The organism is Bacillus cereus group sp. BfR-BA-01380 (assembly GCF_022663535.1).
GTDB classification, from domain to species: Bacteria; Bacillota; Bacilli; order Bacillales; family Bacillaceae_G; genus Bacillus_A; species Bacillus_A cereus_BB.
In genome coordinates this window covers 173,014-230,684 of sequence record NZ_JAKUFS010000003.1, presented here as the reverse complement: position 1 = coordinate 230,684, position 57,671 = coordinate 173,014, and the positions used below count along the sequence as shown (strand labels likewise).

Below are 57,671 nucleotides of genomic sequence, written 5' to 3'. Positions count from 1 at the left end.
CTATATGGCAATGTCGATCTGTAATGATAGTCGGACAATATGTTAATTCAGTTAGTATTCGCTTTAAAGAAGGACTAAGCTCGGATTGATTCTTTTTTTGATTTGTAATTTCTAATTTTGTCTCTAATGCCAGGTCATATAAGTAGTCTCTTTCATCATTATTTAATTGTAGAGCTGTAGAAATACAATCAAGTACGATTGAAGAAACTTTAATATCTCTTCCTTGCTCTAGCCATGTATACCAAGTGGTACTTACACCTGCTAATTGTGCAACCTCTTCTCTTCGTAATCCAGGTGTCCTTCTCCGGGTTCCGGCAGGTAAACCAATAGACTCAGGCTTAATTTGGGCACGCTTAGCTTTTAAGAATGTCGACAAAGCTTCAATCCTAGTTTTATCATTCACTTTTAAAACTCCTCATCATATCAATTTAACCTAGTAGTAATTATACCAGGATAAACTATCCCTTGTAATAGGATAAAAAAGATGTAAAATACTAGTAAATTATTGATTTGGAGGGATGAAAAGTGGAACGAGTTGTAATTACTGGTATGGGGGTAGTTTCCCCTATAGGAAACAATATCCAAACATTTTGGAACAATTTGATTAACGGGAAATCTGGTATATCCACTATTGATACATTTGATGTTACTAATCATAAGACAAAGATTGCAGGTATTGCCAAAGATTTTGATGCAGATGAAGTTTTAGGAAAGAACGAAGCTAGACGTTTAGATCGTTTTTCTCAATTTGCTTTGGCTGCAGCTGAACAAGCTTGGATAGATTCTAAGTTAGACCTCGATCGTATAGATGTAGAAAGGTTAGGCGTATATGTAGGTTCAGGTATAGGGGGAATTGGAACCTTGATTGAAAATATTGATGTGCTTAGACAGAAGGGACCTAGAAGAGTTAGCCCGACCCTAGTACCTGCCATGATTTCTAATGCTGCTGCAGCCCAAATTAGTATTAAGTGGAACGCAATGGGACCTTCTTTGTCGCCCGTTTCTGCTTGTGCAATTGGAAATACAGCTATTGGTGAAGCCTTTAGACTAATTCGTTCTGGAGAAGTTGACGTTATGTTCGCAGGTGGAACAGAGGCAGCTATAACAGACTTATCAATAGCAAGCTTTGGTAATGCTACAGCATTATCAAGAAGAAACGATGATCCCACTAAAGCTAGTCGTCCGTTTGATGAAAATCGAGATGGATTTGTCATGTCAGAAGGAGCTGGAATTCTAATCTTAGAATCTTTATCTCATGCTTTACGTAGAGAGGCAAAGGTTTATGCAGAAGTTATTGGATATGGTGCAAGTTCAGACGCACACCATATCGTAGCTACACATCCGGAAGGAAAAGGTGCCTATCTTGCAATGAAATCAGCTTTAAAAAATGCAAATATATCGCCTGAAGAAATTGATGTTATTAGTGCCCATGCAACAAGTACAAAAGTGGGAGACATCTCCGAAACAATGGCTATTAAACAGCTGTTTGGAAAACAAGCCTATCAGATTCCAGTAACAGCTAATAAATCTATGCTTGGTCATATGTTAGGGGCAGCTGGTGGAGTTGAAGCAATTGCTTTAGCAATGAGCATAAAGGAAGAGATAGTTCCTCCAACAATTAATTTAGAAAATCCTGATCCATTATGTGATCTAGATTATGTACCTTCTGTTGCTCGCCAAGTGAAAATAAATACGGGTCTATCTAACTCATTTGGTTTCGGAGGTCATAATGCAGCTATTGTTTTAAAGAAATACGAGTGAATAAACTTTCTCTCGTAAATCTAACCGTTTCCTCTAGAAACGGTTAGATTTATTCAATATTACAATTACCTCCCAAACTTATACTTCTGTATAACTAAGTCTTTATCGTCATACCTAGGGTCTAACTTCACTTCACCTTTATATTCAATGATTCGTATCTTGTCAGTCGGATATACTTTATCGTAAAGTTCCTGTTTCACCCATATCTTTTTCATTTTGTGATTGTCAAACAACTCTAAGGTAGGGTGATACCCTCCTTCAATGTGTTTCCCAAGAACCATAACTTCTTTTGCTTTGCCGTTTTTGACTAATTCCTTGTTTTGATATCCCTCTATAACTGACAAGACCAAACAGAATAAGACGAAAATACCTACATACATCCAAGCCTTCTTCCTTCTCTTTTTCTTGTATGCTTCAAGTTTCATGATATACTCTTCAAGTTCATACTCTGTATACGCTTTTAAAGATGAATCTAAGTAGTAGGTTTTTCCAAACTTTGTACTCTTAAATACAACATAGTCGTCTACATACTCTGGGTCTTTCTCTAAGTTTATGAATTTCTTTTCACTCATAACATACTGTATCGAGATAATAAAGCTCTTTAATTTTATCTTCAGAAAGGAAATAACCTCCCATCAACAATATGATAGGAGGTTATTAAAGTTATTTTAAATTTGTTTTTTTGTTTTAATGGTTTCGATTTTTGCAAATAATAATGTTGTTTAATTTGAGAAGCGAATATTAAAAACATACCCCTTCTTGATTGCTACTTTACAATTAAATCCTCGTAGTCATATCGAGGGTCTAATACAATGTCACCATCTTTCTTTTTGACGACACGGACTTTATTACCAAATTTTGCTTCATTATAAGTCTCTGTTCTTACCCATACATCTTCGTATTTACCGTCTACGAATATTTCTAGTGTTGGGTGTGTAAAGATGATTTTCTCTTTCTCTACATGCCTACCTACGATTTGTGCTTCTATCGGTTTACCTTCATCTAACAGTACCGCATTTTGAAACCCCTCAATTATAGGTAAAACAATAAACACGATAAAGATAAGTCCAAATACGATTACTTTCTTTTTCGTACTCCATTTCTTTTTTTCTTTCTGTTTCGCTTTCTCTTCTGCTCGTTCTTGCTCTATTTCTAGCATTATTTCTTCTAATTCTTCTAGTTCTTCACCTAGTGACTCTAAGTTTTCATCACTTTCTACTATCTCGTATACATTTTCTTTAACCATACGAACTTGATGTTTGTTTTCTTTTATTTCTTCTAACTCTACCTTTGATACATCAAACTCATGATAAACTTCCCCGTCTTTGTCAACAACTCGAATATGAATGTTTCTCCTATTAAACATCTGAACTACCCCTTTAAGAATAACTTCTTTCTTAACTATAAAAATACCGGAATATCCCCATTTTCATCATACAGGATAAAAAGTATAAATTCTAATTAATACCATTTTTCAAAACATCTATTTTATTTTTGAAATGACTTTATTATTTTTTAACAACTTTATTATTCGTGAACACATACCCCTTTATTTGTCTCCTATTATAACTACACCTGCTATGATTAAGAAGATAATACTTATAATAACAAGAGTTGCCCTCTTACTTAACTGTTTATTAGAACCCTCTAATACTGCCCATATAATAAGAGGAATGAGAAGAATAACAATGAGAATTTCAACGAACTTGTTACTCTTATCCTCTTTTGGGTTTTCTTCTTCTATCACAGGTTTTACCTTATTTGGTGCTTTTCTTAAGCTTATTGGTTTCTTCTTTTTCTTACGTCTGTGATTCATTTCTTATACCCCTTAATCTGAGTCGTAGCTGTCATGCAGTTTTACTTCACGTTTGTACTTCAATGCTTCTATTTTCGTATCAACGTCTAGTTTGTCATATATCTTTTTATTTACTTTGTCTGAGTATGTTTTACCTTCATAGGTGTACTCCACTTCATAAGAAGTATGAAAGACTAAGAATATATGCTCCTTCTTTGCTGTTACTTCAACTATTACTGGTTTACCTTTACGTTGTACTTTAAATTTTTCTGATGTCTGTATTGCAGAAACCATAAAAGATAAAAAGATACCCCAATATTTTACCTCTTTGTTTTGGCTTTTACGTCTTTCGTTACGTGTACTCATTTCAATACCCCTTACTTTGAATCGTAACTTTCAAATAGCATAGTCTTTCCTTTGTACTCAACAACCTCAATGCGAGAACCAATGTCTAAACGTTTGTATACTTTCTTACTTACGCTACCTGTGTGCGTTTCACCATCTACTTTGTACTTGATTTCATAAGTCTTAAACCCTTTAGATGTGTACTCTTTCATATCTACTACTTCAGTTATACTTGTCTTACCATGTTTTCTAGCTTGTATCTCGTTGTACGTTCCTACCCCTATGAGTAGGAACGTGCACACTAGAAACACTACAATACAACCAATTCTAAACCGTTTCTTTTTCAATATAATACCCCTTACCTTACATCGTAACTATCATACATGATTGTCTTTCCTTTGTATTCTAGTACTTCTATTTTAGAGCCTTTATCTAACTTCTTGTATAACTCTTTATTAACTCAAATCCATGTTTTAATAATGATATATAATAGAAGTTATTAAGTAAAACTTGCTGCAAGAACATAAATAAACTAATGCTCTAGGGTATATATAAATTGAGAAATGTTAGGATCATTACAGATTAATTTTATTAAGGATAGAGGATATATGAAACAAGATTCTTTAGTGCAATACGAATATGAATTTCCTAACGAATATATTGATGAACTAGTAGAGCGGATAGGTGAAATAATGGGAATTCCCGTTGATTTAACAAGAAAAAATAAGATGGCGCACATACAAGACCATGAATCTGAAACAGAGATTATCCGTTTAATAAAGAGTCTTAAAGAACCAAAAAGTTTTATTTTGATTAAATTTAATAAAAAAGATTGGTACTATGCAATTGTGATAAGATGCCGAGAAAGCATACATCAAGAAGTTAAACAAGTTTTGCTTGACGTGAATGAACACATTATAGAAGAGTACGGTGATACACCTTATAAAAAAATCGAAAATGTTATATCTAATAAGGATACATTACTAGATAAGTTTCTGGAAAAATACAATTTTCCCATTGATTAAAGAATGCGTCAGTCGAACCTTTCAAGAATTTTGTTTAAACGGATCTAATGGATATTTTCCAAAGATAAAAAATGTTTACATCTTAAAATGTGGATTTTTAAATGAAATTAACAACCAAAACGTTAGAAAACTGATAAGCATACTTGAGGAATTTTCAAAGGCTCATTCCAACTTGAAGGTGAAGAGGAATGAGTCTTTTGTATGTCAAAACTCAAAAGAAGAAAGGAAGATGGTGAAATAAGTATAGGAAAATAAGTTAAATAGAAAAGGTGGACGTAGGGTATGAGAAGTTGAAGAGAAATATAATTAATATCTTCATTTCCAACAATTTGTTTACGACTACCATGATAAATTTATGATTAGAATGGAAAACTTACGAGGTAGTTTTGCTGAACCTTGTGATAATTATATTAGAACGTTTTTTGGATTCTATAACATTGATTACTAGGAGGAATGAAAATGGAAATATCAAATAAGGCAATAGAAGAATTAAAAAAAGCGGGATGGTATGAAGGTAGAAAAATAGACATATCAGAAAATGTAAAGTTTCTTGAAGAAAGAGGCTTTGAGGTTTTTGAAAGTGCAAAAAAATTTATGGAGGAGTTTGGAGAATTACGAATCAATGTTGAAAAGATTTGGTCAGATGGATCTAAGGCAATATCTGAACATACCACTTGTATTAAGGAAGTGATAGGTGTGTTAGATAGTTCGTGTTTTGGTTTAGAGGATTATATTGATGATAAAGTTATTCCTGTAGGTTCATTATATGATTTCGGAGTAAATTTATACATATCAGAATCAGGAAGAATATTTAAATCAACAGGTTGGGCAGGAGATAATGCTTTAGAGGCACTGGATCATATTATTCTTGAAAAAGGAACAGTGATTTGGGATAAATTTGAAGGGTAATAATATTTTTTATGCAAAATTATGTCCTAACCTACTACATAATTATAATGAAGTGGTGATTAGGGGGGGGAAGTGCAAAAATTTTACTGAATATTGAGAAGAAAATACTTGTAGAAAATGCACATGTGTTTGAGAAAAAGCCGGTGCAGTTTTTTGAAGAGTTAATTCAATACAAATTAATATTGAATTAGTAGCAATCAAAATTAGGAAGTAGGTAGTAAATGAATGTTGAAAATAAAAGAAGAAGATTTAGATTTCTTTAGAATTACATGTAGAGATCGTTTAAGCCCTGAGGGTGCTGTGGGATTTATGCTAGGTTCAATCGTATTTAACTCATTAGTAATGTTGGGCGTAATTTATGGGTTGATAAAATTTGGTTGGTCAGTATACCCTACTTTACTCGAGGAAACAATTATTAAAATAGAGTTATTTTTGTATAGCATACAAATTATTTTTCTTATTGTATATTTATTTCCTAAAGCTCGTTTTAAATTTCAAAAGTTACAAGCTATAGTTATATTGTTATATGCATTTCAACTTGCGACTATAGGATTTGTAACAGTAGTTGTTTCAAGTATTTTCGGTTATTCAAATGATCGCATTACATTGACTTATGTAGCCTTATTATTGTTAGGAGCTTTTATTATTCATATTTTTACAACAATTGATACCTTTAAGCAACCTAGCGAAGGTGCATTTAGTATGGGAGAAAATTCAGTTTCATTTTTTAGTAAGACAAAAGATTATTTAATGATTGGTGCGGTACTCTACGTACTAACTCTCTTGATTTTAATTTATATTCATAACAATTATACATTGGAACAAATAGGTTTTTATTCCGTATTGACTCTTATACTATATTCGGTAGCCATTGGCGCAGCTGAATTTCAATTATTAGCCTATTGCAGATTTAAATTTCCGTCGTTTTATATTTCATGGGAAGAACATGAAAGAGAACGTCAGAAAAGACTAAAGCTTTATGAAGAGATGGAAAAAAAGAAAGAAAAAGAAATAAAATGAATCAGGAATAGCTCAAATTCTAATAGGATACATGCTATAGACCTATTTTGAAGATAGAATGAAAACATTGTTCATAAGTTAACCTGTAGAGAGAGGAATGCAATACCTTGAATAAAGATTCCAAAACTGCAAAAACAGAAAAAGTTTTTTTGAAAGTGTAATAGCACCTATCATTGGTGGGATTATTTTTATTTTTTTTGTACTATATAAAGCGATTGAATTTATACTGAAATATATAGTCATTCTATTAATAATAATTTCAATCCTTATGATAATTGCTTCTATCTTTTTTAAAACGTATGAGAGTATCAGGGCTGGTATATGTCTTTTAATACCATCAGTGCCAGCATATCTAATATTTTTTAGAAAAAGTAAAAAGGATTAATTCAATGTTGAATACTAAAAAATGCTTCTTTTGCGCTGCTTCCAGTTTATCTACAAAAACATAGTCATTACATGAATAAAATGAAAATAGCAAAACAGTCTCATAAATCCGAGGGCATTAAAAAATTCCATTGAAAGAGAAAGAAGATAATCACCAATTGTATATGGTTGATTATCTTCTTTTGTTTTTTATATTATCATAGTTTCTATTACACTTTTTGTCTCATTTTTAACAGATAGCTTCCTGCAATAATAAATCCGATTCCCAAAAGAAGTAAGGACGGAAGTTTCATTCCAGTAGATGGGAGGTACCTTCTATTCTTACTTATAGGTCTATCTATAAGCTGCTGCGTATTTGTTGAAATTTCATTATTTAGAGTTTGTGGTTGATTTGGTGTCCCTGGTGTTCCTGATGTTTGCTTTTTCTGATTCTTCACTGTATGTTTAATAATTTGCCCATCCTCTTTAATCTCAAAAGAGAAAGTTTCATCGTTAATAACATAGCCATCAGGAGCTAAAGTTTCTTTATAAGTGTATTTGCCGTAAGGAAGTTTGAATGTGGCAACACCGTTTTTATCGGTTTTCCCTTTTGTAACTTCTTTTCCTTGCATATCATAGATCGTGAACTCAGCATTTGGAAGTTTCGTGTCGTTATTTGCACTGTCAACTTTTGAGATAAGTAATTCTCCAAAAATCTTTTTATCGTTCACGGTATGTTTAATAATTTGCCCATCTTCTTTAATTTCAAAAGAGAAAGTTTCATTGTTAATAACATAGCCATCAGGGGCTAAAGTTTCTTTATAGGTGTATTTGCCGTAAGGAAGTTTGAATGTGGCAACACCGTTTTTATCGGTTTTCCCTTTTGTAACTTCTTTTCCTTGCATGTCATAGATCGTAAATTCAGCATTCGGAAGTTTCTTATTGTTATCTGTACTGTCAACTTTTGCAATTTCTAGTTGCCCTTGTATATTTTCATTTTTAACTTCTAATAAAGCAGTTTCACCTGCTTTTACTTCAATTTTTTTAGCCGTATCATCTAATATATAGCCATCGGGCGCTTGAATTTCTTTTACGATGTAAGTTCCGATAGGAAGCTGATGCAATTCAGCAATGCCTTGATCATTTGTAGTGATATTTTTTTTGATATCACCTTTTTCACTTGAAACTTCAAATACAGCACCTTTTAAAGGTTGTTTCTTTTCTCCTAATTTCATAATTTGTAAGGATCCTAGTGTTTCCCAATTTACGACTAATTCTGTACTAATGTTTTCGCTATTTTTTTGTAATAATACACCTATATTTTGAACGATTTTTCCTCCATCAAAAGCAATTGCTTGTAAATTCGTTAATGTTGATTTTAATCTGAATTTGAAAGCTCCACTAGGTGTATTTTTAGGAATTAAAATTTTAAATTTTTCATTGATAGAAAATGTAGTTTTCTGTTTCCCATTTTCATGTAAGATTTGGGTTCCTTGAGGTGCATTTTCAGTTTGAACTGTATATGTTCCAGAAATTGCGTTTGTTTGAATGGTATATAGACCTGTTTCTAAATAGTCTCCATTTTGTTTTGCGGTTTGGGAATCAGCGGGGGTTACATTGAAAACAATCTTTTGTGATTCTGACTCATCTTTAGATTTTTCGACTAATTGTTTCATAAGAGTATGTACTTTTTGATTTTTGGGCACTAGATCATCTACTTGTAATTGTCCCATAGCAATCCATATCGCTAATTGGGTGGCATAATGTGCTTCTGCTATGGTAGATACACCTAATTCGGCAGGACTTTTTTGTGGATATCCGTGTAAGAGTATACGATATACTGGATCACTTGCGTTCCCCATTTCTGGTAAATCCTCACCGTTAGGGGTACGTAAGCCTAGTATTAAACAATAGGCGACATTTCCTGATCCAGTTTTGAATAATGCTGCTTTAATTTCTTTGTCTTTTGATTTACTATAACTCCAATTCATTTGATAGTTTTCACGATGAATAACTTCGGCTTTGACTTGTGGAACAGAAACTCCTAGCAACATAATAAGCACACTGAACATGCAAACCCATTTTGCTAACATTTTTTGTTTCATTTCATTCTCCACCACCATTTATCAAATTTTATGGATAGAAAATCTTATACTTTTATTGTACTTGTTGTTCGGAAAAGAGAATAGGTGGTTTTTTTGTGAAATTTTGTAATATTTTGAAAATTAAAAACCGTGAAGGCCAGGTAAAGTTTTACTAAAAAGAAACCTCTTTTTTTTTAGAAGGCTATAAGTTTAGTTCAGTTTAATAGTAGATATTGTAATTGGTGTATACAAATTACAGTTGAATATTATAATATATTATGTGGATGTTAAATTTCAGAAAAGGGGGAAGGTTTTTGTGAAATTAAAAAAAATTATGATGATTGGTTTTACATCACTTCTTGCAATTGGTTTTGTAAGTGGATGTAATTCAGTAAAAAGTTCATCAAATGCGGCAGAATCAAAGAGTGCTAAAGTTGGGGAGAAAGAAAAAACAAAAAGTGTTGAATTTGGAGTGGAAAGTGCTGAGTATGTTTTACCAGAAAAATTTCATAAAAGCATAAACGGTAAAATACTTAAAGTTCGAGTAAATTTAAAAAATATAGGGGATGCACCGCTATCTTTAATGGAAAGGGATTTTGCACTCTATCAAGGTGATGAAGAAATGAAAGGGTATTCTTCAGGTGATAGTGACTTAATAAAATCTGGTGAAATTGATAAAGGGAAAAAAGTATCAGGATCAATATATTTTGATGTGAAAGATGCATCTTCATATGAATTAGTATATAAGAAATATCGACTAAATCCTGATAAGGAAAAAGAGGAGAAAATTAGTATTAAAATTGATGGAAAAGAATTAGCAAAGAAAGCAAAAGATTTAGACAAACCAGCTGAAGCATTAAGTGCGTACATAAACGCTGCTTTCTATGATAAAGATATTGAAAAAATTAATAAGTTAACAGGTGAGGATGGCAAGCAATATGTTAAGGAGGTAGAAAAATCTTTTAAAACTACTTCGGCCACACGTAATGATTATGGAATTGATGAACAACAATTTATGAACTATTTTAAAGTTTTCAAGGAAACGCTTCAGAAGAAAGTTAAATTTGAAACGAAAGTAGTTGCTGTATCTTCTAATAGGGAGATAACAGAAGTAGAATTAAAGGGTAAACCACTTATGATAAGTGAATTACAAACGAAAGTTGAGAATGAAGGTAAAAAACTTTTAAGTGAAAATCCAAGCATTTCACGTTTAGACTTAATTAAGAAGCAATTTGAGTACATGACGTCAATAGTACCCGAAGCACCAATAGCTTCATCTGAAGAAACAGTAACAGTCAATATGAAGAAATATGGAAAAGATCAATGGCGCATTGAGGACCAATATGGAAATAATGCAATGATAAAAGTATTTGCTAAATAGTATATTATGCAGGTTTTCATTACATAAATAAAAATGAAGAAGCGGACTTAAGGCATATAGTTCAAGGGATTAAGGTGAATTGTGTGAAGAAATATTATATTTATGAATCGAAAGTCAAAGTAATTGGATTCTTTTTTTTCATTGTTGCAGTTGAAGTCCTGTTGTCTCTTTTTGTTATGTACGCTTTTTTGTCTGAGAATCCTTACTATATGAGTGGATCTATAGTTGGAGTCGGTGCATTATTCACGTTAGTTGCTTTTTGGAAAATACTTAAAAAGGTTGTTAATAGAAAGCCAGCTGTCATTTTAGAGTCAGAATATATTACGATTAATAATGATTCTAAATATCCTGTAAAAATTGCTTTAAAAGATGTAAATGGTATTTTCCCCTATAAAGTTCACAGGTATTGGTACCTCGGGATTTTGATGGATGATAATGTTGAAGAACAATATATCGCTTCTATACCCTCAAAGGGACAACGGATGTATCGAATTAATAAACGTACTGGATTTATACCATTCAATATTCAAATGTTATTATTGAGGATTGATAGGGAAACGTTACTTGCTAAGTTAGAAGAGTATCATATGAACATTTTAGTTCCAGAAGATAAAGCACAGTAATGTAACGGAAGCAACATCTTGATCTTTTTTACTCGTTATAAGATAAGGACATCTTGATGAAAAGGATATGTTCTTTTTAGTGGAGTGCCCAGCTAAGCTGGGCACTATTTGTTGGTGAAAGTCCGGACTAGGTAAGAGTTAAGTTGCCTAGAAGTGCAGATGGTTTAAAAATTAAAAGCCTAAAAAGAAAGCTTTTTTTATGTCGATGTTTTAATTTGTATTTATATAGAGGAGATCGTGTATGTAACGATTCTAGTAAATTATCTGTACCATTTATCCCGCTATTCGTGGGCAGTAATACTCCCACCTCAAAATTCGGCGAAAGCATTGTCCAGCTCCAGTGGCTAGAATGTTCGGTGGCTTCGCTTCTTCTTAAGAGGTAAAAAACACCTCTACGTCAGAAGCTCCATCCCCCTCACATTCTGAACGAGCCACTTCTGCTTTTCTTAAGAAGTTAGGTGGGAGATAAACTGCCCGTAAAAGCCCGATTGGTGAGGGCTGATAATCAGTGGGGGATAAAGAAAACCCCCACTGATTAAAGTTTCACTTTATAATAAAGCCTCCTCCTCCGCTTTTTTTACAGCTTCACTTCTTCCAGAAACTTTGAGCTTCACATATATAGAAGAAACATAATTTCTTACGGTCCCTTCAGATAAAAACAATTTTTTTGCAATTTCTTTATATCGAAGGCCTTCTTTAAGGGCACCTAAGACCTCAATTTCACGCCGCGTCAATTCATAAGGATACTTTTTCGGTATGGAGCTATATGCGTTAAACAAACGATTCGCAACACCGTGGGACAACATAGTCCCTCCCGAATGTACTAATCTAATTGCCGCTACTAATTCTTTGGGCGGGGCGGATTTAAGTACATATCCTTCAGCCCCTGCTTTAAGCGCTTCAGAAACACTAGAAGATTCTTCGAAAGTCGTCACCATAATAACTTTCGTATTTGGCCATTTCTTCTTAATTTCTTCTGTCGTTATAATCCCATTCATTTCAGGCATTTGTACGTCCATAAGAACAATATCTGGTTGATTTACTTCGCATTTTTCTAAAGCCTGTTTTCCGCTATTCGCAATTGTAACATTAAAATCATTATATTCAGTTAATAAAAGTTCTAAACTATCTAAAACCATAGATTGATCATCTACTATTAGTATATTTATTTTATCTTGAGTAGGAGTTTTCTCTAGATTTAAGCTTGGAATTACACAAGTTACAATGGTTCCAGCGTTCTTTTGAGAGTCTATGTACAAGCTTCCTTGATATTCATTTAAACGATTTCTCATTCCAGATAAGCCAAATCCCTCTTGGATATCTTCTATTCCTTTACCATTATCTTGTATTTGAAGCATGACATGACTTTTATGATATTGTAAAAGAACTTGTATCGATTCTGCTTCTCCATGTCTAGTTGCATTTGTCATTGCCTCTTGTAAACAACGACAAAAAGTCATTTTAATTTTTGTCGCTATCGTATACTGCTCTCCAATTGTTCGAAAAACAACATCAATGTGTGTATTGCTTTTAAATTCTTCTATAATATTAAGTAAAGATACATCTAAATTTAATTCCTCTTCTAATGGATCCATTTCATGAATTTGTCTTCGAATACTCTCTAAGCCAGATCGTGACATATCTAATATATCTTGTAATTTTTTTTCCCCTTCTTGCGTAGTTAAGTGGGGTTTTAATGTTTCCATACTTAATATAATTGCCGTAAATTTATAACCAACAGTATCATGCAATTCCCTCGCCATTCTATATCTTTCCTCAAGTAGGGTCATTTTTTCAACTTGTGAAGAATATTGTTCCAAAATTGCATTCTTCTCTTTAATTAATTCGAGCTTTTGTTTAATTGAATCCATAGAAAAAACAATTCTCTGTAACACATGTCCAACACTATAAATGAAAAGAACGTCAAATAGATTTAGAAGCAAGTGATTTAATTGATAATCAAAATTTAAGAAAACCCCGAATATATAAACGATAATTGTTAAAGGCAATGTATAGAAATTAGCTTTTCCACGACAAAAAAATGCCAATGTTAAAATTGCAGGAGAAAAAAACTGTGCTAAATGATAAGTATGTGCAAGATAAAGCGAAAGCCCTCCCACTAATATGATCTCAGCCAATACATATAGTTCATATCGAATTTTATATAATATTACAGGTATGACATACAGTATTAAAGTCATGCCAAAAACAATTTCAAAAGGGAATGTAGGATTATCTTGATACGTTAAAATCGTAACTGCCGCAATCCAAAAGATACGAATGAATACGACTGACCAATGCTGCCAAAGTAATTTATTTTGTACGGAAATCAACTGTATAAGCACCTCCCACTAAAAAACCCCTATTTTATGTATATATTTTCCATCATTATATTTTTATCATAGCAAGGTTATGACATTTTGTCACTGTGCTTTATTACATTAATTTTGATACGTTGATAACTGAATACGGCTCATCATATTGAATTGAAAATGAATAAGGAGATGAAAAAAATGAGTATCTTGCAAGTAAGCAATTTAACTAAAAAAGTCGGAAAAAAAACACTTGTTAATCAACTATCATTTGATGTGAACGAAGGAGAAATACTTGGACTGCTCGGTCCAAACGGAGCTGGAAAAACTACTACAATTAGAATGATAGTTGGATTAATTTCAAAATCTAGCGGAACGGTTGAAATTAATGGAAAAAATGTAGATAAAGATTTTAAAGGGGCGATGAGACATGTAGGGGTAATTGTTGAAAACCCTGATTTGTACAAATTTTTATCTGGCTATGATAATCTCCTTCATTTCTCTCGAATGACGCCCAATGTCCCAAGCGAACGATTAAATGAAGTTGTATCTTTAGTTGGTTTGGAGAAAAGTATTCATAATAAAGTTTCGACTTACTCTTTAGGGATGAAACAACGACTCGCCCTTGCGATCGTTTTAGTACACAAGCCTTCACTTCTCCTATTAGATGAACCTACAAATGGGCTTGATCCTAAAGGTATTCGTGATTTAAGGCTTCATTTAAAGAAGCTAGCGAAAGTTGAAAATGTAGCAATTGTTGTATCAAGTCATCAAATGGCTGAAATGGAAATGATGTGTGACCGTATAGCTATTATTGATAAGGGGAATATGGTGGGTTTACATGACATGAAAGATATTACAAAAGAAAAGGTAAGTTGTGTTCAATTTGAAGTAGACCGAACAGATTTAGCTATCCCGGTACTTCAAAAGTTATTAGTAGGAGCAGAAATTGTAACAAACCAAAATATGATCACCATTAAAATTAGTAAAGAACGTATACCAGAAATTAGTGACACATTAGCAAGAAGTGGAGTAAATGTTTATGGTGTTCAAACGATTAAAGCCACTCTAGAGGATAGATTTATCGAGATGACGGGAGATGAACTACGTAATGCTTAATCTAATAAAAAATGAAAATATGAAAACTTTTAAACGTAAAAGAACTTGGGTCATGATCGGAGTTATGGTTCTATTTATTTTAGTCCAATTTCTAAATGTGAAATTCTCTCATCAGGTTAACTATGGAGATGATTGGAAAACTTCCCTTATAGAAGAAAATGCGTTACTTAAAGTTGAAAAAGAATCTAAAACATTACCTTTAGAAATACTCGAAAATGAAAAAAAGTTTTTGCTAAATAAATATTACATTGATAATAATATAAAACCAGAAAACAATGCATGGTTTTTTACAATTGGACAAAGTACAAATTTTTTAGTCGCGATTTCTATTCTTGCCTTAATAATAGCTGGTGAAAGTGTGGCAAGTGAATTTCAAACAGGAACAATTAAATTTCTATTAACTCGAACTGCTACTCGTACAGAAATATATTTTTCTAAATATATCTCGACCTTATTATTTGGACTTTTTCTAGTCGGAATCACATTTATTCTTTCAATTATATGTAGTGGTATTCTTTTAGGGTTTGATGGCATAAACGGTGACTACTTATTTGTCAAAGATCAAGTCGTTCAAAAAACAAGTGTCCTGCAAGCACTAATTGGTAGCTTGCTCTTTAAAATTCCTTTCTTAATTATTGTTGCGACTTTAGCATTTATGATTTCAGCTGCATTTAAAAGTTCAACATTCTCGATCGTATTCTCTCTTTTAATAACAATTGCAGGCTTTGTTATGAGCGTTTCATTAAAAGGTTTTAATTGGACAAAATATTTTATCTTCTCTAATACAGATCTATCGAATTTTATATATGAGAGCCCACCTGTAGAGGGAATGACCTTAAGTTTTGCTCTAATATTAATCTTAATTCATATACTCATCATGCACTTAGTTTCTTATCCAATTTTTGTGAAAAGAGACGTTGTTTAAACTTTTTATTAAAGACTGGAGGAAAACAAAATGAAACAAAAATTAATTATTTTTGGTACATTGATCACTTTCATTCTTACTGGCTGTTCAAGTTCTGAAAGTGAGACAAAAGAAGAAAAACTGGAACTACCAGCCTCTAATGTTAAAAAACTAACAGTAGATAATCGTAATGGTAATATTGATATTTCAACAAACTCTACATCGGATAAAATAGAAGCTTCTATCAATGCAAAAGCAAAAGGAATTAGCATAGACAAATTAAAGCTAGATCTTTCAGAAAAAAATGGAGTTGCCAACTTAAATACTTCTTTTGACGGGCAGTTCTTTAGTAATAGTGAAACTTGGGTTGATGTTAAACTCTTAGTACCTAAAAATGTAAAAGTAGAATTTAAAGAAAACCATAGAAACGGAGATATTAAAGTTTCTAAACTGGATTCAGATCTAAACATACTTAATGTTAATGGAAATATAGACATTTCCAATGTTAAAGGGACTATAAGCGTAACAAATAGAGATGGAAAAGTTAATATTTCCAATGTGTCATCTGATATCAATGTTGACAATAATAATGGAGCTGTTGTTATTAAAGATATTGATGGATCAGTACGGGCTAAGATTGGTGATGGTTCAGCCAATATCAATAGTATTAAAAAAAATGTTACGATTTTAGGTGCTAAAAATGAGAAGATAAAAGTAGATGGTGTTAAAGGGAAAGTAACATTCAATAAATAATTTTTGACCGATTGATATGAAAATTAATGAAACCAACCGCATTTTTCGTATAATGCGGTTGGTTTATTCCATTCTTACCTTTTCATGTTGTAAGCCTATATCTTGTTCTAATGTTTTCTTATTAAAATAGCCTTTTACTTCTTCATTTCTATTTGCAAAAAAATAACTATATACAAGTTAAAAAAACGACATAAAAATTTTAGGGGGGACGAGAGCATTTGGCCGTGCATAGAAACGGTCAGGGCCTTTTCCTGCCACATGCGAGGTTTAAAACAAAGAGAGCATGCAAATCAATAGATCGCAACAAAAAGTGAACTGTTTATCCTGCTATTCGCGGGTAGTGAGCCCCCACTAGTGGAAGGTTCACTTTATTTTCACATACTAGCAGTTATGTATTTACAGCGCTGTGTTCTATAATGAATATATATAAACTTTAAGTAGAAGGGGTCGTATCTTATGACACAATCTAATTCAGTTAAACTTACTTCACTATCATCCAAGGGAGGCTGTGGTTGTAAAATTGGTCCAGCAGATTTAGCACAGGTGATTCGTACACTTCCTCAAGCAACTCCAAATCCCAATTTACTTGTGGGACTTGATACAAGTGACGATGCGGGGGTATACCGCCTTAACGATGATTTGGCGATTGTACAAACCGTTGATTTCTTTACGCCAATTGTGGATGATCCGTATTCATTCGGACAGGTGGCGGCAGCTAATGCCATTAGTGATATATATGCGATGGGCGGTAAGCCGCTGACTGCGCTTAATATTGTTGCTTTTCCTATTACGACATTGGATAAGCAGATTTTGGCGGATATTTTACGCGGTGCTGGTGATAAGCTGAAAGAAGCGGGAGCGACGCTTGTCGGCGGCCATTCGATCGATGATAAGGAGCCGAAGTTTGGGCTTGCTGTAACTGGAATCGTTCATCCGAACAAAGTACGGACTAATGCGGGGGCGAAGCACGGGGACAAGCTTATCTTGACAAAACCAATCGGTGTCGGTATTTTGACGTCTTCCATTAAGCGTAATTTGCTGAGTGATGAAGAAGTTGCCCGCGTCACGCAGGTAATGGCAACACTGAATAAAACGGCGGCGGAAATGATGGAGTCTTACAATGTACATGCTTGCACTGATGTTACTGGGTTCGGTTTGCTCGGACATGCATCAGAAATGGCTAAGGGTAGTGGTATGGGACTGCGCATTGTTAAAGATCAGGTACCTGTCCTGCCGCGAGTGAGGGAGCTTGCGGAAGAGGGCGTGATTCCCGGAGGAACGAAAAATAATTTTGTTCATTTGCAAGGAGTGGTGAATTTTCCAGAGACGATGGATCAAATAGACCAATGGATTTTGTGTGATGCGGTTACATCTGGCGGACTTTTGATGTCCATGACTGGAGAAGAGGCGGAATTGCTTCTGGCGGATTTGCGGAAGGCTGGCGTGGAAGCTTGCATAATCGGTGAAGTGACAAAAGATCATCCAGGTCAAATTGTTGTTATATAAGCAATCTATATTGTAGAAAGGTGGAAGGATTCGTGTTCCAAGATATCACTATTGATGAGTTATTGGCTTTGCATGATAAAACGGAACTTGTGCTGGTCGATGTTCGGTCGCCTTCCGAATATAGGGATTCCACAATACCGGGCAGCTTAAATATTCCATTGTTTAATGATGAGGAAAGAGCTGAAATTGGAACGATTTATAAACAGGTTAGTTTTCAAGCGGCTAAAGAACGTGGCCTTGAAATTGTTTCGGCGAAGTTGCCGGCTTTCGTTAAGGAGTTTGGCCAAATTGATGCACAAAAGGCAGTATTTTGCTGGCGTGGGGGTATGCGTAGCGGGACGACGGCCACCGTTTTAGATTTAATGGGAATTCAAGTTTATCGTTTGCAAGGGGGCATCCGCGCTTATCGCAATTGGGTTGTTGAAACTCTTGATCATCTGGATATCAAGCAGGAAACTTATGTTTTGAACGGTTATACGGGGGCAGGGAAGACTAGCATTCTACGACATCTGAGAGAAGAGGGATACCCTATTCTTGATTTGGAGGGAATGGCTAACCATAGAGGTTCCATCTTTGGACAGATTGGACTTGAACCACACAATCAGAAAACATTCGAATCTCTTCTTGTTCAAGAGGCCCTGCATTTACAGCAAGCTCCATATATGTTGCTTGAGGCGGAGAGCAAGCGAGTTGGGAAAGTAATGCTTCCTAATTTTATTCTCGAGAGGAAAGAACAGGGAATACAAGTATTTATTGATATGCCTGTAGAAGAACGAGTAAGACACATTTTGGAGGATTATTGCCCGTGGGAGCATCAAGAGGAATGCATGGAAGCTTTCCAAAAAATTAAAAGACGTATTCACACACCGGTCGCAGCAAAGATTAACAATGATTTGCAATCAGGTAATTTTGACTCGGCGGTGCAACTGTTGCTCGAACATTACTATGATCCACTTTATGAATATACGGCGAAACAATATCCAGAGGAACGTAGGCTAACTATAAAAGTGCAGAATGTGGATGAAGCGATGGAGGCTATTCGGGATATTCTCAAAGTTCCGTTAAAGTAAATATAAAGTAGAGAAGATGGCTCTGGTATTACTATACTGTAGTCATCTTTTTTCTTTACACAATAAAGTGAAACTTCCGTCAGTGGGGGTTTTCTTCATCCCCCACTGACGGAAAGCTCTCACCAATCGGGCTTTTACGGACAGTTATCCCCCACCTATCTTCTTTGCTTCTCTCTGAATCTTGAGGTGGGGGTCTTACTGCCCACAAATAGCGGGATAAAAGAAAAAACTTAAGTAATGTAGCGTGGCTTTATAAAATTTGGCGTTTTATTTGATGTGATAATTTCAAAAGATTCAGAAAAATCACCTTAAATAAGGTGATTTTTCTACTTTGTTAAAAAAATATATGCATTATCTCATTTTCAATGTGTAACTTCCGACAATGATAAATCCAATTCCTAAAAGAGGTAAGAATGGAAATTCTGCTCCAGTAGATGGTAGAGATTTTGTATTCTTACTCACAGTTTTCTCTACATGCGGTGGATCTGGTGTAACTTCTTTATCCATAGTTTTTGATTGTATTGTACTCACAGTTTTCTCTACATGCGGTGGATCTGGTGTAACTTCTTTATCCATAGTTTTTGATTGTATTGTACTCACAGTTTTCTCTACATGCGGTGGGTCTGCTGTAACTTCTTTATCTAGAGTTTTTGATTGTATTGTACTCACAGCTTTCTCTACATGCGGTGGATCTGGTGTAATTTCGTTAGTCATAGTTTTTGATTGTATTGTACTCATAGTTTTCTCTACATGCGGTGGGTCTGGTGTAACTTCTTTATCCGGAGTTTTTGGTTGATTTGGTACTTCGGATATTGGTTTTTTCTGATTCTTCACTGTATGTTTAACAATTTGACCATCTTCTTTTATTTCAAAAGAGAAAGTATTTTCGCTAAGTATGTATCCTTCTGGAGCTAATGTTTCTTTATATGTATATGTTCCATAAGGTAGTTTGAATGTGATAACACCGTTTGCATCTGTTTTACCTTTGGCAACTTCTTGACCTTGTTGATTGTATATAGTAAATTCAGCGTTTGAAAGTTTCGTATTGTCATCTGCAAAGTCAACTTTTGAGATTTCTAGTTCACCTTGTATATGTTTATTTTCCACTTTCAATAAAGCGCTTTCATTTGTTTGTACTGTAACCTTTTTAATTGTAGGATCTAGTACATATCCTTCTGGAGCTTGAACTTCTTTTACGCTGTAAGTGCCGATAGGAAGTTGATGTAATTCAGCAACGCCTGTATGATCGGAGGTAATAGTTTTTTTGATATCACCTTTTTCGTTGGACACTTCAAATACAGCACCTTGTAAAGGTTGTTTATTTTCATCGAATTTCATAATTTTTAAAGATCCTAGCGCTTCTCTTGGTGTCTCATGTACTGGTTTCTCATATACTGGTGTCACTGGTGTCTCATGTATTGGTGTCTCATGTACTGGCTTCTCTTTATTTTCCACTACATGTTTAATCATTTGACCATCTTCTTTTATTTCAAAAGAGAAAGTATCTTTGCTTAGAATGTATCCTTCTGGAGCTAATGTTTCTTTATATGTATATGTTCCATAAGGTAGTTTAAATTTGATAACACCGTTTACATCTGTTTTACCTTTGGCAATTTCTTGACCTTGTTTATTGTATATAGTAAATTCAGCGTTTGAAAGCTTCTTATTGTGATCTGCAAAGTCAACTTTTGAGATTTCTAGTTCACCTTGCATATGTTTATTTTCTACTTCTAATAAAGCGTTTTCATTTGTTTGTACTTCAATTTTTTTAACTGTAGGATCTAGCACATATCCTTCTGGAGCTTGAACTTCTTTTACAAAGTAAGTGCCGATAGGAAGTTGATGTAATTCAGCAACGCCTGTATGATCGGAAGTAATATTTTTTTGGATATCACCTTTTTCATTGGACACTTCAAACACAGCACCTTGTAAAGGTTGTTTATTTTCATCGAATTTCATAACTTTTAAAGATCCTAATGTTTCCCATTTTACTACTAATTCTGTACTTATTTCTTCTTTACTTCTTTGCAATAATGTAGCTGTATTTTGAATGTTTCGTTTTCCGTCAAAAGTAATTGCCTGTAAATTTGTTAGTGTTGATTTTATTCTGAACTTAAAATCTCTGCTAGCTGTATTTTTAGGAATCAAAATCTTAAATTTTTCATTAATAGAAAATGTAGTTTTCTTTTCCCCATTTTCATTTAAGAGTTGAATTCCTGCAGGTGCATTTTCACCTTCAATTGTATATGTTCCAGAAACTGCATTTGTTTGAATTGTATATAAACCTGTTTCTAAATAGTCTCCATTTTGTTTTACGTTTTGTGAATCAGGAGAAGTTACATTGAAAAATACATTTTGGGATTCTTTACCATTCTTAGATTTTTCGACTAGCTGTTTCATAAGAGTATGTATCTGTTGATTTTGTGGTACTAATTCATCTACTTGTAATTGTCCAAGAGTGATCCATACCGCTAATTGGGTTGCGTAATATGCTTCTTCTGGTGTAGATACACCTAATTCGGCTGGACTTTTTTGTGGATATCCGTTTAGTAGTACACGATATACCGCGTCTGTTGCTCTCCCCATTTCAGGTAAATCCTGTCCAGTAGGGGAAGGTAAGTTTAGTGATAAACAATATTCGATACTTCCTGATGCTCCTTTAAGTGTTCCTGTTTTAATTTCTCGATGTTTTAATTTACTATAACTCCACTGTATTTGAAATTTTTCTTTATGTACGATTTCAGCTTTTGCTTGTGGAACAGAAACTCCTAACAATATAATAAGCACACTTAACATAGAGAACCATTTTGCTAACATTTTTTGTTTCATTTCTTCATCCACCACCATTTGTCAAATTTTATGTATCGAAAAGCGTATGTTTTTATTGCACTTGTTGTTGATAAAAGAGAACGATTGATATATCTATCAAAGTTTTGTAAAAAAAGATTTAATAATTTGAAAATTTACACTATTTTTATTCTGTTGTAAATGCCATCTAAAAAAAAGATAGATATTTGTGTGTAATTTTGTCATTTTTCCGACAATTTAGGATGCAGGTATTTAATAAAAATTAAAATAGTATCATAAGTTGCACCTTTTTGAATAATATACATTTGGTTATACAGAGAACTGTTGGCATATAAAAATAAATCTTTATAAGTAAATAGAAAAATATGTATATGCAAAATTACATATTTTTATTATAAATGCTATTGTAGAAAAAGAATAGACATTTTTAACTAAAAGATTGTCATTTTTCCGACAATTTAAGATGCAGATGTTTAATAAAAATTAAAATAGCATGATAAGTTGCATCTTTTTGAACAACGTTAAACTTTATGTATTTTGTTATATAGAAAACTGTTGGTACACAAAAGTAAAACTTTACAATTAAATGGGATAAAATGTATATGCAAAATTACATATTTTTATTATATATGCTATTGTAGAAAAAGAATAGATATTTTTTACTAAAAGATTGTCATTTTTGCGAAAATTTTAAGTGAGGTATTTAGAAAAAAATAAAATAGTATTGCAAAATGAATAAAATGAAATTTTATTCATTTTGTTTTAATGAGAACCATTGGTATATTTTTACAGAAGGTATAGTTGAATGATAAATATGCTTCAGAAGAATGGAACACAATTAGGTAAAGAGCTAATATTTGCTATAGGGGTAAGAGATAGATAATATGAAAGTAACGCTATATAAAGTGAAACTTTAATCAGTGGGGGGGTTCTTCATCCCCCACTGATTATTAGTTGAACCAATCGGGCTTTTACGGGCAGTTTATCTCCCACCTAACTTCTTAAGAAAAGCGGAAACGGCCGGAGATTCTAGCCGCTGGAGCTGGACAATGCTTTTGCTGAATTTTGAGGTGGGAGTATTACTGCCCGTTAATGCGGGATAAATCCATTTTAATTTTTCGACATATAAGTCACTGCTATGCAGAACACAACATGACCGTTACTTGCTTTCTTCCTTTGTTTTAAACTTTGCATGTGGCAGGAAAAGGCCCTGACCGCTTCTATGCACGGCCAGATGCTCTCGTCCCCCCTCTGAAAAGAAAGGGGTTTTTATGTCGTTTTTTTAACTTGTATATATAGTTATACGTAAAGGAAAAGAGTTAGAGCTATATGTTAGCTTTCTATTCTTTGAAAGGAGAACATGATATGGAGAGAATGCCTAATTGGCTTATGCAACGTGCTTTTTTAACACCGGAGCGCACCGCGATTGAAACGAAGGAAAATACATATACATTTTCACAGCTACATGAGGAAGTGCTTTCTCTTTGTGAGCACCTTGCTTCTTTTCAAGTGAAAAAGGGGACAAAAGTGGCTGTTCTGATGAAAAATAGTATGGAGATGGTGATTGCGATTCATGCTCTTTCTTATATAGGGGCAGTCGCTGTTTTGCTGAATACACGTCTTTCAAGAGAAGAGCTACTTTGGCAAATGGAGGACGCAGAGGTGTCGTGCTTGCTTACAGATGAAGAGTTTGAGGGAGAGCGAGTACCTGTATATTTGTTTACAGAGCTGGCAGCATTGCCGAAAGAAAAGGTAACTGTGCAAAATGAGTTTGTTTTAGAAGAGACGATGACGATCATTTATACGTCAGGTACGACAGGAAAACCAAAAGGCGTGATGCTTACATACGGGAACCATTGGTGGAGTGCAGTTGGTTCTTCGCTGAATGTAGGGCTTCGTGATGATGATTGTTGGTTAGCGTGTTTACCGTTTTTCCATGTGGGCGGGTTATCGCTTTTGATGAAAAATATTATGTATGGTATGAGGGTGTTACTTGTTCCGAAGTATGATCCAGACTTTATTCATGAAGCGCTGCAAACAAGAGGTGTAACGATGATTTCCGTTGTATCTAAAATGTTGACGGATTTATTAGAACGGCTGCAAGAAGACACATATCCAACGTCTCTTCGCTGCGTATTGCTTGGCGGAGGACCGGCACCAAGACCGCTTTTGGAAACGTGCGTTGCCAAAGGAATTCCAGTGTATCAAACGTATGGTATGACGGAAACGTCTTCGCAAATTTGTACGTTGGCAGCTGATTATATGTTAACGAAAGTTGGTTCAGCTGGAAAGCCGTTATTTCCATGTCAGCTTCGCATTGAGCAAGATGGAAGGGAAGCTAGTGTAGGAACTGCCGGGGAAATTGTTGTGAAGGGACCAAATGTAACGGATGGTTACTTTAAGCGTGAAGAGGCGACGAGAGAGAGTATTCACGATGGCTGGTTACATACCGGAGATATTGGTTACTTAGATGAAGAGGGCTTTCTCTATGTACTAGATCGCCGCAGTGATTTAATTATTTCCGGCGGAGAGAATATATACCCAGCGCAAATTGAGGAAGTATTACTTGCACATCCGGCTGTTTCAGAAGTGGGAGTTGTTGGAGCAAGTGATGAGAGATGGGGACAAGTTCCTGTCGCATTCGTTGTGAAATCAGAAGAGGTAACAGCGGAAGAATTAATCGCTTTTTGTGAAGATAAACTTGCACGGTATAAAGTGCCAAAAGGCATTCATTTTCTTTCTGATTTGCCGCGCAATGCTTCTAAAAAATTACTACGCCGTGAATTGCGACAGCTTGCGGAGGAGATGTAAATGCATATTACAAAGGCAATGCTGTATGTAACGGAAATGCCGCTCGTTATTCCGTTTGCCGCAAGTTACGGGACGTATGAAAAACGTGAAAGTATTGTAATAGAACTAATAGATGAAGAGGGGCGAAGCGGCTGGGGTGAAGTGGTCGCTTTTTCGGAGCCTTGGTACACTGAGGAAACAGTCGTAACAGCGTTTCATATGCTGCAAGATTTTTTGTTGCCGGTGTTATTTGAGCAGAAACTTTCCCATCCTTCTGATGTTACGTCTCTTTTTCAACATATAAAACGCAACAATATGGCGAAAGCAGGAATCGAGGGCGCATTATGGGATTTGTATGCAAAACGTGAGAATCAATCGCTTGCCGCGCTGCTTGGCGGTGTAAAACAGGAGATTGAAGTCGGTGTCGTTATTGGCCTTGATACAATTCCTAATATGTTAAAACGGATTGAAACGTACGCTGAAGAAGGGTACAAACGTTTTAAAGTGAAAATCAAACCAGACAATGACTATGCTCTGCTTCACGAAATTCGCAGAACGTTTCCGACGATTCCATTAATGGTAGATGCGAATTCTGCGTATACGTTAGATGATATGAAGCAGTTACGGCGATTGGATGAGTTTGATCTCATGATGATCGAACAGCCGCTAGCAGATAACGACTTTCTTGATCATGCCCGTTTGCAAAAGCAAATGGAAACACCCATTTGCTTAGATGAAAGTATTCATTGTTTAGAAGATGCAAGGGTGGCGATATTACTGGGGAGCTGCCGTATAATCAACATAAAACCTGGACGAGTTGGCGGATTAACAGAATCCATTCGTATTCATGATTATTGTCAGCAACATGGTATTCCAGTTTGGTGCGGTGGGATGGTAGAAATGGGGATTTCCCGTGCGCAAAACATTGCCCTCGCATCGCTGCCAAACTTTACAATTCCCGGTGATATTTCCGCTTCGAGCAGACATTGGAAGCAAGATATTATCTCACCAGAAGTAACGCTGAAAAATGGAAAAATTACAATTCTAGGGCAAGCTGGGTTTGGGTATAACATAAACCGGGTAAGACTAGAAGAGATTACGAAACAATGCATTGTATGTGAGAGGTGAACATATGCAAAAGCATGAACAGGTGCTGCGTCATATACAAAATCGTTTATTGGAAACACCATTTGTAAAAGTGGCGTACATTTTCGGATCTCATGCAAGAAAAGAAGCAACACCTTCTTCGGATTATGATATAGCGATTGAGACAACGTATATTTCAGTAGGTGAGTTTCAATGGCTTTTGTTTCAATTAATGGAAGAGCTAAGCGGAGTGGGAAAAGTAGATGCGGTTCATTTGAATACATTGTCCGATAGCGAGTTGAAGCGTCATATTTTACAAGAAGGCCGGTTGTTTGCACAGCGTATATAAAGTGAAACTTCCGTCAGTGGGGGGCTTACTGCCCACGAATAGCGGGAGAGTGGCGTCATTCATAGCGCCGCTCTTTTTATGTGAAATAGCATGATTAGATGAAAATATTTTCTCTTCCTTTTCAATCTACTGCACTTTTTTGAGCGTTGCCATGTATGGTTCCATTTTCATCTTTTTTCGAAATTCTTCATGGGGATTTTTACTACGAGATCTATTTGGAATCTTATAAGATCTTATGTTAGAACAAGCCTGTTTTTAAAAAGACCAAGCTTCTTATTTTTGTCCGAAACATAGGATAAATGGAATCCACTGAAAGGATCCGATAAAGAAGAAGGATTTTTTGATAAAGGAGGAAAAGAGTAATGGGTGAAAGTTGTGAACACGATCATGGACACGGGTTTCGTCATCACGGCAATGGCTTTGCGCTTGTAATCGTATTGTTTATTTTATTAATCATCATTGGTGCTGCCTGCTTCTGCGGCGGTGGTGGCTATGGCGGCGGCGGCTTTGGCTATGGCGGTTATGGCGGGTTTGGTGGTTGTTGCTAATAGGTTAAAAACTATTGAAAATAGCCTTGTGCTCTGCACAAGGCTATTTTATTCACAGTTTAATATGTTGTGACAATTTTTGAATGTAAAATGAGCGTATAAGGAAAAAGAAGATCATTTCAATTATGCCGAAGAGGCTTAATATTAACAGTTCTTCTTTTATTAACGAGAAAGAGAGCACACTTTGTAAAAATTTAATTGCAAATATTGTATGAATCGAAGCGATCACATAAGGAACGAAAAATAGGATTGCTAATTGAATCGTTGCCGAACGTATCATTTCGGATTTTGTTAAGCCAATTTTTGTAATGGTCTTATATTTTTCGGTTTCTCTAGTGAGATCAGTATACATACGGAAATAAAGAACACTTCCGGCTCCCATGAAGAAAATAATGCCAAGAAATGTACCGATAAAGAAGTTTGAAACGTTCCAGCGCTTATCAACATATAATTCATCACTTGATGTAAAAATTTTGAAAGGTACTTTCTTATCCTGTTCTCCCTGCCGATCTGGATGCGGTAATATACTTTTTGCATCTTCTGTGGTCATACGCAAAATCCGCTTTGTAAGCGGCAATGTATTTTCCCAATCATCCACTTGAAAATTATAAAACGTCATTGGTTCGAGATGTGGAATTTCGTTGTCGACAGCATGATCTTGCAGTACGATTAAGTAAGCAAAAGCGTCCTCCGGTATAATCGGTTTGTTAGCTATTTCTTTTATATGAAATTCTTTTTTATTAGATTGTAACGTAATCGTTGTTTGTTTAAGAAAAGGATTGGTTAATAACTCTAATGGTATCGGTGAATACCTTGGAATAATATATGTTTCATGTTCTGCTAATTGAATTTGAGGACGGTTTAGAAATTTAGCAAGAATGTTATAGTCACTTTGCTTTATAATCCAAATGTCTTCATTAGCAACTTTATCTTTATAAATAATTGCTTTATGCTTTTGGTAAGTAAATTTGTCTGTACGTAATTCGTTTTCTAGTGCTGCAATATGCTTTGTTTCTAATGTATTTCCTTCATAAGATACGTAAGTAAATGGAAAAGGAAATGTCTCTAGTATAGAAGCCTTTGTGTATTTATTAAGAGCATATAATGGTGTAATAATTGTAAAAGTAATTGTAGATAGCATTGTTACTACAAAAAGCATATTAATATTGATGCGGACCCGCGATGCTAAATCAGAGATCCAGAGCATATTCGTTTTTTTCATATAAAAGCGCCGTCGTTTTTTTAATATCCAAATGAAAAGAAAACTAGTTTGGGAGAATAGAAAATACGTCCCAATTGTAACGAGAGGAATAACGGACAGAATAATGAGTAGACCAATCCCGTTTGTTAAACTTGTTTCTGTTATATAACTTTGTGGATATGCCGCAAAAATATAGCCAGAAAATAGACATAGTAAACTAAAAATTGAAATGATAACGGAAGGTGATTTCTCATTCTTTCCGCGAGTTCCTTGTCTTAGAAGGTAAACAATTTTTTGTGTTCGAATTAAAGCAGGTGTAAAGAGTGATACAATTATAAAAAGTATAAGAAATGTCGCGACAGTTGTCCAAATTGCTTTTGAAGGCCAATATAAATAAAGGCCATTAACACCGGAAATTTTTGCTGTAATTAATAAGAAAAAGTTAGAAAATACAAGACCGGCTTGAATGCCGATAAAAATAGCAAGAAGCCCAATAATCATATTTTCTAAAAAAATAAGCCATTTCATTTGCCTGTTTGAAATACCTAAAATAGTTAAAATGCCAAACTGTTTTTTACGTACTCTTACAAATGTTCCAATTGAGTACAATAAAAAGAAAAGAGAAAACAGTACAATTACAACTTGAGTAAACCCAATTAAAGTGAAAAGGGGTCCTGTTTCTTTAAAACTTTTTATGTTTTGCAAACGTGGATGATATCGATACACAGCAAATGAAAAGAACACCGTAATAGAAAATGAGCTGCTTAAAAAATAAGCAAAGTAAGCTCTTGCATTACGAACGACATTCTTTAAAGCAAATTGCCAAAACTTCATCCACGTCTTCCTCCTAGCAATGCTAATACATCTAATATTTCTTGATAAAACTTTTCGCGGTGCAGACCGCGGTGCAGTTCATTATAAAGCTCACCGTCCTTAATAAAAATGATGCGGTTGCAATAACTAGCAGCAAATGGGTCATGTGTCACCATTAAAATTGTCGCTTGTTCTTCTTTATTTAACTTCGTAAATAGTTCCATTACATCAATTGCAGCTTTTGAATCTAAGTTTCCTGTTGGTTCATCAGCAAGCAGTAATGAAGGTTTATGGATGATTGCACGGGCCACTGCGGTACGCTGTGCTTGTCCTCCGGAAACTTCAAAAATTCGTTTATTTAAAATATGATCGATACCAAGTTTGTTTGAAATGGTATCTAGCTTTTCATCCATTTCAGCAAGCGGGACATTATCTAACGTTAAGGGCAAAACGATGTTTTCCCCAATTGTTAATGTGTCTAATAAGTTAAAGCTTTGAAATACAAATCCTAATTCTTGCCGGCGAAAGATAGCTAATTTTTCGCTGCGAAACGTATGAGGCTGCTTTCCGTTAATAAAGACTTCTCCAGCTGTAGGAGAATCAATAGTTGAAATAACATTTAATAAAGTTGATTTCCCGCTTCCAGACGGGCCCATAATCGCAACAAATTCCCCTTTATCTACATGTAAATTAATATTTTTTAAAGCAGTATGAGGGACTTTTCCCTCATACACTTTCGATACATTTCGAATATGCAATACTTCTTTCATATATCAATCACCTTTCTAACGCTATAAATCCATTTTAACTTGTATATATCTTTCTTTATAGTTTAATATGCTGGGACAACTTTTGCATATATAGTGAACGAATTAAAAGGAAAAAGAGAATTTCAACCGTTCCAAAAATGATAAGGACAACACTAACCTCAGTAAACAAAGATAGTTTTATTACGCCTTTCCACATTTTTGCGGCAAACATCGTATGGATGGAAGCCATTATATAGGGCACAAAAAATAAGATAGCAAGCTGAATGGTAGCCGACCGCTTCATTTCTAATTCTGTTAAGCCAATTTTTGTAATCGCAATATACTTGTCTTGTTCATTCGTTAAATCTGTATACATACGGAAGTAAAGCACACTTCCAGCCCCGATAAAGAAGATAACTCCAAGGAACGTACCGATAAAGAAAAAGGAAGCATTTTGTAGTTTCGTTTCATATAGTTGATTGCTTCTTTCGAAAGCTTCATATAAACGTTCTTCAGAATGAATTTGTTTGCGATCTGCATAAAGCTTTTCGATGAATGCGGCTGCTATTGTGTGTGTATTTTCCCAATTTTGTACTTGAAAATTGTATAACGTCATATGTTTCATAGCATGTGATAGCGATTGAACCGTATTGTCGGATAAGACGAGTACATTTGGAATAATCCCAGACGGTATCACGTTTTTATCACTAATACCTTGCACGTGTAATTTCAAGGAATTTGGCGAAAGGATAATCGGCTGTTTTTGGTTTGAGGGGTCCAATTTACCAAACATAAGTTCATAAGAGTACCCGGGTAGTATATATGTTTCATCATCTTTCAAGAAAATCTTTTTATAATGCAATGCAGTAGCTAACTGATTATAATCACTTTGTTTTAATGCATACACTTCACCTTGATAGAGAAAATCTGGACTTTTTTGTAATGATACACCATATAAGTCTACTTTTATTTTTTTGTATTCATATTTCTCATCTTTTAGATGCTGTTCTAACCAATCGATATGATGCGAAGCGAGTGGATTCGCATCATAGGAAAGATAAGTAAATGGAAATGGATTATCATTCACAATTTGTGTCTTTGTAAATTTACCAAAACCATATATGAAGGTAATCATGGTGAAGGCGAGAGTGGACAACATCGTTACTACAAAGAGCATATTAATATTTGTACGAATACGGCTTGCTAAGTCAGAAATCCACAGCATATTAATTCGTTTCATATAAAATTTTCGTCTTCTTTTCAACATATGAATGAGCAGAAAGCTAGTTTGTGAAAAGAAAAAGTATGTCCCAACGGTCACAAGTGTTGGAATGACAAAAATGCTAGAGATAATGTATAGTACACCAATCGTATCACCTAGTGCTATAAAGTACTTTGGGCATCCTGCTAGTGTGTACCCAGAAAGTAAGCATAAAATGCCAAACAAGGAAATGATTATGGATGGTTTCTTTTCTTTTTGATTTATTTTTCCTTCTTTTAAAAGACGTACAGCTTTTCTCGTTCGAATTAAAACAGGGGTGAAAGCTGATACGAAGATAAAGAGTCCAAGAAAGATTGACGTTGTTAACAGAATTGCACCTTTTGGAAAATATAAATATAATCCGGGCATGTGCGTAATTTTTGCTGTAACTAATAAGAAAAGTTGTGAAAAGACAATCCCAACTTGAATTCCGATAAAAATAGAAAGAAGTCCAATTAACAGATTCTCAATGAAAATGAGTCGTTTTAATTGCTTTTTTGATATCCCTAAAACAGTTAAAACGCCAAATTGTTTCTTTCGAACCTTTAAAAACGTACCGGTAGAATATAGTAAAAAGAAAAATGAAAAGAATACAATAACACCCTCAGATACCCTCATTAAGGTGTCGATACCGGAAGTTGTGTCAGTATTTTGCAAACGAGGATGAAATAAATACACGGCAAATGAAAAGAAAATTGCAATGGAAAAGGAACTGCTTAAAAAGTAGGCAAAATAAGCACGTGAGTTACGCGTTACGTTCTTAAATGCAAATTGCCAAAATGTCATATTTTTATCCTCTCAGTCTAAAATCATTCTTATATGTTGCAAAAGTGTATGAGGAAAGGATTCCTCATACACTTTGTCATAGAATTTCTATAAGTTATATACATTCATTTTGATTTTTCAACATATAAGTCACTGCTATACAGATCAAAAGATGACCGCTACTTGCTTTCTCCCTTTGTATTAAACCTTGCACGTGGCAGGAAAAGGCCCTGACCGCTTCTACGCATGGCCAGATGCTCTCGCCCGTCTAAAAAGAAAGGGAGTTTTAGGTCAGTTTGTTAACTTGTCTTTCTATAAGCTAACCTTCATCTGTTTTGTTTATAGCATTATGGAAAATAATTTTGATACTTGTACCTTTGCTAACTTCAGAGTCTAGTTTGACAGAATGACCTAAATAGGAACAAATTTTGCTCACAATATATAAGCCCATACCGGTAGACTCTCCAAACATTCGTCCATTTTTTCCTGTATAAAATGGTTCAAATACACGGCGAATATCTTCTTGCGGAATACCGACACCTTCATCACGCACTTCTAAAATAATATCTTTCCCGTTTTGAACAGCAGATAAGAATACTTTTTTTCCTCTTTCTCCTGAATATCGAACCGCATTTGTCATTAACTGATAAATAATGAATTTCAGCCACTTTGCATCAGAAGCAACCATTAAATCAGAATGCACTTCTAAAACAGGAAAGACACCGTTCCGAATAAACAGCTCTTTTAAGCTATTTATATTTTTTGTGACTGCGTCTTTTAAAGAAATGGTTTCGACATGAAAGTCTTCATGGAAATTATTTAACCGTGCCATATATAATGCCATATCTAGCCCTTGATTTAATTTTTCTAGCTCTTGTTTAAATTTTGGAATAAGATGCTCATCTTCCATTTCAAACAACATTAACTGCATAACAGAAACTGGCGTTTTCATTTGATGTACCCATTGGTTAATAAACATTTGATGCTCTTGCTGTTTTACTTCATATGCTTGCAATTCTTTTTGAAATAGACGATATTGCGTGCGAACAAGCTCATTTACGCCATGCGGCATAGGGGCAGTTGCTCGCTCAATGAACGCATCTTCTATTTTGTCAGGCAGTTCACTTAGTCGTTTGTATAATCTGCGATTTCGCACGTAGCGATAAGCGAGAAAACAAATGAATAGATACATACTTAGTACAATAAAATAAAATTTATTGTTTTTAAATCCATCAACGGAATCATACAAAACGAAGATGACACCAAAGTTTAAAATATAAAGAAGTAAAAAGCCAGTGTGGTCACGTAAAAATAACTTCATTCTTTATTCACTCCAAGTTGCGTTTAACCGATAGCCTAAGCCGCGTACAGTCTCGATCGCATTTTCAATTCCAAGCTCAGTGAACTTTTTACGAAGACGTGTAATATTTACGTTTAATGTATTTTCTTCGACAAAGCTTTCATCATCCCAAAGTGCAGATAACAAATCTTCTCGGCCTGCTGTACGAGGGTGTTTAGAAAGAAGCATCTCTGCTAGAATTGCCTCTTTTTTTGTGAGTAATACGTGCTCATTCTTAAAATGAAGTTCTGGTCGTTCAGGATATAGTTTTAATCCTTCTACTTCAACAATACGTTCTGTCATACTTGGTGCATAGTCACCGTAAATGCGGCGTAATTGACCTTTAATCTTTGCCATCACTACATCATAGTGGAATGGCTTTGTAATATAATCATCAGCACCGCTTTCGATTGCCATAATTTGTTCCATTTCACCAGCGCGAGCAGAAATGAAAATAATTGGGCAAGTAGATTCATGACGAATTTGACGGCACCAGTAGAAACCATCAAACTTCGGTAAATTTACATCTAATAAAACAAGATGTGGTTTTGTATGATTAAATGAAGCCATAATATCATCAAAGTTATCTGCAACAACTGCTTCATAACCGTATTTTTGAATGTGAGATTGTAGTAAAGATGAAATACTTGGATCGTCTTCTATAATTAAAATCTTGTACATACGTAAATGCCTCCTCTAACTTTGTGTATATATAGTGTAACATTTGTTTTCTTCGTTTTCATTATGTTGGCGATACCCCATGTATAAATTTTCTCAACGTAAAGATTACATATATTTCTAATGAATATATTCAAAAACATAAACCATTAATTTACAATTAGTTATGAATTGTACAACAAGATGAAATGTCTTAACAATATTTTATAGTAGAGGAGTCTATAAATGAAAAAAATATTTTCCTTCTTGATGGTTGTATCGGTGTGTATATTTGTATCTGCGTGTTCCAGTCAAACAAAATCAGAGACAGAAATGAAATCTGACAGTGGAAAAAATTCCACAACGTCTCAACCGAATGTAAAAGTTAAGCCTTATAAAGAACCATTAACTCAAGTAGGAGATAAGGCACAGCATCCACTTGGAATGTTTGTCTTGAACCAATTGAGTGAACCAAATACGACTATTGAACTGGGGCCACTCACTATCAAAGTGGAGCGAATTAAAATCGTACGGAGCACAGAAGTAAGTGATATCGGAAAGTATAATTTAGAAGAACGAGGATTGAATAAAGAGGAAATGAATGCAATTCAACTAACAACCACTTTAGAAAATACTTCGGATCAACCGCTCGATTTGGGGAAAGGTCCTATAAAAACACTAGTTTTAAGTAACGGAGAACAAGTAGATGTGTATAAAATGGATGCAGATTCGAAAGATCGGAGCTTAAAGGCAAGAGAAAAAATGAAATTTACGTTAATCTGTTTTCTATCTCAAGCTCCGAAAGATCTAAAAGATGTAAAAGTGACTACAGATGTAGTGCGAGATAAAACGACCAATAATGAGGTAAGCGCTCTGAAAACTGTAGAAATTAAAATGTGAGTAAAAAAGGATGAACCAAGCCTACATAGCTTGGTCCATCCCTTTTTTATTATTTTATAATTAAAATGAACAGTAACTAACAACTGGACCAGATGAACCAGTTTTAATAAAATAATCAGGAGCATAACCTATATTTAGATCACCGCGCCAATAATCATCATTTACCAAATCCCAAATTTTACTTCCATAGTAGGATTCACCATTAACATAGCAGTATAAAAAGAGGCTGTGCCCATCTGGAATATCTGTTTCAGCCCGGTCACCTTTTATTGTTGGGGTCGTACGAAGATCCAAACCTGCACCACCAGTTTTTTGAACTGGATAGAATCCCTGAGCATGGGAGACATCCTGATTTGCAAATAAAACAGAACCAGCTACTGCTATTGAAGCTATTGAAAATGCAATCTTTTTAAACATGTCTTACCTCCTAATATATTTTTGGTTAGTTTAGTAGGGGATTCCCCCCTCATGCCTATCAAACTAAGATAGGTAAATATGTAATCTTTCTTGGTAAGCATGAGGGAGTGCCCCCTAAAAATATATGACTCTACTATAAAATACATATAAAAAATGGTAAAAACAACAATAAAAGTAATATTTTGTTATTTCTCAACTTTAATTTTTATTTACATAACATGAATAAAGACTTGAAGGATTTATTTATTATTCTCAAACCAGTTCTTAAATGTTTCTCGAGATTGTTCCCCTAAAACTCGATTTACTTCTTTTCCATCTTTATAAGAAATAATTGTAGGTGTCCCTTTTATTTGAAACATATTCCAACCGTTTGGATAATCTTCTAAATTCATAACTTGCATATCAATATTCATGCTTTTAGCCAAAGGAACTACAATTGGGGAAATTTTTGAGCAATGAGGACATGCTGGCTTGTAAAAATAAACAAATTTTGCTTTGTGATTCGAAATATCTTGTTGTAATTGTTCTGGTGTAATTTGATTTTCATAATAATTAATTGTTTCTACACTTGTTGTTTTCTCGCTGTTTGTTTCCTTATTTGTGAGAAAGGTAATCACTACAAGTATCGAGAGGATCGTGATCGCAAAAATAAGCATTTTTTTCATATACTTTGTCTCTCCCCTATTTCATTTAATAAATTGAAGTTTCTGGTATAACGAGAATTTATCCCGCATTAACGGGCAGTAATACTCCCACCTCAAAATTCGGCGAAAGCATTGTCCAGCTCCAGCGGCTAGAATCTCCGGCCGTTTCGCCCCCTCGGACGAGGCAAAAAGCGCCTCTCTGTCAGTGGCTCCAACGTCCTGCGATTCTGAACGAGCCGCTTCCGCTTTTCTTAAAAAGTTAGGTGGGAGATAAACTGCCCGTAAAAGCCCGATTGGTTAGGGCTGATAATCAGTGGGGGATGAAGAAAACCCCCACTGATTAAAGTTTCACTTTATAATTACAATGACGAGTTTAAAAGTTATTATAAATTATTGATTGATTATTTCGAATAGTTTTTATGGAAGATTTCCGGGATTGATATTGAGAAAATTTTCCTTTGTGGTACTTTAACATATTAGTTTGCTAGGCATTCAAGCAATTGACAAATGTAAGAAATGAATTTAATATTTAGATAAATATCTAAATGTCTAATTAACGGAAGGAAGAAAGACATTGAATCAAGCATTTAAAGCGTTAGCAGATCCAACAAGGCGCAAAATTTTAGACTTATTAAAAGAAGGCGACTTAACAGCAGGAGAAATTGCCGATCACTTCAACATGACAAAGCCGAGTATCTCTCATCACTTAAATGCGCTTAAAAACGCAGAGCTTATTCAAGATGAGAAAAAAGGACAGTTTGTTGTGTATTCATTAAACACGACTGTGTTTCAAGATTTATTAACGTGGGTGTTTACGTTTACGGATAGGGAAGAATAGAGGGGGGATGCAAAGTGAGGAAGCATATCGTTCCATGGCTGTTCATTTTCACAATCGTAATTGGCTGGTATATTGCCTGGCCGCATTTACCAGAGCAAATTCCAAGGCATTATAATACAGAAGGAGAAGTGGACGGATATTTTTCTAAAGTAAGCATAATATCTTTTTCGATGGGGAGTATGATTTTTTTCTATATTGTTTGGATTTTCATAAGAAGAATTGATTTAACAAAAGGAGAGTATAAATACTTTGCGAAGGCTCTTTTCAAGATTAATTATATGATTTTTATTACTATATTCGGATCTAATATATTAGGTATACTTTATTCAGTGGGCTATGATGTGAAAGGTTCGGTAATGTTCAATTTTGCACTTGGTACGCTATCGATTATAGTAGGGAACTACATGCAGCAAGCGAAAACGAATTACTTAATCGGGATTCGCACGTCTTGGGCATTAGAGAATACAGAAGTATGGCGCAAAACACATCGATTTGCTTCGAAATCAATGGTAATCGCAGGCTTCTTAGTGTATGCTGCGGCGCTTTTCAAAGACCCTGTTAATATATTTATTGGAGCGGGAATTGTATTGTTAGGCATCATAATCCCGGCGATAAAATCACATTCTATTTATAAAAAAGAAGTAGGATTAGAAGGAAAATCATAAAAGTATGGTAGAGGAGAAGAAACAAAATGAAGAAACACATTTTTGCCATTATACTTATTAGCATAACAATATTTGCTTGGATTATTTCTTGGCCACATCTTCCGGATACAATCGCTACGCATTGGAGCGGTAACACTCCAGATGGTTATTCCTCTAAATTAACTGGGATGTTGTTGATGGTTGGAATTATGATTGGAACTTATATATTGCTCAATGTTGTTCCAAAGATTGATCCAAAGAGAGAGAATTATAAAAAATTCTCGAAAAGTTTTGCAATGATCACTTACAGTGTCCTCGTTGTATTGTTCATCGTGAACATAGATATTATTGCAAGCGGACTCGGCTATGATTTACGGATAAATCGTTTTTCAGGATTGCTAGTTGGCGTTTTATTTTTAGTGATAGGCAACTATTTACCGCAATGTAAACCAAACTATTTCATCGGCATTCGTACTCCGTGGACATTAAGCAATGAAGAAGTATGGCGTAAAACCCACCGTTTTAGCGGGAAAGTATTTATGATTTTAGGGATTATCATGTGCGGAAGTATTTTTGCTCCTGTTACTTGGGGATCATATATCATACTGACTGTTGTTTTAGGCGGTGTGGTCATCACAATGCTGTATTCTTATCTTGCTTATAAGAAAGAGATGGGCGTATAGAATAAAGAAGTATTTTGATAATAACGTAAAACAAGGAAAGAGAGTAGCTTTCCTTGTTTTTATATTTAAAGGATTTTCACCTGAACAGATATATGTTGTTTCCTACGTTTTTGCCAACCCCTCGATTACTCACCATCACATAACACACGCGTCTACATGGGTAAGTCCCCAATCACAAATCATTTCGAGTAAAGGAATAAGAGACGCTGTTACTGCCCCATTACGAACAGAACTAATCAATCACAATACATCATCTCAATTTTCTTTTATTTTTTTACATGAATTATCCCGCAAATCATAAATTCCAGATGTGGTTGTTTTGTGGGCTTGTTAAAAGTATAAATTTTAATATGAAATATTTTATATTAAAATTTACTGATAAATACATGTGCGCTTACTATAATAAAAGCATAAAGACGTAACACATCTTAATATTTAAAAGAGGAGGAAGTCATATGGCAATCGCAATGGCAGTTTTAAAATTTATCGGTGGATTACTTCCATTCGTACAAGAGCTTTTAAAAGCATTTATGTAAGTTCATTATTTAGCAATTATGTATAACAATTATTATACAAATGACCTGTATATCAAAGATGAATTGGTGTGCAGGTCATTTGTGTGAGCAAAGTTCATTATCGTAATGTAAAACAGGAGCGATTAGAGTGCCAATTATATGGAACGCTAATCGCTATTTTTCTGTGCTCCTCTACCATGTTTAAAATGCGTCAACTTCTTTTGAAAAAGAGAATGAAACGAATATAAAGCGATTGGAATGATTCAAGATTATGTACATCTGTTGTATCAAGCTATACAGCAAGCATAAGGCATGAAAAAAGTTCTGTTTTAAAAGAGTGTTTCTCCTAATGTATATAGATAAAATATTATATTGTAATAATAATATGAAGGGCACGATTATCATATAGATCTTATATCAATAATTTATTTATTATACTGTATTTAAATAACAATAAAATTTACGAAAAAAGATAAAGCCACTTTTCCATTTAGAAGAGTGGCTTTTTTAAACCTTACATAAATGTAAGGTTTATGTAAGAGAAATAGATAGCCGGTTATTATTGGGAATGTTATAGTAACAAGATGATTTGGAAAAGAATTCTAATATAATTTTTTATATAACAATTCTAATTGTGTAAGGAAGTGTGATCGTGGCAACAGTAATGATGAGATAAGATAAAGCGGGGGATATAGTCATGAAGACAGTGTTAGAAGCTAAGGATATTAGAAAAGTATATAGTACCGGTGGAAATAAATACGAAGCGTTAAAAGGCATTAACTTGCAAGTGAAAGAAGGCGAGTTCGTTGGAATTATGGGGCCGTCTGGATCAGGGAAAACAACGTTATTAAATGTTCTTTCTACAATTGATAACGCAACAAGCGGTGAAATTTTAATTGATGGAAATGATATTGTGAAAATGAATGATGACAAATTAGCGTTGTTCCGTCGTGATCACTTAGGGTTCATTTTCCAAGACTATAATTTATTAGATACATTAACGGTGAAAGAAAATATTGCGCTCCCACTTGCGCTATCAAAAGTAAAAACAAGTGAAATTGACCGTCTTGTTCTTGAAATCGCGAAGAAATTTGGTATTGATCATATTTTAGATCAATATCCATACCAAGTATCTGGTGGGCAAAAACAGCGCTGTGCAGCTTCTCGTGCCATTGTTACAAATCCAAGTATGATTTTTGGGGACGAGCCAACAGGGGCGCTAGATTCTAAGTCTGCAACTGATTTATTGGAGAGTTTAAAAGCATTAAATGAATATGACCGATCGACAATTTTAATGGTTACGCACGATGCATTTGCCGCAAGTTATTGTAAGCGCGTTATTTTCATTAAAGATGGTGAGTTATTTAAAGAACTGCACAAAGGAGAATTAACACGCAAGCAATTTTTCGGGCGAGTATTAGACGTAATGTCTACAATCTCTGGAGGTGCAGTAGATGACGTTATCTAGCATTGCCCTTCGCAATATAAAGCGTAACTTTAAAGATTATGCTTTATATTTTATGTCGATGATTTTTAGTATCGTCATTTATTTTACATTTGCATCGCTTCAATATAATACGCAAATGGAAAAAGTAGCGGAAGGGTCAAAGAAAATTAGCGGTGCATTCCAAGTTTCTAGCGTGATGCTCATTATTTTCGTAGCGGTATTTATTATTTATTCCAATGGTTTCTTTACACGTAAACGAAAAAAAGAAGTTGGTTTATATTCTTTACTAGGAATTCGTAAACGCCAAATTGGGAAAATGCTGTTTTATGAAAATATGTTAATGGGGTTAATGTCGCTAGTAATTGGTATTGTAATTGGCAGCGTACTGTCTAAGTTATTTCTTGAATTATTAGTAGGCTTGATGGGACTTGATTTACAAGTTCATTTTGAGGTGCCGATAGCAGCGATTATTGATACAGCAGTTGTTTTCTTTGTCATTATTTTATATACGTCGCTGCAAGGATATCGTTTAATTTATCGCTTTAAACTTATTGAACTATTTCGTGCTGAACGTGAAGGGGAAGGAATGCCGAAAGGATCTATTATTATCGCATGTATCGCTGTATTCTTAATTGGTTCTGGATATTTCTTATCACTTATGTTCACGAAATTTATTAAATATGCAGATTTCATGATGATTGCATTTTATATTTTATTTGCGACTGTACTTGGTACGTATTTATTATTTATGTTCTTTACAGTTATTGTTTTAAAAAGAACAAGGAATCATAAATCATCCTTTTATAATGGAATGAATATAGTAATAACATCTCAGCTTTTATACCGCATGAAAGGAAATGCAAAATCTTTGGCGACAATTGCTATTTTGAGCGCGGTAACATTAACGGCTGTTGGTACATCTGTTACGACGTATTATAATACATTTACTCAGGCGAAAGATTTTGCGCCGTATAGTTTTTCTTATGAGAAAAAAGATGCAGCTTTCGAACAAAAGGTGAATGTAATCTTCGCAGAAGAGAAAAAGCATAATCCAATTACAGAGCAATTCGAATTGGAAATGGTGCCAGTGAAAGGGACATTCGCGGGCGAAAAAGCAGATATAAGTATGAATGCTCATTATATGATGACAGAACGATATCAACTTGTGTCGCAATCCGCCTTCAATAAAATTGCGAAAAAAATGGATGTGGATGCGGTAAGTTTAACTGCTGAAGAAGCATTTGTATTTGATGGTATGTACAGCGAAGGATATGAGTTTAGTACAGCATATAAAGGAAACAAGGCAGTGTTTCCTATTGGGAATGAAACGAAGGCATTAACAATTAAAGGTGCTGAAGGTCGTAATGTTACGAATTTAGGAGAATTAGTTGTTGTTGTGCCAGATGATGTATACGAGCAAGCGAAAAAGACAGCTGAAACGAGAGTTGTTAAAAATATTAATGTGAAAAATGAGAAAGACAGTAAAGTATTAACGGAGAAGTTAGTAAAGATTATGCCGAGAGAGTCTGAAGCTGCACCGTCATATAGAGATTTCTATACAGGTTTTAAAGACGGAATGGAAGCAACGGGTATGATGATGTTCATCGGTGTTTTCTTAGGACTTGTATTCTTACTTGCAACAGGGTCTATCATTTACTTCAAACAGTTAACAGAAGCAAATGCAGACCGTGACCGCTACGTCGTTCTTCGTAAAATCGGAGTAACGAAGAACGAAATGAAGAAAGCAATTGCAAAACAGATCTTCTTTATTTTTGCGATTCCATTGCTAGTTGGAATTTTACATAGCTTATTTGCGCTAAAAGGATTATCAAACTTATTGCCGTTTGAAATCTTAATTCCGCTATTAATGAGTATCGGCGTGTACAGTGTAATCTATATTGGCTATTACTTCTTAACGGTTCGTTCTTACTTTAAAATTGTAAGCAGGGAGTAGTAGAAAAAGGAGCTGACATCAAAAGACACTTACGTACCTTTTGAGCTAGCTCCTTTTTTGCTAAGTATATATGTCGTATTATTTCTCTGTTGCAACTGACGCAATAAATGGTAAGTTACGATATTTCTCAGCACAGTCAATGCCGTAGCCAACGATGAATTCATCTGGGATCACGAAGCCAACATATTCAGCTTTTAAATCAACTTTACGACGTTCTGGTTTATCAAGAAGCGTACAGAATTTTAACGTTTTTGGTTTATGCATCAAGAAGTGGTCTTTTAAGAAGTGAAGCGTTAAACCAGAATCGATAATATCTTCTACTACGATTACGTTTTTACCAGTAATATTTACATCAATGTCTTTTAGTAACTTCACTTTTCCAGTTGTTGTTGTTTGGTTTCCATAGCTAGATGCGGAAATGAAGTCAATTATTACGTCATTTTTAATATGGCGAATTAAATCTGCTGCAAATACGAAAGAACCTTTTAATACAGCAATCACAAAAATTTCTTCTCCTTCAAAATCACGTTCAATTTGCATTGCTAATTCTTTTACTTTTTCTTGCAACTGTTCTTGTGAGAGTAAAGTGTCTTTTATTTGAATATCCATTGAGATCCCCCTACATTGTAAACTTATGAACAGTTTGACTGTAAAGGATTGATAGGAAAAAGTCAAAAAATAGAGTACTTACTTTAAATAGAAAACACGGAATATTTAGAATATAATGGAGTAAAAAAAGTAGGTGAACTATGCGGAAACTTATAGCGATTCTTATTCATATTTGTTTGCTTATGGTGACATTTACGCTGTTAGTCTGTCTGCCAACATTATTTGTAGATGGAAAAGATGTTGGATTTCATGTGAAACCGTTTCTCTCCCAAATGGCAAATGTTTTCTCTTCGATATTGCATCCTTCGCAGCTAAAGATGACGATTGCAACGCAAGTCAGGACCATTCCAGATCATGTAGAAGTATTTGTGATGCAAAAAAGAGAATATCCCCTCTTCCCTGTTGTGATGAAGCCTTATGTATATTCGATGGGACTTATTTTTGGCGCATTCGTTGTATCCGTTTTGTTAGCGGCTATCAGTAGTATAGGAATTGCTATTCTACCAAGAAATATTCGCATAATAATAGAAGGGTTTGTATCCGTTCTTAAAACAGTTCCAGATGTTTTTCTTATTTTCTTTATTCAGCTTCTCGTTGTAAGTGTATATCGAAATATAGACTTTCTAGTATTGAATCCAATTTCTACAGAACAAAATCCATCCATCGTGCTACCGATCCTCATTCTATCTATTTTACCGACTATCTCATTATTCCAACTGCAATTATTACTTATCCGTGAGGAACAAAAGAAAGATTATGTTACTTTCGCAAGGGCGCGAGGTTTTAGTGAAATGTATATTTTATGTAAGCATATTTTTCGTAATGTTATTGTTTCTGTTATGAATCACATGCAATATATATTGCTAGTTCTCGTGACAAATTTGCTCATTTTTGAATATCTGTTTCATGCAAAAGGGATGTTGTCCATTATAACGAGCGGTCAAGATCCAGCGGTCATTGTGTATTTGCTTTTACTTTTTATCGTACCTATTTATGGAGTCGTTCTATTTCTACAATGGAGAAAGGAGAAGATGTATGCGTAGGTACTTCCATATTATATTTGTTACCGTTGTTTTTCTTTTGCTTCTTATCAGTTTTTTCCTGCCATATGTACAGCATGAACCTGCGATGAAGCAATATCGTTATGATGAAAATGACACACTTGTAGAAGCGGCACCGTTCTCTCCATCTCGTGAGTATTGGTTTGGGACAGATCGAAGAGGAGAAGACTTATTTTATAAGATAATGGACGGGGCAAAATATACGATTTTAATTGCGTTATTTGTTGCGGTTGTAAGAGTTATTGTATCGCTATGCATAGGTTTTTTAATAAGTAATGTAAAAAGAAAATCAACTTTCTTCCATCACTTTGTAATGAATTTACAGCTATTTCCGCAAACAATATTTTGCTTCCTCTTACTCACTCCTTTCGTTATATATGAAATACGGACGGAGCAGGTCGTCACAAATGTTCAATTATTATATATACAAATTGCTGTGATCATTCTCGTTGCCATTCCGAGTTTAACACGGTTATTTCAGCAAGAAATTCAGCAACTTTGGCAGAAGGAGTATGTGCAAAGCTCATTCTTATTGGGTGGAAGTAAAGGGCATGTATTTCGAACGCATCTTATTAAGGCATTAGGCCCCCAAATTGTATTTCAAGTTGGGGAGCAAATGGTACAAGTGCTCCTTCTTATGCTGCATTTGTCTATTTTTAAATTGTTTCTTGGAGGAACGAAGATTGTTTCCGGGCAAGCGCATGATGAATTTAATTTGTATTTTCCATATTTAAACGAATGGTCCAATTTAATTAGCTATTATTATGTAGAGCTCATGATTGAACCAAGAATTATTATGATCCCAGTTCTGTTTTATATGATTCTATTATTTTGTATGACGAAAATTGTGAATAGGTATAAGGAATTGCAGTTTGAGAAGGGAAGATTGTAAGAACTAAAAAGCAAATATCTCTTTATATATAAGTTAAAAAAACAACATCAAAACCCCTTTCTTTTTAGGGGAGGACGAGAGCATCTGGCCATGCATAGCAGCGGTCAGGGCCTTTTCCTACCGCATGCCATGATTTAAAACAAAGGGAGCAAGCAAGTAGCGGTCATGCTGTATTCTGTATAGCGGTGATTTACATAGGATTGCAAGTGAAATTTCTATATTTGTATATTGTTATTGATAATTATAACCTTACAAAAATGTAAGGTTTTTTGTAAGGTAAATCGATAGTTTAGCGGTCTTATTTTGAATAAAATTATCTATGAAAAGCACACACATTTTAGGGAAATAAGACGTTAGGCACTACAACTGAAAGGAGAAAGAGAATGGGGAAGCGCTCAGCGGCTCTTGCTTTATTATTAGAGAATGATGCGATCATGTTAGCTAATAATAAGGATTGTACAACTGTAATTGATCGGCGAGAAATACAAGTAGATTCACGCGATAAAGTAGTATGGTACAAATGGAATGAGAATGACAAAGAGAACATAAATGAGCAATATCACATAGGGTATGATGTGCATAGAGTTGTTTTATGGAATGAGATGAAATCTTGGATTCATAAGCAAAACGGTAAGGATAATTTTGAGAGCAGCTGCGCACTCCATTCTCAAGCTCCTGAAATGGTAAGAAACAGAGAGTCATATTAGGAAAGTAACTTGGAAAACTGAGACACAAAAAAAGATTGCTTAATCAGCAATCTTTTTTTACAACCTGACAATTCTTAAAAGAATTGTCAGGTTGTTTAAGTTGGCTAGATAAATAGATTTCTGTAGCCGAAAAGTCTGTACCAATCGTTTGGCTGAGCAAAACAATTGGTACAGACTCGTTTTAAACGCCAGTAGTAAAACTTACTTTTTTAACGAAGTAGAGTTGTTTTAGGAGTGGAGTCCCTGTTTTTTGTTGTATTCTAGCTCTTTTGCTCCTCGATGGGCTAATATACAGCATATGATGCAGCAGACAGTTGCTGCTAGTAATACATAGAAACCACCATTCCATCCTACCTTGTCAACCATTACACCAAAGAGGGTAGTACCTAAAGATGCACCTAGAATGTAACTCATAAAACCTCGCAAACCAACCGCAGAGCCAACAGCGAAAGGTGGAACTACTTCCATCGTTTGTACTGAAGCTAGAAACTGTGGAATGTAAATTAAGCATCCAATAATGGCAGCGAAGATAGTCACCCAATGTAGAGATGTGCTTTGCCAGTAACCAATGATACAGATGAGTATCATTGACATAGCAATGATTGCTGGCGGCATACGGTGCCCTTTAAATAATTTGTCGGATAGATAACCAGCCAGAAGAGTAGAAGGAATAGCTGCCCACTCAAAGAATAAAAAGGCAACACTCATCTCTTCTTTAGTGAAATGTTTTACATGTAACAAATAAATAGGTAACCAACTTATAATACCGAAACGAACCATGTAAACGAAAACATCTACGAAGGAAACAAACCATGCATTTTTGTTAAATAAAACATAATTCCTAAAAATCTCCCAGGTACTCATGTCTGCTGGCGGTTTTGAATCAGCATTTTGTTGTGTTTTCGAATCAGATTCGTCCTTGATAATTTCATTTAAAGGAGGCAAGCCCTCACTTACCGGTGAGCCTTTAATAAGGGTTAGTATGATCAGAGCAATAACAATGGCTATAGCAGCTGGAATTTGATAGCTTGCCGCTTGCCAGTGGTTGGCGCCTAACATAGCAAAACTCATACCAACGATAGGTGCTACGATACCCCCGCCTATATTGTGAGAAATATTCCATATGGCACCAATCGTTCCTCTTTCCTTACGAGGAAACCAGTTTGCAATAGTAATAAAGCTAGGGCCAACTCCCATTCCTTGAAAAAATCCATTGAAAACAACGAGAATTGCAAACATCCAAAATGCCGTGCTGAATCCCATCATAATATTGACCATAGCGCACAGAAGCAAACCAAGCGCCATATACCTTTTAGGATTAGCTTTGTCGGCTAAACTACTCATCAAACCCTTACTAACCCCATAAGCGATAAGCATGCAACTGCTTAATAATCCTACTTCTGTAGCACTAAGGTTGAGTTGTTCCTTCAAATAAGGAGTAGATAAGGCAAAATTGTTACGTACTATATAGTAAGCTATGTAACCTAAGAACACTCCTAATAAAGATTGTAGCCTGAAAAGCTTATAGGTTTTTTGAACCTGATCGGGTGCTATTTTTGTAGTAGCGATTTTAGGTTTCAAAAATGAGAACATACTATCTACCTCGATTTCTTTACTTTGATTTACAGAAAAAACTTAGATTAGCATGAAATTTAGTATATAAATAGAATGCCAATTTGGTGAAGGCGTTTTCAAAGATACTTGCGTTATATCATACCTCCTTTGTTACATTATCTTATATACCAATTCGTTAAACTATCAGTAAATATCTGATTTTATGTAGGATAAAATAGTAGGGTCTGTCAGAATTTATCTTACAAACAATATTCATGGCTATATAAATCTGTTTTGTAACTACTCAGTCACTCTATGAAAAAAGGCAGAAAAGCACTTGTTTAATGGCCTAGGAGGAATTGGCTATGTATAGGAGCGGTCAGGGGAGATGTAAAAAGAAAGTATTTATATATTTTTTGTCACAACTCTGACATGAAAAGGAGTGATGGATGCATTCTTTCATAGATTTCGCATATTGTCCTGAAGTAATATATGAATATAAACTGCAAAAATCCTAAATTAAGTAGGATTCAATTAGGGGATTTTCACATAATACATAAAGTGAAACTTTAATCAGTGGGGGTTTTCTTCATCCCCCACTGATTATCAGCTCTCACCAATCGGGCTTTTACGGGCAGTTTATCTCCCACCTAACTTCTTAAGAAAAGCGGAAGTGGCTCGCCCAGAATCGCAGGACGCCCACGCCCCCTCGGACGAGGCGCTTTTTTGCCTCGTCCGAGGGGGCGAAACGGCCGGAGATTCTAGCCACTGGAGCTGGACAATGCTTTCGCTGAATTTTGAGCTGGGAGTATACTGCCCACGAATAGCGAGATAAATTCCCCGCCTGCGAGAATGGAGGAAAGTGTGACAAATTGGTTGAGGATTTTTTTAATATTGCTTACTACTTTACTTGCAATAGGATGTCAGCATGAGCGTTCAAACCCTCAAATTGTTTTCTCCGAATCTGATACCATAGATGTTGGTTCACAAGATGACAAGCCCTCTCCTGTACGAATCGCAATTTCAAGTGTGTTATCAAAGACTGATACAATTATGCACTATAGGAAAATAGCTAACTATATTGGAGAGAAGCTCCATAGACCTGTAATTCTAATTCAGCGCAAGAGTTATAATGAAATTAGTATGTTGATGATGAATGGAGGTGCTGATATAGCCATACTTTCAACAGGAGCATATATTACCTACAGACATGTTGAAGGACTTGAAGCAATTGCCATGCAAGAGCGAATGGGAGTTCCATATTATTATGGTTATGTCGTCGTACACCGTAAAAATGAAATATCCAGTATACATGATTTGAGAGGGAAAAACGTTGCTTTTAGCGATCCAACTAGTTATTCCGGATATATTTTTGTGAGGAAAAAATTAGCTGAATTAAGTGAAACACCAGAGCATTTCTTCGGTCGTTATGTTTTTACATATAACCATGAAAGTTCACTAAGCGCTGTGATAAATGGAGTTGTTGACGCTGCAGCTGTTGATAGCTTAGTCTTTGAGCATACCAAACTTAAAAATCCAGAGCTGATTAAGGACTTGAAAATTATTGAAAAAACGGAGCCGATTGGTACCGGTCCTGTTGTTATCAGCAGTAATTTACCTGATGAAGAGAAGCGAATTATCAAAGAAAGTTTCATTACTATGCACGAACAAGAAATAATAAAACCAGCGTTTCAAGGGTTGTTCATTGATCGCTTTGTTCCATTTGAACCAAGGTTATATGAGGGTCATCTATGAAGTGGCTGAATAAATTACAAATAAACCAAAAAATATTTGGAGCTATATTCATTTCGCTATTCTTTCTCGCCCTAGTATTAGGATGTATCATTTGGGAATCACTTACAAAAATTATGACAGAAGACCTAAAAAAACGTGGTGAAAATATTGCCGAAAATATTGCAGCATTGTCCTCGGATTACATTTTGACTGACGACTACTATTCGATTCATCTTCTCCTTACACGGGCACAGGAAACTAACAAAGATGTTCGTTATATACTGGTCGTTAACAATAATAATGTTCTTGTCGGTAATACATTCTCTAAGCACCTGCCGAAAGGAATATTAAACGCACATAAGCCTGATGGGATTAATACTGAAAATTACGCTATCCTAACTTCTGATGAAGGAAATATCCATGACATACTTGTTCCGATTGAAGAGGGAGATGTAGGGTTCGTTAGAGTTGGGATGGCAGAAAAACAGGCGAAAAGCTATATTTTTACTAAAATAATAGAATTGGTTTTTGCTACATTTTTGGTCTGCATGGGAGCGGCAGGGATAGCTTATTATGTGACCCGTATCATTACCCGGCCAATTAATAGTTTAGTTGATACAGCAACAGGCATATCAGCTGGTAATTTATCCTTAAGAGCTAAAGCAGTAGGTGATGATGAAGTTGGAAAACTTGCGCAGGCTTTTAATGAAATGGCTGACAATCTGATCAGTTCTAGGACTGCAGTAGAGAAATTATTGAAGGAACTTCAAGAAAAGGATGCCCTTCGAGATACATTGATTTTGAAACTACTATCCGCTCATGAGGAGGAGAGAAAAAGAATTTCTCGTGAACTTCATGATGAAACAAGCCAAGCCCTTACTTTTCTAATGGTTACAATGCGTATTTTGGCTAATGAAGCTAAAGATGACGAGCAACTGGAATTGCTTAATGCAAGTCGAGAGACAGCAGCGGGTATTTTACGAGAAATTAGAGATTTAGCAGTAGAATTAAGGCCACCAATCCTTGATGATATGGGATTAATTCCCGCATTAAGGAAATACGTAAGAAAGTTTGAAGAAAAATGCGCTCTTACGGTAACTCTACACGTTCCTGATGATGACGTCTTCGTCATAGATAGTCATATTGCTGTAGCACTATACCGAATCGTTCAAGAAAGTCTTACCAATGTAGTGAAACATACAGTTGCGACTGAGGTTGTGATTAATATGGAGATAAGAGATTGTTCGATCTTATTGAACATCCATGATAACGGTCACGGTATAAATGAGGACGATTTTGAAAAAGCTCGCCAGCAAAATCGAATCGGAATATATGGAATGAAGGAAAGGATAGAATTACTAGGGGGTTCATTTTTTATTAGAACTCACAATAACGGCGGAACGGAAGTTATTGTGTCTATCCCATTAAAACAGAGAGAAGGGGGTCAAGATGGAAAAGACAATTAGCATAATGCTAGTTGATGACCACGCTTTGATGAGAGCTGGTTTAAAACTATTATTACAAAAAAGGCCATCCTTAAAAGTTGTGGGTGAAGCTGCTGATGGATTTGAAGCACTAAGGCTTTACGACAATTTACGGCCCGATATTTTGATATTAGATATATCTTTGCCACGCATAGATGGAATTCAAGTTCTAACAGAAATTAAATTACGCTATGAACAAGCGAAAGTTATAATACTTACCATGCATGAAGATGAGGATTATATAACATCAATCATGAATGCGGGAGCTTCAGGCTACGTCCCTAAAGCAGCTGTGGATGAAGAATTATACAATGCTATTGATTCCGTTATGGATGGGTATATATACCTTCGTCCAAAGGAAATTTCAACTATGCTAAAAAAAATGCAAAACGAAACAGATTGTCGAAATCCGTATGTAATTTTAAGTCCACGTGAACGAGAGGTATTGCAACTTCTTGTTCAAGGTTTTTCATTATCTGAAATTGCCGGGGAATTAACGATCAGTATAAAAACGGTTGATACTCATAAGACGAGAATGTTGAACAAACTTAATCTTTCTAAAAAAAGTGAACTTGTTCAATATGCCATAAAGTATAATTTGATAAATATGATATGACGGGATAATGCTTGTTATAAAAGATCTTTTTCCTTTCGCTGATTTGAAACGACACAAAAATCCCACTTTAGAAAAATGGGATTTTTGTGTCGTTATATTATAACTATTTCTGAAATACTTAGAGAATCTAAAGATTGCTGTTTAAGCAATCTTTTTTCTGTTTGTATGATTTATATTCGCGCTTGTAAATAAGCGCGGTGCTGTTGTAAATAAAACGACAAGTAGAACCGCACACAATGTGAAACAACCAATCATTGTAATTTCGTTATAGATAAAGGAATATAAAACAGCTGATTGTCCTTTTGGTGCATATTGTCCAAAGAAAATAAAGCCAGCAATGAAGTGCCAAAAATAACGAGCTAGGCTGCCGATAAATGCAGCGATAATGATATACATAATTGCTTTTGCTTTTTGTTTATTAGCAATTGCTTGTTGAATTGGTGCATGAAAGAATCCAGCAAAGCCAATAAAGGCAAATGCAATGAAGTATTCAATAAACGCTTGTACCGGCGTTAAAATGGTTGCATCCCCTACGACAATTTGTAATAGTCCCCAAACGAGTCCACTTAAGAAACTCGCTTTAAATCCCCAGCGGTAAGCAATAATAAAAATGGGAATCATAGCAAATGAGATCGAACCGCCTGCTGGAAGCTTAATAGATAATGGCAAAATGTCGATGACTAACGCAAATGCTGCAAGAATCGCTGCCTCTATCATTGCTTGTAAATTTGTGTTACGCATGTGAAAATCCCCCTACATCCAAGTTACAAACGAAGAATCATTATCATAGGGGGATGAAAATACACAAATTGTAAAACACTACTTACGTCTATACGTTTGCACAATTCCTACGTTAGCATTAACTAACAGGTTCAAAGGGTCGGAACAATTTGTCCCCTCTCAGCACCGCGGCTCCCCCTGTGACAACGAGATTCTTAGATTGTTACTACCATTGTAATAATAATGGATAAGAATGGCAAATGAAAACCTCTTTCTTTTTAGGGAGGGCGAGAGTGGGTTATGTTTTATTCTGCATAACAGCGGTTTATAAGTTAAATAAGATGGAATTGTACAAAAATAGTCATAAATTCACAGTATATTGTATAGTGTTTTTTCAGAGAGTCATGTTATAATTGATATTGATAATAATTATCGTTATCTTTTAGGGGGATAATTTATGAACTTAGTTGATATGAGTATAGATGAAAAATTACGTGTAAAAGATTTACAATCTCTTGATAAATTGTTAAAACGCCGTTTAGCTTCATTTGGATTTTCTGAAGGGTGCGAGCTTTGTGTAAAACAAAAGGCAATGTTTAATGGTCCGTGTACATTAGAATGTCGTGGACAATTAATTTCTATTCGTCATTGTGATGCGAAAATGATAAAGGTGGAATTAGCGTGAACAAGGTTGCTTTACTAGGAAATCCAAATACGGGAAAAACATCATTGTTTAATGCGCTTACTGGTTCTTATGAATATGTTGGGAACTGGAGCGGAGTGACCGTAGAAAAAAAGATTGGTAAGTTAAAAGATAAGCAAGGAATGTTAATAGACTTACCTGGTATATACGATTTAAATCCTGTATCCCGTGATGAAGGGGTTGTTACACAATTTTTGTTAACTGAAGAATTTCATCATATGTTAAATATTGTGGACTCCTCTCAATTTGAACGTAATATGCATTTAACGTTGCAATTATTAGAATTTGGAAAACCACTTTCTATCGGTTTAAATATGATTGATGTGGCAAAACAACGCGGGATTGCGATTGATGTAAAGAAGTTAGCTGAAATGCTAGGTGTAACAGTTATTCCCGTTGTAGCAAGAAGTGGAAAAGGCTGCGAGGAATTATTAGCTGCTCTTCATGAAAGCGATAAGGCGGTGCAGAAACCGTTTATTCTTTCGTATGGTAAAGAGGTAGAGACAGGAATCCAGCGAGTTATGGATATATTGCAGAGAGAAAATGATGAGCATGCAAGGTGGCTTGCGCTTCAATTTTTAGGAAATAACGAAGTGGTAGAGAAAGAACTCGTTCAATCACATGTATATAGCGAACTTGTGGCAATTCGATCTGCATTAGAAGAAGAATTAGATGTTACGCTAGATCAGCACATATACGGAGTACGTGCAGCGTATATTGAAAAGTTGAAAACAAGTGTGATTCGTCAAGAAAAAGAAGGCAGCATTCCTTTTTCGGAAAGAATTGATAAATTAATTACGCATAAAATTTTGGGAATTCCGATCTTTTTAGGAATCATGTTTTTAATTTTTCAGGTTACGTTTTCGTGGATTGGAACGCCTTTATCTGATCAATTTGATGCATTTGTCGGCGGTCCATTTACAGATTGGGTAACAGCAGGACTTACGAATATTGGTGCGTCTGATTTCATTCGAGCGCTCATTACAGATGGAATTATTGCAGGGGTTGGTGCGGTATTAGTATTCGTGCCGCAAATTTTCGTATTGTTCTTCTTCATTTCATTACTAGAAGATTCCGGATATATGGCGCGTATTGCCGTTGTAATGGATCGTGTTATGGAGTTTTTTGGACTAAACGGAAAAGCGTTTATTCCTATGATTATCGGTTTTGGTTGTAATGTACCAGGCATTATGGCAGCGAGAACGATTGAACAGGAAAAGGAGAGGCTGCTTACGATTTTAGTGACACCGTTTATGTCGTGTTCAGCCCGTTTACCTGTATATGCATTATTTGCGGGTGTCTTTTTCCCGCATAGTCAAGCGATTGTTGTATTTTCTTTATATCTTATTGGGATTATCCTTGCATTACTCGTTACAAAAATTATGTCTATTACGGTTTTAAAAGAAGAGAAATCTATTTTTGTAATTGAACTTCCGCCTTACCGTGTGCCGCAAGTAAAAACGTTATGGCGCAGTACGTGGGAAAAAGGAAAAGGATTTGTACGTAAAGCGGGTACATTTATCTTTGGCGGTTCTGTGGTGATTTGGTTATTAAACTATGCTGGTCCATCTGGATTCGGTGTAGATATGGGAGATAGTTTCTTAGCGATGATTGGCGGATTATTTGCTCCAATTCTTGCGCCGCTTGGTTTTGGAACATGGCAAGCAGCTGCATCTCTGTTAACAGGATTTTTAGCAAAAGAAGTTGTTGTTTCTACAATGGCAATTATTTATTCTGTGAAAGAAGATGTATTAGGAAACGTGATTAGTACGCATTTCACAACATTATCAGCATATACGTTTATGTTCTTTATTTTATTGTATGTACCATGTTTAGCAACAGTTGGGGTTATTCGCCGTGAAACAGGATCTCTAAAGTGGACGATTTTCTCTGTCGTTTACCCGCTTGTGGTTGCATACGTATTAACACTAGTTATATACCAAGTCGGATCCATGCTCGGATTCTAAAAGGAGATGTATCATAATGATAGTCAATATTGTAATTGGAGCTGTCATTTTTGGATATGCAGGATATACGCTAATGAACTTCGTAAAGAGAAGTAAAAAAGGGAAATGTGCAGCATGTTCTCTTAATAAATCATGTCAGTCAAACATTTGTAGCCCTGATATGAACCAGGTTGTGAATAAGTAGAAAAAAGCTTTGCGAATCTCGCAAAGCTTTTTTTATGGATTACTTTTTGATTTTAACAAGTTGTACAGCTTCTGTTTCTTTAGTAGTATTTTGGATTTTATCTTTAGGGTCCTTATCAAATTTCAGGACACCTACAGATTTCTCTTCACCATTTACTTTCCCATATACAGCGTCATCAACGATTGCAAACATATCTGCATAAGAACGAGCATCACCGATAATTGTGTTGCCTTCATATTTTAATTTCGTTCCATCAATTGTTGCGTTTTCTATTGTTTCTTTCGCGAATAATACACCTTGATCCGCTGTTACAGTTGGTAATGTATCAAGTGCTTTTGTATTATCTTTTTCAACGTTTTTGAGTAGTTCTTTTTTCACTAGTTTCTCACCAGTCTTCTTATCCATTACAAGTACTTTCTTACCTTCTAATGTTGCAAGCTTCATTTTGTATGTGTCTTTTTCTTTTAGATCAGATTTGTTTTTATCGATTACTGTAGTAACTTGTTGTTCACTTCCGTAAGTGACCATACCATTTGCTTTTTCTCCTAATAAAGAACAACCAGATAATGCTCCGAATGAAATTGCTGCTGCTAACCCGATTCCTACTAATTTCTTCATTTTCTTGTCTCCTTTTTGTATACGTTATAGTAAATACACTGTGCGTTTTAAGATGTAACCTATAGTGTACTATTGTTTTATTTAGAGAAGTAAAAGTGTTTTTTGTTGTGACTTCGGCTTCTGATTTCATTTTATAAGAATAACGTTATTCCAACTATCGACTTAGCTTACAGTAACATTACAATGATGTAATTTAGTGAAAAGAGTTAAACATGTGATAAAGTTTCACTTTATAGAAAAGGAGTCCAACTTATGTATGAGGGGACTCCTTTTTATGTTGTTTCGTGTATAAAAATGGAGTATTATTAATTTTTCGTAGAAGTATACGGAAAATATGGCGTTTTTCATGAACCTTTATTAAGATTCAGCTGGAGGAGGATTTACATAGTGTATGGATACCATGCGATATGGCGATTTGTACTTTCTACTTTTCTCTATTTCATGTATACCGATGGTTGTTTTCTTTTCAACTTGTTAATAAGAGTAATCTGTTCATCATGTTATGGACAATTTTTGATACAGCATGTTGTTGCATTTAGTTCACCAATTAGGATATTTCATATTTTTAAATAAAAACGAACGTTTATATTACAAATATCTTCGGAAAATAGTTTTTTGGTAAATAATGTATCATTGTGATCTAGTTTTATATGTATCTCGGCTGACTCTTACAAGTCATTTTAAATTTACTATTTTCAGGAGATGAGTAATATGTTTGTTTTTTTCTATTATTTAGTTTTATATGTATTTGCAATAGTATATGGAATGCAAATTATTAATTTTGCAGACCCGATTATTTCTAAGGTTGTAGATTCAGATTCAGTAGAAGTATTTATTTTTATGTTAATAATGTCTAGTATATTGTCAGTTATATTCTCAATTCTTTTACACTTTGTCTATATGTGGAGAGGTGCTTCAAATACATTTTTAAAAAGGTTTTATCAGGTGCATTTTTTAGCTACCTATATTTCAGGTGCGTTTTCAGTAGTAAATATAGGAGGGAAAACGTTAGAAGAATGGGGATTTAAAGGTACGTTAGTAGATGGTAATACAAAAATTACTTATCTTATGTTGTTCTTTATTGCGATATCAAATAATGGTTTTTATAAAACTTTTGAAAAAGAGATTGTTGGTAAACTTGAATCCACGGTAAGTAAAATGAAGGTAAAGAAAAAAAGAATAGATTGAAACGTTCATCAGTAGGGATTTTCTTTAACTCCCCCTTCAAGATTTTTAGTTTTTTTAATCTTGAAGGGGGAGTTTTCATATATCGTTCGAGTTAGTTTTTTAGTGCAAAGAGTTAAAAACGTGATAAAAAGGAGAGAATTTGGAGGGAATCGAAAGTAAGTGTATAGTATGTAGAAATGTTGTGATGGGAATGTCATATTATCGCTTGTACATTTAAAAAACAAGATGTGAGAGCATTTTATTTTTGATATAATGTACACATAGGTTTGAAGTATGAATATTCTTACTGTAAAGGGAGATTTTTGAGTTTTCCAAGTACTGAATTTGAAATATGAAGCAATTTATTAGGAGGAATTTGAATGTCTGTATTTAAGCGATTAAGAGATTTAACGATGTCGAATGTGTATGCATTAATTGAAAAAGCAGAAGATCCAGTTAAAATGACGGATCAGTATTTACGTGATATGCAAGAGGATGTACAAGAAGCGGAGAAAAGCGTAGCAGCTCAAATTGCACTTGAGAAAAAGTTTAAATTGTTGTTTGAAGAGCAAGAAGCACTTGTAAAGAAACGTGAAGAACAAGCGCATATGGCTGTTCAAGCAAATAACATTGATCTTGCACGTCGTGCTTTAGAAGAAAAGCAAAATGCAGAACAAAAAATGAATGAATATAAAGCAAGCTATGAGCAAAATAAAGCGGCTGCTGATAATCTTCGTGCGAAATTAGAAGAAATGCGTAAGCAATTAACAGAACTAAGAAATAAACGTGAAACGCTTGTAGCGCGTGTGAACGCAGCAAAAGCACAAAAGAATATTAATCAGGCAATGTCTGGTTTTGATGCGAATACAGCAAAAGCAGGTTTAAGCCGCATGGAAGAAAAAGCTCTTCAATTAGAAGCAGAAGCAGAAGCAAGTGGAGAAATTTATAAAAAAGAAAAATCATTAGATGACGAATTTGCGAGTTTAAACAAAAACTCAGCTGTAGATGACGAATTAGCTCGTATTATGAAGCAGTATGAGAAATAATCTATATAAGTACAAGTTGAAAAAATGACATAGAACCGCTTTCTTTCTAAGGTGGACGAGAGCAACTGGCCGTGCGTAGAGGCGGTCATGGCCTTTTCCTGCCAGGTGCATAAAATAAAGGGAGAAAGCGAGAGCAGGTCATGCTGTATAGCGGCGATTTATCCCGCATTAACGGGCAGTAAGACCCCCACCTCAAGATTCAGAGAGAAGCGTTGTCCAGCTCCAGTGGCTAGAATGTTCGGTGGCTTCGCTTCTTCCTACGAGGTAAAAAACACCTCTACGTCAGAAGCTCCATCCCCCTCACATTCTGAACGAGCCACTTCCGCTTTTCTAAAGAAGATAGGTGGGGGATAACTGCCCGTAAAAGCCCGATTGGTTCAACTAACCGTCAGTGGGGGATGAAGAACCCCCCCACTGACGGAAGTTTCACTTTATATGTTAGGAATTTACAATGGATTTATAGAAAATAGGCAAGAGAACCGACATGTCATAGAAGGAAGTCATGTCGGTTTTCTATTATTTTTTCAGAGGTGATTTTTTAATGACGGGGATGAATATTTTAGCGATGCTTGTATGGACAGGTGCAAGCGCTATTCTTTTGTTTCTATTGATGTGGATTGATTCACTTTTTACTAAATATAAAGATTTAGAGGAAATTAAAAAAGGGAATGTGGCAGTGACGACGCGCTTTGCGATGAAGTTGTTTGCACAAGGGTATATTTTATCGCAATCGATTACGAAATCAAACGATTTATGGCAGGCGTTACTTGCATCAGCGGTATCTTTTGCAATTTTATTATTTGTACAAATGTTTGTTGAATTTATTTTGAGAAAAGCCTTTGATTTAGATGTAGAAGAGGGAACGAAGCAAGGGTATGTAGCACATGCTGTATTAGGTGGTTCGTTACATGTTGTCGGTGCCCTTATTTTAGCAGCATGTCTATAACGAGAAAAGGATGGGAGATTAATGAGTTTATTTAAGCGGATTAAAAATATAATGAAAAGTCCGGAACCTGCTAAACCTGAGAAAACGGTACTCACGTTAGCGCCTGGTGACATGATTGAAGTTTCATTAGTCATGTATGAAGTGATTGGAAAAACAAGCATGCACTCTCGCAATGAAATTATTTTAACATTACGAGATGGAAGGACAATTCGGTATTTAAAAATTGAAAATCGCGAAAACACTTATTATAAATTGTATACTCCTATTGATGGACGGTTAGATTCA

54 protein-coding genes, 2 pseudogenes and 1 riboswitch (2 of these 57 only partly in view) are annotated in these 57,671 nt (G+C 35.0%); of the genes and pseudogenes, 36 read left to right on the top strand and 20 right to left on the bottom strand.

Annotated elements, in window-relative coordinates; translation table 11 throughout:
- Positions 1–403, bottom strand: the 5' portion of a protein-coding gene (locus MR076_RS04475; protein WP_242218084.1) for a helix-turn-helix transcriptional regulator. Its footprint begins 449 nt before the window's first position; the window shows 403 of its 852 coding nt (coding positions 1–403); the start codon lies at positions 401–403; its stop codon lies beyond the left edge, outside the window.
- A 122-nt stretch (positions 404–525) separates the two neighbouring features.
- Between MR076_RS04475 and fabF the strand changes: the two genes are divergently transcribed.
- A complete protein-coding gene (gene fabF / locus MR076_RS04470; protein ID WP_242218083.1) occupies positions 526–1,761 on the top strand; it encodes a beta-ketoacyl-ACP synthase II in 1,236 nt (411 codons plus the stop codon).
- Between the two features lie 65 nt (positions 1,762–1,826).
- Here fabF and MR076_RS04465 read toward each other — a convergent pair whose 3' ends face one another.
- The 5 genes from MR076_RS04465 to MR076_RS04445 all read right to left on the bottom strand — a co-directional run bounded on the left by MR076_RS04465 (position 1,827) and on the right by MR076_RS04445 (position 4,248).
- Positions 1,827–2,333, bottom strand: a complete 507-nt coding sequence (locus MR076_RS04465) for a hypothetical protein (RefSeq protein ID WP_242218081.1) — start codon at positions 2,331–2,333, stop codon at positions 1,827–1,829.
- 194 nt (positions 2,334–2,527) lie between these two features.
- Positions 2,528–3,127 carry a hypothetical protein gene (locus MR076_RS04460; protein ID WP_242218079.1) on the bottom strand — a complete coding sequence of 200 codons (600 nt, stop codon included), beginning with the start codon at positions 3,125–3,127 and terminating at the stop codon, positions 2,528–2,530.
- A gap of 183 nt (positions 3,128–3,310) precedes the next feature.
- The gene (locus MR076_RS04455; RefSeq protein ID WP_242218077.1) at positions 3,311–3,577 is read right to left on the bottom strand and encodes a hypothetical protein; all 267 of its coding nucleotides are present in this window, start codon (positions 3,575–3,577) and stop codon (positions 3,311–3,313) included.
- Between the two features lie 12 nt (positions 3,578–3,589).
- A complete protein-coding gene (locus tag MR076_RS04450; RefSeq protein ID WP_242218075.1) occupies positions 3,590–3,922 on the bottom strand; it encodes a hypothetical protein in 333 nt (110 codons plus the stop codon).
- Positions 3,923–3,933: 11 nt separating this feature from the next.
- Positions 3,934–4,248, bottom strand: coding sequence for a hypothetical protein (locus MR076_RS04445; RefSeq protein ID WP_242218072.1), 315 nt, complete (start codon positions 4,246–4,248; stop codon positions 3,934–3,936).
- A 261-nt stretch (positions 4,249–4,509) separates the two neighbouring features.
- On the opposite strand from MR076_RS04445, the gene MR076_RS04440 reads away from it, so the two are divergent.
- The 3 genes from MR076_RS04440 to MR076_RS04430 all read left to right on the top strand — a co-directional run bounded on the left by MR076_RS04440 (position 4,510) and on the right by MR076_RS04430 (position 6,855).
- The gene (locus MR076_RS04440; protein WP_242218070.1) at positions 4,510–4,926 is read left to right on the top strand and encodes a hypothetical protein; all 417 of its coding nucleotides are present in this window, start codon (positions 4,510–4,512) and stop codon (positions 4,924–4,926) included.
- Positions 4,927–5,385: 459 nt separating this feature from the next.
- Positions 5,386–5,835 (top strand): SUKH-3 domain-containing protein, encoded by a 450-nt coding sequence (locus MR076_RS04435; protein WP_242218069.1) that lies wholly within the window; start codon positions 5,386–5,388, stop codon positions 5,833–5,835.
- Positions 5,836–6,060: 225 nt separating this feature from the next.
- Positions 6,061–6,855 (top strand): hypothetical protein, encoded by a 795-nt coding sequence (locus MR076_RS04430; RefSeq protein ID WP_242218067.1) that lies wholly within the window; start codon positions 6,061–6,063, stop codon positions 6,853–6,855.
- A gap of 593 nt (positions 6,856–7,448) precedes the next feature.
- On the opposite strand, the gene MR076_RS04420 is transcribed toward MR076_RS04430, so the two are convergent.
- Complete coding sequence (locus MR076_RS04420) at positions 7,449–9,323, bottom strand: SpaA isopeptide-forming pilin-related protein (protein ID WP_242218064.1); 1,875 nt, start codon at positions 9,321–9,323, stop codon at positions 7,449–7,451.
- Between the two features lie 295 nt (positions 9,324–9,618).
- Here MR076_RS04420 and MR076_RS04415 point away from each other — a divergent pair, with 295 nt between their 5' ends.
- Positions 9,619–10,683, top strand: coding sequence for a DUF5105 domain-containing protein (locus MR076_RS04415; RefSeq protein ID WP_242218063.1), 1,065 nt, complete (start codon positions 9,619–9,621; stop codon positions 10,681–10,683).
- 83 nt (positions 10,684–10,766) lie between these two features.
- The gene (locus MR076_RS04410) at positions 10,767–11,306 is read left to right on the top strand and encodes an STM3941 family protein (protein ID WP_242218061.1); all 540 of its coding nucleotides are present in this window, start codon (positions 10,767–10,769) and stop codon (positions 11,304–11,306) included.
- Between the two features lie 548 nt (positions 11,307–11,854).
- Here MR076_RS04410 and MR076_RS04405 read toward each other — a convergent pair.
- The gene (locus MR076_RS04405; RefSeq protein WP_242218059.1) at positions 11,855–13,639 is read right to left on the bottom strand and encodes a helix-turn-helix transcriptional regulator; all 1,785 of its coding nucleotides are present in this window, start codon (positions 13,637–13,639) and stop codon (positions 11,855–11,857) included.
- Positions 13,640–13,819: 180 nt separating this feature from the next.
- Here MR076_RS04405 and MR076_RS04400 point away from each other — a divergent pair, with 180 nt between their 5' ends.
- The 5 genes from MR076_RS04400 (at position 13,820) to mnmH (ending at position 18,970) form a co-directional block, all read left to right on the top strand.
- Positions 13,820–14,737, top strand: coding sequence for an ABC transporter ATP-binding protein (locus MR076_RS04400; RefSeq protein WP_242218057.1), 918 nt, complete (start codon positions 13,820–13,822; stop codon positions 14,735–14,737).
- Positions 14,730–15,662 (top strand): ABC transporter permease, encoded by a 933-nt coding sequence (locus tag MR076_RS04395; RefSeq protein WP_242218055.1) that lies wholly within the window; start codon positions 14,730–14,732, stop codon positions 15,660–15,662. Before MR076_RS04400 ends, MR076_RS04395 begins: the two co-directional genes overlap by 8 nt.
- Positions 15,663–15,692: 30 nt before the next feature.
- A complete protein-coding gene (locus MR076_RS04390) occupies positions 15,693–16,394 on the top strand; it encodes a DUF4097 family beta strand repeat-containing protein (RefSeq protein ID WP_242218053.1) in 702 nt (233 codons plus the stop codon).
- Positions 16,395–16,850: 456 nt separating this feature from the next.
- Entirely contained in the window at positions 16,851–17,900 is a 1,050-nt protein-coding gene (gene selD / locus MR076_RS04385; protein ID WP_242218051.1) for a selenide, water dikinase SelD, read from the top strand.
- A gap of 32 nt (positions 17,901–17,932) precedes the next feature.
- A complete protein-coding gene (gene mnmH / locus MR076_RS04380; RefSeq protein WP_242218049.1) occupies positions 17,933–18,970 on the top strand; it encodes a tRNA 2-selenouridine(34) synthase MnmH in 1,038 nt (345 codons plus the stop codon).
- 351 nt (positions 18,971–19,321) lie between these two features.
- Here mnmH and MR076_RS04375 read toward each other — a convergent pair whose 3' ends face one another.
- The gene (locus MR076_RS04375; protein ID WP_242218047.1) at positions 19,322–21,799 is read right to left on the bottom strand and encodes a SpaA isopeptide-forming pilin-related protein; all 2,478 of its coding nucleotides are present in this window, start codon (positions 21,797–21,799) and stop codon (positions 19,322–19,324) included.
- Between the two features lie 1,344 nt (positions 21,800–23,143).
- On the opposite strand from MR076_RS04375, the gene MR076_RS04370 reads away from it, so the two are divergent.
- The 4 genes from MR076_RS04370 (at position 23,144) to MR076_RS04355 (ending at position 26,551) form a co-directional block, all read left to right on the top strand.
- Entirely contained in the window at positions 23,144–24,589 is a 1,446-nt protein-coding gene (locus tag MR076_RS04370; RefSeq protein ID WP_242218044.1) for an o-succinylbenzoate--CoA ligase, read from the top strand.
- A complete protein-coding gene (menC, locus tag MR076_RS04365) occupies positions 24,590–25,696 on the top strand; it encodes an o-succinylbenzoate synthase (protein WP_242218042.1) in 1,107 nt (368 codons plus the stop codon). It abuts the gene before it with no gap.
- A gap of 4 nt (positions 25,697–25,700) precedes the next feature.
- The gene (locus MR076_RS04360; RefSeq protein WP_242218038.1) at positions 25,701–26,003 is read left to right on the top strand and encodes a nucleotidyltransferase family protein; all 303 of its coding nucleotides are present in this window, start codon (positions 25,701–25,703) and stop codon (positions 26,001–26,003) included.
- Between the two features lie 362 nt (positions 26,004–26,365).
- Entirely contained in the window at positions 26,366–26,551 is a 186-nt protein-coding gene (locus MR076_RS04355; RefSeq protein ID WP_242218036.1) for a YjcZ family sporulation protein, read from the top strand.
- A 52-nt stretch (positions 26,552–26,603) separates the two neighbouring features.
- On the opposite strand, the gene MR076_RS04350 is transcribed toward MR076_RS04355, so the two are convergent.
- The 5 genes from MR076_RS04350 to MR076_RS04330 all read right to left on the bottom strand — a co-directional run bounded on the left by MR076_RS04350 (position 26,604) and on the right by MR076_RS04330 (position 33,360).
- Positions 26,604–28,586 (bottom strand): FtsX-like permease family protein, encoded by a 1,983-nt coding sequence (locus MR076_RS04350; RefSeq protein ID WP_242218034.1) that lies wholly within the window; start codon positions 28,584–28,586, stop codon positions 26,604–26,606.
- On the bottom strand, positions 28,583–29,335 hold the full coding sequence (locus MR076_RS04345; protein WP_242218032.1) for an ABC transporter ATP-binding protein: 753 nt from the start codon (positions 29,333–29,335) through the stop codon (positions 28,583–28,585). Before MR076_RS04345 ends, MR076_RS04350 begins: the two co-directional genes overlap by 4 nt.
- 55 nt (positions 29,336–29,390) lie before the next feature.
- Positions 29,391–31,361 carry an FtsX-like permease family protein gene (locus MR076_RS04340; protein ID WP_242218030.1) on the bottom strand — a complete coding sequence of 657 codons (1,971 nt, stop codon included), beginning with the start codon at positions 31,359–31,361 and terminating at the stop codon, positions 29,391–29,393.
- A gap of 298 nt (positions 31,362–31,659) precedes the next feature.
- Positions 31,660–32,661 (bottom strand): sensor histidine kinase, encoded by a 1,002-nt coding sequence (locus tag MR076_RS04335; RefSeq protein ID WP_242218027.1) that lies wholly within the window; start codon positions 32,659–32,661, stop codon positions 31,660–31,662.
- A 3-nt stretch (positions 32,662–32,664) separates the two neighbouring features.
- Positions 32,665–33,360: a response regulator transcription factor gene (locus MR076_RS04330; protein ID WP_242218025.1), complete on the bottom strand. Its 696-nt coding sequence runs from the start codon at positions 33,358–33,360 to the stop codon at positions 32,665–32,667.
- A 222-nt stretch (positions 33,361–33,582) separates the two neighbouring features.
- Here MR076_RS04330 and MR076_RS04325 point away from each other — a divergent pair, with 222 nt between their 5' ends.
- Positions 33,583–34,236 carry a hypothetical protein gene (locus MR076_RS04325; RefSeq protein WP_242218024.1) on the top strand — a complete coding sequence of 218 codons (654 nt, stop codon included), beginning with the start codon at positions 33,583–33,585 and terminating at the stop codon, positions 34,234–34,236.
- A gap of 60 nt (positions 34,237–34,296) precedes the next feature.
- On the opposite strand, the gene MR076_RS04320 is transcribed toward MR076_RS04325, so the two are convergent.
- The gene (locus MR076_RS04320) at positions 34,297–34,653 is read right to left on the bottom strand and encodes a hypothetical protein (protein WP_242218020.1); all 357 of its coding nucleotides are present in this window, start codon (positions 34,651–34,653) and stop codon (positions 34,297–34,299) included.
- Positions 34,654–34,892: 239 nt separating this feature from the next.
- The gene (locus tag MR076_RS04315; protein ID WP_242218018.1) at positions 34,893–35,318 is read right to left on the bottom strand and encodes a thioredoxin family protein; all 426 of its coding nucleotides are present in this window, start codon (positions 35,316–35,318) and stop codon (positions 34,893–34,895) included.
- Positions 35,319–35,871: 553 nt separating this feature from the next.
- On the opposite strand from MR076_RS04315, the gene MR076_RS04310 reads away from it, so the two are divergent.
- From MR076_RS04310 to MR076_RS04285, 7 genes and pseudogenes are all read left to right on the top strand, one after another.
- Entirely contained in the window at positions 35,872–36,135 is a 264-nt protein-coding gene (locus MR076_RS04310) for an autorepressor SdpR family transcription factor (RefSeq protein WP_242218015.1), read from the top strand.
- 14 nt (positions 36,136–36,149) lie between these two features.
- Positions 36,150–36,800: an SdpI family protein gene (locus MR076_RS04305; RefSeq protein WP_242218013.1), complete on the top strand. Its 651-nt coding sequence runs from the start codon at positions 36,150–36,152 to the stop codon at positions 36,798–36,800.
- 26 nt (positions 36,801–36,826) lie between these two features.
- Positions 36,827–37,462 carry an SdpI family protein gene (locus MR076_RS04300; RefSeq protein WP_242218011.1) on the top strand — a complete coding sequence of 212 codons (636 nt, stop codon included), beginning with the start codon at positions 36,827–36,829 and terminating at the stop codon, positions 37,460–37,462.
- Between the two features lie 350 nt (positions 37,463–37,812).
- A pseudogene (locus MR076_RS26505) lies at positions 37,813–37,998 on the top strand (hypothetical protein).
- Positions 37,999–38,093: 95 nt separating this feature from the next.
- Positions 38,094–38,280: pseudogene (locus MR076_RS04295) on the top strand (IS4 family transposase); the annotation flags it as partial.
- 394 nt (positions 38,281–38,674) lie between these two features.
- Positions 38,675–39,445, top strand: a complete 771-nt coding sequence (locus MR076_RS04290; RefSeq protein WP_242218008.1) for an ABC transporter ATP-binding protein — start codon at positions 38,675–38,677, stop codon at positions 39,443–39,445.
- Positions 39,432–41,378, top strand: a complete 1,947-nt coding sequence (locus tag MR076_RS04285) for an ABC transporter permease (protein ID WP_242218006.1) — start codon at positions 39,432–39,434, stop codon at positions 41,376–41,378. Before MR076_RS04290 ends, MR076_RS04285 begins: the two co-directional genes overlap by 14 nt.
- A 78-nt stretch (positions 41,379–41,456) precedes the next feature.
- On the opposite strand, the gene hpt is transcribed toward MR076_RS04285, so the two are convergent.
- Positions 41,457–41,987, bottom strand: coding sequence for a hypoxanthine phosphoribosyltransferase (gene hpt / locus MR076_RS04280; RefSeq protein ID WP_242218003.1), 531 nt, complete (start codon positions 41,985–41,987; stop codon positions 41,457–41,459).
- Between the two features lie 140 nt (positions 41,988–42,127).
- On the opposite strand from hpt, the gene MR076_RS04275 reads away from it, so the two are divergent.
- The 3 genes from MR076_RS04275 (at position 42,128) to MR076_RS04265 (ending at position 44,647) form a co-directional block, all read left to right on the top strand.
- Positions 42,128–43,030, top strand: coding sequence for an ABC transporter permease subunit (locus MR076_RS04275; RefSeq protein ID WP_242218001.1), 903 nt, complete (start codon positions 42,128–42,130; stop codon positions 43,028–43,030).
- On the top strand, positions 43,023–43,940 hold the full coding sequence (locus tag MR076_RS04270; protein WP_242218000.1) for an ABC transporter permease subunit: 918 nt from the start codon (positions 43,023–43,025) through the stop codon (positions 43,938–43,940). Before MR076_RS04275 ends, MR076_RS04270 begins: the two co-directional genes overlap by 8 nt.
- A gap of 383 nt (positions 43,941–44,323) precedes the next feature.
- Positions 44,324–44,647, top strand: a complete 324-nt coding sequence (locus MR076_RS04265) for a hypothetical protein (protein ID WP_242217998.1) — start codon at positions 44,324–44,326, stop codon at positions 44,645–44,647.
- A 228-nt stretch (positions 44,648–44,875) separates the two neighbouring features.
- Here MR076_RS04265 and pgtP read toward each other — a convergent pair whose 3' ends face one another.
- Positions 44,876–46,240, bottom strand: coding sequence for a phosphoglycerate transporter PgtP (gene pgtP, locus MR076_RS04260; RefSeq protein ID WP_242217996.1), 1,365 nt, complete (start codon positions 46,238–46,240; stop codon positions 44,876–44,878).
- Between the two features lie 825 nt (positions 46,241–47,065).
- Between pgtP and MR076_RS04255 the strand changes: the two genes are divergently transcribed.
- The 3 genes from MR076_RS04255 to MR076_RS04245 are packed head-to-tail and all read left to right on the top strand — an operon-like array spanning position 47,066 to position 50,035.
- Complete coding sequence (locus tag MR076_RS04255) at positions 47,066–47,956, top strand: substrate-binding domain-containing protein (protein WP_242217994.1); 891 nt, start codon at positions 47,066–47,068, stop codon at positions 47,954–47,956.
- Complete coding sequence (locus MR076_RS04250; protein WP_242217992.1) at positions 47,953–49,401, top strand: sensor histidine kinase; 1,449 nt, start codon at positions 47,953–47,955, stop codon at positions 49,399–49,401. Before MR076_RS04255 ends, MR076_RS04250 begins: the two co-directional genes overlap by 4 nt.
- Positions 49,385–50,035: a response regulator gene (locus MR076_RS04245; protein ID WP_242217989.1), complete on the top strand. Its 651-nt coding sequence runs from the start codon at positions 49,385–49,387 to the stop codon at positions 50,033–50,035. Before MR076_RS04250 ends, MR076_RS04245 begins: the two co-directional genes overlap by 17 nt.
- A 141-nt stretch (positions 50,036–50,176) precedes the next feature.
- Here MR076_RS04245 and thiT read toward each other — a convergent pair whose 3' ends face one another.
- A complete protein-coding gene (thiT, locus tag MR076_RS04240) occupies positions 50,177–50,776 on the bottom strand; it encodes an energy-coupled thiamine transporter ThiT (protein WP_242217987.1) in 600 nt (199 codons plus the stop codon).
- An 86-nt stretch (positions 50,777–50,862) separates the two neighbouring features.
- A riboswitch (TPP riboswitch) is annotated at positions 50,863–50,964 on the bottom strand.
- A 248-nt stretch (positions 50,965–51,212) separates the two neighbouring features.
- On the opposite strand from thiT, the gene MR076_RS04235 reads away from it, so the two are divergent.
- The 3 genes from MR076_RS04235 to MR076_RS04225 are packed head-to-tail and all read left to right on the top strand — an operon-like array spanning position 51,213 to position 53,609.
- Entirely contained in the window at positions 51,213–51,440 is a 228-nt protein-coding gene (locus tag MR076_RS04235; protein WP_242217985.1) for a FeoA family protein, read from the top strand.
- Entirely contained in the window at positions 51,437–53,425 is a 1,989-nt protein-coding gene (gene feoB / locus MR076_RS04230) for a ferrous iron transport protein B (RefSeq protein ID WP_242217983.1), read from the top strand. Before MR076_RS04235 ends, feoB begins: the two co-directional genes overlap by 4 nt.
- A gap of 16 nt (positions 53,426–53,441) precedes the next feature.
- Positions 53,442–53,609: a FeoB-associated Cys-rich membrane protein gene (locus MR076_RS04225; protein ID WP_242217981.1), complete on the top strand. Its 168-nt coding sequence runs from the start codon at positions 53,442–53,444 to the stop codon at positions 53,607–53,609.
- Positions 53,610–53,648: 39 nt separating this feature from the next.
- Here MR076_RS04225 and MR076_RS04220 read toward each other — a convergent pair whose 3' ends face one another.
- Complete coding sequence (locus tag MR076_RS04220; protein ID WP_242217979.1) at positions 53,649–54,227, bottom strand: lipoprotein BA_5634 family protein; 579 nt, start codon at positions 54,225–54,227, stop codon at positions 53,649–53,651.
- 711 nt (positions 54,228–54,938) lie between these two features.
- On the opposite strand from MR076_RS04220, the gene MR076_RS04215 reads away from it, so the two are divergent.
- The 4 genes from MR076_RS04215 to MR076_RS04200 all read left to right on the top strand — a co-directional run.
- Entirely contained in the window at positions 54,939–55,415 is a 477-nt protein-coding gene (locus MR076_RS04215) for a hypothetical protein (RefSeq protein WP_242217977.1), read from the top strand.
- A 359-nt stretch (positions 55,416–55,774) separates the two neighbouring features.
- The gene (locus MR076_RS04210) at positions 55,775–56,440 is read left to right on the top strand and encodes a PspA/IM30 family protein (RefSeq protein ID WP_242217975.1); all 666 of its coding nucleotides are present in this window, start codon (positions 55,775–55,777) and stop codon (positions 56,438–56,440) included.
- Positions 56,441–56,981: 541 nt separating this feature from the next.
- Entirely contained in the window at positions 56,982–57,386 is a 405-nt protein-coding gene (locus MR076_RS04205) for a DUF350 domain-containing protein (RefSeq protein ID WP_242217973.1), read from the top strand.
- Positions 57,387–57,407: 21 nt separating this feature from the next.
- Positions 57,408–57,671, top strand: the 5' portion of a protein-coding gene (locus MR076_RS04200) for a DUF4178 domain-containing protein (protein ID WP_242217971.1). Its footprint extends 243 nt past the window's final position; only the first 264 of its 507 coding nucleotides appear in the window; it begins with the start codon at positions 57,408–57,410; the stop codon falls past the right edge of the window.

Coding starts and splice junctions, on each gene's coding strand:
- MR076_RS04465 (WP_242218081.1), bottom strand. CDS start 2,333: ATGAGTGAAAAGAAATTCATAAACTTAGAGAAAGACCCAGAGTATGTA.
- MR076_RS04460 (WP_242218079.1), bottom strand. CDS start 3,127: ATGTTTAATAGGAGAAACATTCATATTCGAGTTGTTGACAAAGACGGG.
- MR076_RS04455 (WP_242218077.1), bottom strand. CDS start 3,577: ATGAATCACAGACGTAAGAAAAAGAAGAAACCAATAAGCTTAAGAAAA.
- MR076_RS04450 (WP_242218075.1), bottom strand. CDS start 3,922: ATGAGTACACGTAACGAAAGACGTAAAAGCCAAAACAAAGAGGTAAAA.
- MR076_RS04440 (WP_242218070.1), top strand. CDS start 4,510: ATGAAACAAGATTCTTTAGTGCAATACGAATATGAATTTCCTAACGAA.
- MR076_RS04435 (WP_242218069.1), top strand. CDS start 5,386: ATGGAAATATCAAATAAGGCAATAGAAGAATTAAAAAAAGCGGGATGG.
- MR076_RS04430 (WP_242218067.1), top strand. CDS start 6,061: ATGTTGAAAATAAAAGAAGAAGATTTAGATTTCTTTAGAATTACATGT.
- MR076_RS04420 (WP_242218064.1), bottom strand. CDS start 9,323: ATGAAACAAAAAATGTTAGCAAAATGGGTTTGCATGTTCAGTGTGCTT.
- MR076_RS04400 (WP_242218057.1), top strand. CDS start 13,820: ATGAGTATCTTGCAAGTAAGCAATTTAACTAAAAAAGTCGGAAAAAAA.
- MR076_RS04395 (WP_242218055.1), top strand. CDS start 14,730: ATGCTTAATCTAATAAAAAATGAAAATATGAAAACTTTTAAACGTAAA.
- MR076_RS04390 (WP_242218053.1), top strand. CDS start 15,693: ATGAAACAAAAATTAATTATTTTTGGTACATTGATCACTTTCATTCTT.
- selD (WP_242218051.1), top strand. CDS start 16,851: ATGACACAATCTAATTCAGTTAAACTTACTTCACTATCATCCAAGGGA.
- MR076_RS04375 (WP_242218047.1), bottom strand. CDS start 21,799: ATGAAACAAAAAATGTTAGCAAAATGGTTCTCTATGTTAAGTGTGCTT.
- MR076_RS04370 (WP_242218044.1), top strand. CDS start 23,144: ATGGAGAGAATGCCTAATTGGCTTATGCAACGTGCTTTTTTAACACCG.
- menC (WP_242218042.1), top strand. CDS start 24,590: ATGCATATTACAAAGGCAATGCTGTATGTAACGGAAATGCCGCTCGTT.
- MR076_RS04360 (WP_242218038.1), top strand. CDS start 25,701: ATGCAAAAGCATGAACAGGTGCTGCGTCATATACAAAATCGTTTATTG.
- MR076_RS04355 (WP_242218036.1), top strand. CDS start 26,366: ATGGGTGAAAGTTGTGAACACGATCATGGACACGGGTTTCGTCATCAC.
- MR076_RS04350 (WP_242218034.1), bottom strand. CDS start 28,586: ATGAAGTTTTGGCAATTTGCTTTAAAGAATGTCGTTCGTAATGCAAGA.
- MR076_RS04345 (WP_242218032.1), bottom strand. CDS start 29,335: ATGAAAGAAGTATTGCATATTCGAAATGTATCGAAAGTGTATGAGGGA.
- MR076_RS04340 (WP_242218030.1), bottom strand. CDS start 31,361: ATGACATTTTGGCAATTTGCATTTAAGAACGTAACGCGTAACTCACGT.
- MR076_RS04335 (WP_242218027.1), bottom strand. CDS start 32,661: ATGAAGTTATTTTTACGTGACCACACTGGCTTTTTACTTCTTTATATT.
- MR076_RS04330 (WP_242218025.1), bottom strand. CDS start 33,360: ATGTACAAGATTTTAATTATAGAAGACGATCCAAGTATTTCATCTTTA.
- MR076_RS04325 (WP_242218024.1), top strand. CDS start 33,583: ATGAAAAAAATATTTTCCTTCTTGATGGTTGTATCGGTGTGTATATTT.
- MR076_RS04320 (WP_242218020.1), bottom strand. CDS start 34,653: ATGTTTAAAAAGATTGCATTTTCAATAGCTTCAATAGCAGTAGCTGGT.
- MR076_RS04315 (WP_242218018.1), bottom strand. CDS start 35,318: ATGAAAAAAATGCTTATTTTTGCGATCACGATCCTCTCGATACTTGTA.
- MR076_RS04300 (WP_242218011.1), top strand. CDS start 36,827: ATGAAGAAACACATTTTTGCCATTATACTTATTAGCATAACAATATTT.
- MR076_RS04290 (WP_242218008.1), top strand. CDS start 38,675: ATGAAGACAGTGTTAGAAGCTAAGGATATTAGAAAAGTATATAGTACC.
- MR076_RS04285 (WP_242218006.1), top strand. CDS start 39,432: ATGACGTTATCTAGCATTGCCCTTCGCAATATAAAGCGTAACTTTAAA.
- hpt (WP_242218003.1), bottom strand. CDS start 41,987: ATGGATATTCAAATAAAAGACACTTTACTCTCACAAGAACAGTTGCAA.
- MR076_RS04275 (WP_242218001.1), top strand. CDS start 42,128: ATGCGGAAACTTATAGCGATTCTTATTCATATTTGTTTGCTTATGGTG.
- MR076_RS04270 (WP_242218000.1), top strand. CDS start 43,023: ATGCGTAGGTACTTCCATATTATATTTGTTACCGTTGTTTTTCTTTTG.
- MR076_RS04265 (WP_242217998.1), top strand. CDS start 44,324: ATGGGGAAGCGCTCAGCGGCTCTTGCTTTATTATTAGAGAATGATGCG.
- pgtP (WP_242217996.1), bottom strand. CDS start 46,240: ATGTTCTCATTTTTGAAACCTAAAATCGCTACTACAAAAATAGCACCC.
- MR076_RS04250 (WP_242217992.1), top strand. CDS start 47,953: ATGAAGTGGCTGAATAAATTACAAATAAACCAAAAAATATTTGGAGCT.
- MR076_RS04245 (WP_242217989.1), top strand. CDS start 49,385: ATGGAAAAGACAATTAGCATAATGCTAGTTGATGACCACGCTTTGATG.
- thiT (WP_242217987.1), bottom strand. CDS start 50,776: ATGCGTAACACAAATTTACAAGCAATGATAGAGGCAGCGATTCTTGCA.
- MR076_RS04235 (WP_242217985.1), top strand. CDS start 51,213: ATGAACTTAGTTGATATGAGTATAGATGAAAAATTACGTGTAAAAGAT.
- MR076_RS04225 (WP_242217981.1), top strand. CDS start 53,442: ATGATAGTCAATATTGTAATTGGAGCTGTCATTTTTGGATATGCAGGA.
- MR076_RS04220 (WP_242217979.1), bottom strand. CDS start 54,227: ATGAAGAAATTAGTAGGAATCGGGTTAGCAGCAGCAATTTCATTCGGA.
- MR076_RS04215 (WP_242217977.1), top strand. CDS start 54,939: ATGTTTGTTTTTTTCTATTATTTAGTTTTATATGTATTTGCAATAGTA.
- MR076_RS04210 (WP_242217975.1), top strand. CDS start 55,775: ATGTCTGTATTTAAGCGATTAAGAGATTTAACGATGTCGAATGTGTAT.
- MR076_RS04205 (WP_242217973.1), top strand. CDS start 56,982: ATGACGGGGATGAATATTTTAGCGATGCTTGTATGGACAGGTGCAAGC.